At 71.3% G+C, this 57,671-nt stretch carries 43 protein-coding genes and 1 pseudogene (2 of these 44 running past the window's edge); 26 read left to right on the top strand and 18 right to left on the bottom strand.

Annotated elements, in window-relative coordinates:
- A protein-coding gene (locus tag AB0G84_RS06265) for a class I SAM-dependent methyltransferase (protein WP_361316211.1) crosses the window boundary here: on the top strand, positions 1-823 show its 3' portion. The gene continues 35 nt to the left of window position 1, outside the view; 823 of the gene's 858 nt are visible here — the last part of the coding sequence; its start codon lies off the left edge, out of view; it ends in the stop codon at positions 821-823.
- A gap of 94 nt (positions 824-917) precedes the next feature.
- On the opposite strand, the gene AB0G84_RS06260 is transcribed toward AB0G84_RS06265, so the two are convergent.
- Both AB0G84_RS06260 and AB0G84_RS06255 read right to left on the bottom strand, forming a co-directional pair.
- A complete protein-coding gene (locus tag AB0G84_RS06260; RefSeq protein WP_361316209.1) occupies positions 918-1,466 on the bottom strand; it encodes a hypothetical protein in 549 nt (182 codons plus the stop codon).
- 115 nt (positions 1,467-1,581) lie between these two features.
- Positions 1,582-2,733: an extracellular solute-binding protein gene (locus AB0G84_RS06255; protein ID WP_361316206.1), complete on the bottom strand. Its 1,152-nt coding sequence runs from the start codon at positions 2,731-2,733 to the stop codon at positions 1,582-1,584.
- A gap of 253 nt (positions 2,734-2,986) precedes the next feature.
- Here AB0G84_RS06255 and AB0G84_RS06250 point away from each other — a divergent pair.
- The 3 genes and pseudogenes from AB0G84_RS06250 to AB0G84_RS06240 form a co-directional block, all read left to right on the top strand.
- Positions 2,987-3,391 (top strand): annotated as a pseudogene (locus tag AB0G84_RS06250) (GntR family transcriptional regulator); the annotation flags it as partial.
- A 311-nt stretch (positions 3,392-3,702) separates the two neighbouring features.
- Positions 3,703-4,104 carry a hypothetical protein gene (locus tag AB0G84_RS06245; protein WP_361316890.1) on the top strand — a complete coding sequence of 134 codons (402 nt, stop codon included), beginning with the start codon at positions 3,703-3,705 and terminating at the stop codon, positions 4,102-4,104.
- Complete coding sequence (locus AB0G84_RS06240) at positions 4,073-4,489, top strand: hypothetical protein (protein ID WP_361316204.1); 417 nt, start codon at positions 4,073-4,075, stop codon at positions 4,487-4,489. The genes AB0G84_RS06245 and AB0G84_RS06240 overlap by 32 nt, the downstream gene beginning before the upstream one ends.
- Positions 4,490-4,655: 166 nt before the next feature.
- On the opposite strand, the gene AB0G84_RS06235 is transcribed toward AB0G84_RS06240, so the two are convergent.
- A complete protein-coding gene (locus AB0G84_RS06235; protein ID WP_361316202.1) occupies positions 4,656-5,636 on the bottom strand; it encodes an AraC family transcriptional regulator in 981 nt (326 codons plus the stop codon).
- 525 nt (positions 5,637-6,161) lie between these two features.
- Here AB0G84_RS06235 and AB0G84_RS06230 point away from each other — a divergent pair.
- Both AB0G84_RS06230 and AB0G84_RS06225 read left to right on the top strand, forming a co-directional pair.
- A complete protein-coding gene (locus AB0G84_RS06230) occupies positions 6,162-7,382 on the top strand; it encodes a styrene monooxygenase/indole monooxygenase family protein (protein WP_361316200.1) in 1,221 nt (406 codons plus the stop codon).
- A gap of 76 nt (positions 7,383-7,458) precedes the next feature.
- Entirely contained in the window at positions 7,459-9,183 is a 1,725-nt protein-coding gene (locus AB0G84_RS06225) for a styrene monooxygenase/indole monooxygenase family protein (protein WP_361316197.1), read from the top strand.
- 127 nt (positions 9,184-9,310) lie between these two features.
- Here the strand turns inward: AB0G84_RS06225 and AB0G84_RS06220 are convergent, their stop codons facing one another.
- Genes AB0G84_RS06220 through AB0G84_RS06175 form a run of 10 tightly spaced genes read right to left on the bottom strand, consistent with a single transcriptional unit; the run spans position 9,311 to position 20,715 of the window.
- Positions 9,311-10,858: an ATP-binding cassette domain-containing protein gene (locus AB0G84_RS06220; RefSeq protein WP_361316835.1), complete on the bottom strand. Its 1,548-nt coding sequence runs from the start codon at positions 10,856-10,858 to the stop codon at positions 9,311-9,313.
- A 50-nt stretch (positions 10,859-10,908) separates the two neighbouring features.
- Positions 10,909-11,751 carry an ABC transporter permease subunit gene (locus tag AB0G84_RS06215; protein ID WP_361316832.1) on the bottom strand — a complete coding sequence of 281 codons (843 nt, stop codon included), beginning with the start codon at positions 11,749-11,751 and terminating at the stop codon, positions 10,909-10,911.
- Positions 11,752-11,771: 20 nt separating this feature from the next.
- A complete protein-coding gene (locus AB0G84_RS06210) occupies positions 11,772-12,725 on the bottom strand; it encodes an ABC transporter permease (RefSeq protein WP_361316195.1) in 954 nt (317 codons plus the stop codon).
- Entirely contained in the window at positions 12,722-14,329 is a 1,608-nt protein-coding gene (locus AB0G84_RS06205; RefSeq protein WP_361316192.1) for an ABC transporter substrate-binding protein, read from the bottom strand. The genes AB0G84_RS06210 and AB0G84_RS06205 overlap by 4 nt, the downstream gene beginning before the upstream one ends.
- Before the next feature lie 26 nt (positions 14,330-14,355).
- Positions 14,356-15,168 carry a class I SAM-dependent methyltransferase gene (locus tag AB0G84_RS06200; protein WP_361316190.1) on the bottom strand — a complete coding sequence of 271 codons (813 nt, stop codon included), beginning with the start codon at positions 15,166-15,168 and terminating at the stop codon, positions 14,356-14,358.
- 13 nt (positions 15,169-15,181) lie between these two features.
- Positions 15,182-16,441 carry an MFS transporter gene (locus AB0G84_RS06195; protein ID WP_361316187.1) on the bottom strand — a complete coding sequence of 420 codons (1,260 nt, stop codon included), beginning with the start codon at positions 16,439-16,441 and terminating at the stop codon, positions 15,182-15,184.
- Positions 16,438-17,493, bottom strand: coding sequence for a dipeptide epimerase (locus AB0G84_RS06190; RefSeq protein WP_361316185.1), 1,056 nt, complete (start codon positions 17,491-17,493; stop codon positions 16,438-16,440). The genes AB0G84_RS06195 and AB0G84_RS06190 overlap by 4 nt, the downstream gene beginning before the upstream one ends.
- A complete protein-coding gene (locus AB0G84_RS06185; protein WP_361316182.1) occupies positions 17,490-18,587 on the bottom strand; it encodes a PLP-dependent cysteine synthase family protein in 1,098 nt (365 codons plus the stop codon). The genes AB0G84_RS06190 and AB0G84_RS06185 overlap by 4 nt, the downstream gene beginning before the upstream one ends.
- Complete coding sequence (locus tag AB0G84_RS06180) at positions 18,584-19,462, bottom strand: hypothetical protein (protein WP_361316180.1); 879 nt, start codon at positions 19,460-19,462, stop codon at positions 18,584-18,586. The genes AB0G84_RS06185 and AB0G84_RS06180 overlap by 4 nt, the downstream gene beginning before the upstream one ends.
- Positions 19,459-20,715 (bottom strand): ATP-grasp domain-containing protein, encoded by a 1,257-nt coding sequence (locus AB0G84_RS06175; protein WP_361316178.1) that lies wholly within the window; start codon positions 20,713-20,715, stop codon positions 19,459-19,461. The genes AB0G84_RS06180 and AB0G84_RS06175 overlap by 4 nt, the downstream gene beginning before the upstream one ends.
- A 166-nt stretch (positions 20,716-20,881) precedes the next feature.
- Here AB0G84_RS06175 and AB0G84_RS06170 point away from each other — a divergent pair, with 166 nt between their 5' ends.
- From AB0G84_RS06170 to AB0G84_RS06135, 8 genes are all read left to right on the top strand, one after another.
- Positions 20,882-22,372 carry an alpha/beta hydrolase gene (locus AB0G84_RS06170; RefSeq protein ID WP_361316175.1) on the top strand — a complete coding sequence of 497 codons (1,491 nt, stop codon included), beginning with the start codon at positions 20,882-20,884 and terminating at the stop codon, positions 22,370-22,372.
- Between the two features lie 533 nt (positions 22,373-22,905).
- The gene (locus AB0G84_RS06165) at positions 22,906-24,882 is read left to right on the top strand and encodes a hypothetical protein (protein ID WP_361316173.1); all 1,977 of its coding nucleotides are present in this window, start codon (positions 22,906-22,908) and stop codon (positions 24,880-24,882) included.
- A complete protein-coding gene (locus tag AB0G84_RS06160) occupies positions 24,875-26,491 on the top strand; it encodes a SagB family peptide dehydrogenase (RefSeq protein ID WP_361316170.1) in 1,617 nt (538 codons plus the stop codon). Before AB0G84_RS06165 ends, AB0G84_RS06160 begins: the two co-directional genes overlap by 8 nt.
- A 179-nt stretch (positions 26,492-26,670) precedes the next feature.
- The gene (locus AB0G84_RS06155) at positions 26,671-26,853 is read left to right on the top strand and encodes a hypothetical protein (protein WP_361316167.1); all 183 of its coding nucleotides are present in this window, start codon (positions 26,671-26,673) and stop codon (positions 26,851-26,853) included.
- A 72-nt stretch (positions 26,854-26,925) separates the two neighbouring features.
- On the top strand, positions 26,926-28,965 hold the full coding sequence (locus AB0G84_RS06150) for a TOMM precursor leader peptide-binding protein (protein ID WP_361316165.1): 2,040 nt from the start codon (positions 26,926-26,928) through the stop codon (positions 28,963-28,965).
- 56 nt (positions 28,966-29,021) lie between these two features.
- Complete coding sequence (locus tag AB0G84_RS06145; RefSeq protein WP_361316163.1) at positions 29,022-31,640, top strand: lantibiotic dehydratase; 2,619 nt, start codon at positions 29,022-29,024, stop codon at positions 31,638-31,640.
- On the top strand, positions 31,637-32,668 hold the full coding sequence (locus tag AB0G84_RS06140) for a thiopeptide-type bacteriocin biosynthesis protein (protein ID WP_361316160.1): 1,032 nt from the start codon (positions 31,637-31,639) through the stop codon (positions 32,666-32,668). Before AB0G84_RS06145 ends, AB0G84_RS06140 begins: the two co-directional genes overlap by 4 nt.
- Positions 32,665-33,846 (top strand): thiopeptide maturation pyridine synthase, encoded by a 1,182-nt coding sequence (locus tag AB0G84_RS06135; protein WP_361316158.1) that lies wholly within the window; start codon positions 32,665-32,667, stop codon positions 33,844-33,846. The genes AB0G84_RS06140 and AB0G84_RS06135 overlap by 4 nt, the downstream gene beginning before the upstream one ends.
- 27 nt (positions 33,847-33,873) lie before the next feature.
- Here the strand turns inward: AB0G84_RS06135 and AB0G84_RS06130 are convergent, their stop codons facing one another.
- Entirely contained in the window at positions 33,874-36,741 is a 2,868-nt protein-coding gene (locus AB0G84_RS06130) for a LuxR C-terminal-related transcriptional regulator (RefSeq protein WP_361316155.1), read from the bottom strand.
- A 632-nt stretch (positions 36,742-37,373) separates the two neighbouring features.
- On the opposite strand from AB0G84_RS06130, the gene AB0G84_RS06125 reads away from it, so the two are divergent.
- From AB0G84_RS06125 to AB0G84_RS06110, 4 genes are all read left to right on the top strand, one after another.
- Positions 37,374-38,432, top strand: a complete 1,059-nt coding sequence (locus AB0G84_RS06125; protein ID WP_361316153.1) for a zinc-dependent alcohol dehydrogenase family protein — start codon at positions 37,374-37,376, stop codon at positions 38,430-38,432.
- A gap of 104 nt (positions 38,433-38,536) precedes the next feature.
- Complete coding sequence (locus AB0G84_RS06120; RefSeq protein WP_361316150.1) at positions 38,537-39,586, top strand: questin oxidase family protein; 1,050 nt, start codon at positions 38,537-38,539, stop codon at positions 39,584-39,586.
- Between the two features lie 767 nt (positions 39,587-40,353).
- Positions 40,354-42,876, top strand: a complete 2,523-nt coding sequence (locus AB0G84_RS06115; protein WP_361316830.1) for an SdrD B-like domain-containing protein — start codon at positions 40,354-40,356, stop codon at positions 42,874-42,876.
- Positions 42,877-43,187: 311 nt separating this feature from the next.
- On the top strand, positions 43,188-43,868 hold the full coding sequence (locus tag AB0G84_RS06110; RefSeq protein WP_361316827.1) for a hypothetical protein: 681 nt from the start codon (positions 43,188-43,190) through the stop codon (positions 43,866-43,868).
- A 7-nt stretch (positions 43,869-43,875) separates the two neighbouring features.
- Here AB0G84_RS06110 and AB0G84_RS06105 read toward each other — a convergent pair whose 3' ends face one another.
- Positions 43,876-45,087: a right-handed parallel beta-helix repeat-containing protein gene (locus AB0G84_RS06105; protein ID WP_361316825.1), complete on the bottom strand. Its 1,212-nt coding sequence runs from the start codon at positions 45,085-45,087 to the stop codon at positions 43,876-43,878.
- A 214-nt stretch (positions 45,088-45,301) separates the two neighbouring features.
- On the opposite strand from AB0G84_RS06105, the gene AB0G84_RS06100 reads away from it, so the two are divergent.
- Positions 45,302-46,453 carry a Dyp-type peroxidase gene (locus tag AB0G84_RS06100; protein WP_361316147.1) on the top strand — a complete coding sequence of 384 codons (1,152 nt, stop codon included), beginning with the start codon at positions 45,302-45,304 and terminating at the stop codon, positions 46,451-46,453.
- A gap of 173 nt (positions 46,454-46,626) precedes the next feature.
- Here AB0G84_RS06100 and AB0G84_RS06095 read toward each other — a convergent pair whose 3' ends face one another.
- Positions 46,627-46,917, bottom strand: a complete 291-nt coding sequence (locus AB0G84_RS06095; RefSeq protein WP_361316822.1) for a MarR family transcriptional regulator — start codon at positions 46,915-46,917, stop codon at positions 46,627-46,629.
- A gap of 188 nt (positions 46,918-47,105) precedes the next feature.
- On the opposite strand from AB0G84_RS06095, the gene AB0G84_RS06090 reads away from it, so the two are divergent.
- The 5 genes from AB0G84_RS06090 to AB0G84_RS06070 all read left to right on the top strand — a co-directional run bounded on the left by AB0G84_RS06090 (position 47,106) and on the right by AB0G84_RS06070 (position 52,341).
- Positions 47,106-47,267, top strand: a complete 162-nt coding sequence (locus AB0G84_RS06090; protein WP_361316145.1) for a hypothetical protein — start codon at positions 47,106-47,108, stop codon at positions 47,265-47,267.
- Positions 47,268-47,346: 79 nt separating this feature from the next.
- A complete protein-coding gene (locus AB0G84_RS06085) occupies positions 47,347-47,487 on the top strand; it encodes a hypothetical protein (protein ID WP_361316143.1) in 141 nt (46 codons plus the stop codon).
- Positions 47,488-47,574: 87 nt separating this feature from the next.
- Positions 47,575-49,011: an NADP-dependent phosphogluconate dehydrogenase gene (gndA, locus tag AB0G84_RS06080; protein WP_361316141.1), complete on the top strand. Its 1,437-nt coding sequence runs from the start codon at positions 47,575-47,577 to the stop codon at positions 49,009-49,011.
- A gap of 514 nt (positions 49,012-49,525) precedes the next feature.
- Positions 49,526-50,428, top strand: coding sequence for an alpha/beta hydrolase (locus tag AB0G84_RS06075; protein WP_361316138.1), 903 nt, complete (start codon positions 49,526-49,528; stop codon positions 50,426-50,428).
- A 989-nt stretch (positions 50,429-51,417) separates the two neighbouring features.
- Positions 51,418-52,341, top strand: a complete 924-nt coding sequence (locus AB0G84_RS06070; protein ID WP_361316135.1) for a glyoxalase — start codon at positions 51,418-51,420, stop codon at positions 52,339-52,341.
- Positions 52,342-52,480: 139 nt separating this feature from the next.
- Here the strand turns inward: AB0G84_RS06070 and AB0G84_RS06065 are convergent, their stop codons facing one another.
- Both AB0G84_RS06065 and AB0G84_RS06060 read right to left on the bottom strand, forming a co-directional pair.
- A complete protein-coding gene (locus tag AB0G84_RS06065; protein WP_361316133.1) occupies positions 52,481-52,957 on the bottom strand; it encodes a hypothetical protein in 477 nt (158 codons plus the stop codon).
- Positions 52,938-55,664, bottom strand: coding sequence for an AAA family ATPase (locus AB0G84_RS06060; protein ID WP_361316131.1), 2,727 nt, complete (start codon positions 55,662-55,664; stop codon positions 52,938-52,940). Before AB0G84_RS06060 ends, AB0G84_RS06065 begins: the two co-directional genes overlap by 20 nt.
- Positions 55,665-55,962: 298 nt before the next feature.
- Here AB0G84_RS06060 and AB0G84_RS06055 point away from each other — a divergent pair, with 298 nt between their 5' ends.
- Positions 55,963-56,826, top strand: a complete 864-nt coding sequence (locus AB0G84_RS06055) for an LLM class flavin-dependent oxidoreductase (protein WP_361316128.1) — start codon at positions 55,963-55,965, stop codon at positions 56,824-56,826.
- Between the two features lie 380 nt (positions 56,827-57,206).
- Positions 57,207-57,671, top strand: the 5' portion of a protein-coding gene (locus AB0G84_RS06050) for an NmrA/HSCARG family protein (RefSeq protein WP_361316126.1). The gene runs 387 nt beyond the window's last position; the window shows 465 of its 852 coding nt (coding positions 1-465); it begins with the start codon at positions 57,207-57,209; its stop codon lies beyond the right edge, outside the window.

Genomic DNA, 57,671 nt, shown 5'->3' with positions numbered 1-57,671 from the left:
CGCAGTGCGGACCGCCCTCTGGCGGGCGATGCACCTCCAGGTCGACCCACCCCCGCATGTGATCGAGGATGAGATCGGCCTGCAGCTGGCGGCCCCCGGCGATGACTGGCGCGCCCGTCCGGACATGGACCCGCAGGCCACCAGTAGGTTCCGGGCAGCCATCGTTGCACGCGCTCGTTTCATCGAGGATCTGATCGCTGAGCAGGCCGACCGGGGCGTGACCCAGTACGTCATCCTGGGGGCCGGTCTGGACACCTTCGCCCAGCGCAAGCCGGAGCTCGCCTCCCGCCTGCGGATCTTCGAGGTCGACCAGCCCGGGACCCAGGCGTGGAAGCGCCACCGCCTGGTCGAACTCGGCTACCGCATCCCAGACTGGCTGAACCTGGTGCCGGTCGACTTCGAGGCGAGCGAAGACTGGTTGCAGAAGCTTGCCGCGGCCGACTTCGATGCCAGCCGGCCGGCGGTCATCGTCTCCACCGGCGTCACCATGTACCTCACCAAAGACGCCACCGCGGCCACCCTGCGCCAGATCACCGGGCTTGCACCCGGCTCGACGCTCGCCATGACCTTCCTGCTGCCGACTGAACTGCTCGACGACGCCGACCGCCCCGGCCTCCGGACGAGCCGGGAAGGCGCGCAAGCATCCGGAACGCCGTTCATCAGCTTCTACACCCCGCCCGAGATGCTGGCACTGGCGCGCGAAGCCGGCTTTGAAGACGCGCGACACGTGTCGGGAGCTTTGCTCGCCGAGCGCTACTTCGCCGACCGCGCCGACGGCCTCCGCCCGTCGAGCGGAGAGGACCTGCTGCTGGCCACTACCTGACCCCCTCGCCACGCCTTCTGTGCCAAGAACCCTCCGGGCCTTGCGGTTCAAAAGCGCTTTTGGTGGCCGAGTGGTGAGCGGAGCCACCGTTCCCTCAGTTGTCGGAGCCGGTGAGCTGGACTTCGAGGTCGGCGATGCGACGGTCCTTGCGCTGCGTGAGAATCCCGGCCCGGGAAGCCGTGAGACCTTCCTCTGCGTTCCGGGGGCGTTCGCGCCAAGTTGCCTCGTGCTCGTCGTCCTGGTCGGCGAGCATCTGGGTCCGGCGTTCGCCAGCCTCGGTCATCGCTGCGACGACCGAGGCTCTGGCCTTGGGGTTGTCGTAGCGGAAGGTGCGCGAGACGTCCGCGCGGCGGGCGACGGCGGCGCGGAAGGCGGTGGACCACACGCGCCGCCGCCACTGCTCGCGCTTGCGCCGCCAGTTGAGAAAATCAGCGCCGGACAGGACGAGTAGAAGCCCTTCAGGCAGGCCGCCGCGGTCGACAGCGCGGAGTGGCCGTAGGGGCGCTTGTCGACCCGCCACGGCTCGCCGAGCGGCATGCGGGCCTCCGGCACCCACCGTAGCCCGCAACACCGAGGGGAGCACGATGGTTTCCGCGAAGGTCTTCGGTCCCGTGAAGACGGTGTGCGGTCGGGACGCTGCCACAGGACGACTCACCTCCGCCTGCGCGGAGAGCGCCGGGCGTGCGCGAAGTCGGCGAGGACGGCGCGCGGTTCACCTCCGCCCGAGCGGAGGTGAACCGTACGCGTGAGAGTCGCGGTTATCTGGAGACGGCCTTACCCCAGCCCTGGGCGATGTCATCCTTGGCATAGTCCATCTGCGACTCGGTCGGGATACTCGGCGTGCCGGAGACCTTCGGCAGCTTGGCGGCCGCGGTCTTGTCGAGCGTGCCGTCCTTCTCCATGGCGGCCATCAGGGCCGGGCGGGCGTAGCCCTTGAGCCAGAGGTTCTGGCCCTCGGTGCTGTAGAGGTACTCCTGCCACAGCCGGGCGGCCGCTGGGTGCGGGGCGTCCTTGTTGATGGCCTGCGAGTAGTACTGCGAGAACTTGCCATCCTCTGGGACCGCGACCTGCCAGTCGAGTCCCTTGCTCTTGAACTCGTCGGTGTGCCTGGCGTTGAGGTAGTCCCAGTCGAGGACGATGGGCGTCTGGCCCTTCATGATGCTGGCCGAGGTGGACTGGACGGGCGTGTAATTGCCGTTCTTCTTGAGCTTGGCGAAGAAGTCGAGGCCGGGCTGGATGTAGTCGAAGGAGCCGCCGTTGGCGAGGGCGGCCGCGAAGACAGTGCCGAAGGCCGAACCCGACTTGGTGGGGTTGCCGTTGAGCGCGACCTGCCCCTTGTACTCTGGCTTGAGCAGATCCTTGAAGGTGGTCGGGCAGGTCTTCACGCGACTGGCATCGCAGCCGATGGAGATGTAGCCGCCGTAGCCGTTGTACCAGCGGCTCAGCGTGTCCTTCTGGCCGTCGGGGATGTCAATGTAATCGGCGACCATGTACCGCGCGAGCAGATCCTGCTGGGCGGCGCTGTACGCGAAGGAGCTGCCGAGGTCGAGGACGTCGGGCGCCCGGTCCTGGCCCTTGCGGGAGGTGACGGCGTTGATCTCGTCCTGGCTGGCACCGTTCGGGTTCTCCACCTCGACCTTGATGCCGTACTTCTTCTGGAAGCCGTCGATCAGGGCACCGTAATTGGCCCAGTCGCGGGGGAGCGCGATGGCGTGCAGCGTGCCTTCCTCTTTGGCTGCCTTGACGAGCGCGTCCATGCCCCCGAAGTCCTTGGCCGTGATCGCGGTGGCCGCGCTCTCTCCGTCGGCGTTGGTCGACCCGTCGAGGCCCGCGCCACAGGCGCTGAGGACGAGTGTGGCGGCGACGAGGCCGCCGGTGAGGACGACGGATCTCGGCAGGGTCTCGGTCACGGTCTCTCCAGAGGGGTACACAAGGGGGCACAGTGGACACAAGGGGATTCACGTGGGGGGTGAGGACTTGCGCGAACAGCTCGTCCGAACAAGTTGGCCATAGTAGGCACGCTGCCGATGTCCGGTCCGTAACATCTTCGAAACTCTTGGCTACCATTCCTGCACACCTGTGGCACGCAAGGACGTGTCACGGTGCCTCCTCTACGCCGGTCGCGTTGCGCACTCAGGGCACCACTCCGTGCGAGAGAGGGGCATGGCGGCACGACACGAGGAGATCACCGACAAGCTGCGGCGGGCGATCGGTCGCGAGGACTACGCGGTCGGCAGTCCGCTCCCCGCGGAGGCCGACCTCACGGCGTGCTGCGGCGTCTCGCGCGGCACGGTCGACCAGGCCGTCGCTGCCCTGACCGTCGAGGGGCTCATCGGATCACGGCAGGGCGTGCGGCCGCGTGGTCCTGACGAGCCGCCGCAGCCAGGCCTTCGCCGAGCTGTGCAGCTTCGCGCGGTGGGCGCGCGATGGGGCGCGAGGCGACCGGGCACGTGGTGTCCGCCGCCTACCGCCCCGCGACGCCGGAGGACTCCGAATGACTGGAGCTCGCCGCGGGTCCCCCCGGTGTTGCACATCCTGCGGGTGCGCGGTCTGGGCGGCGAGCCGGTCTGTTGCGAAGTGCGTTACCACCCCGCGTGGCCGGTCTTCCTGTCCGTGGCCGGATGCAGATCATCCGGGCCATGCTCGGACCAGCGGCCCCGCCAATGTCTCGACGGGCACTATTTGTGCTGGTCAGCGACGCGCTGCCGCTTCACCACAGGCATCGAGTTTGGCCAAGTACCTCGAACGGCGGCTCACGGCGCAGATCGAGCTCTCACGCCCTGCCTCAGCACACGCATTCCTTGGGCAGGTCGAGGAACAGTACGGTTCCTTGCTTATGGTGACGCTGACTCAACGCTGAGGGCGAGGAGCAACCATCCATGGCGGTCTCGATCGGATTGCATGTCAGCCCGGAATGTCCCGCGATGCTCGACCGGATTGACGCACTCGGCGGGGCGCTTGAGGCGGACGCGGACGCGGCCGAGGAACTCGGCAGACTCACCGAGGACATCGCGCAGGCGTTGCTGGGTGCTGGGGTCGTGGGGGCCGCACTACCGCAGAGCCTCGGCGGCTACGAGTTCTCCCCACGCCAATTGATGGAGACGGTCGAGCGGGTCAGTTACCACGATTCCGCGGCCGGTTGGACGATGATGGCGCTGCAGTTGATGACCGGCACCACTGCGGCCTATGTCGATGCCGTTGCGGCGGCCGACTTGTTCCCGGATGTCGCGGGTGGGGACCACGCGCAAGTTGGTCGCCGCGGCAAAATCCGGCACGCGTAACGCCGCCGTCGACACCGCGCAGTTCCACGCGGAGTACGCGACCGCCGAGGCCAAACTTCGTTCGGCACGGGCGTGGGCGATGGAGGTATGGCGAGGTATCGAAGGCACCCTGGACGCAGGCGATTTGACGAGTGCCGAGCAGGACACTCTGCTCAGGCTGGCGCTCAACCACGCGACGTGGACCGTGCAGGACGTGGGTCAGACGGTGCATCGATGGGCGGGGACGGCGGCGATCCGGCGCGGGCCGATCGACCGGTTTCTGCGTGATCTCGGCACAGGTACCCAGCACATCACCTCAAGCCCCACGGTCCTGCAGAACTGTGGGAAATGGCTCAGCGGCGCGCAACCCCAAGCGCACTGGGAATTTCTCGACTTGACGCCGTGACCACCAGGTCGGCGCGTGCGCACCGACACGAAAGGGAGCCGGCGTTCGCCCGGGTCCCGGATTTCATGGCGCCTGCGCGACGCCACCGCTTGGCAGCGGGATAACGGCTGCATCGTCCTGCCCGCCGCACGCTGATCGACAGGGTGGTTCAAAGACCGAATTCCGCCTATGACCGCAACGTCTCCGAGGGCGACTCCCCGAACTGTTGGCGGTACGCGAGTGAGAAACGGCCCGGGTGCAGGAAGCCCCAGCGGGAGGCGACGGCGGTGACGGTCGCGGCACCCGGGTCGGAGGCCAGGAGTTCCTTGCGTACGCGGTCCAGGCGGACCTCGCGCAGATAGGCGAGCGGTGTCGTGTCAAGGTGCCGGCGGAAGCCGTCCTGAAGGGCGCGTACGCCGACGCCGACGCACTCCGCGATCTCCGCGACCGTGAGCGGCTCGGCGGCGTGTCCCTCGATGACCTCCATGGCGCGGCGGACCGCGGGCGGTGCGACGCGCGGCTGCTCGCCGAGCAGCGCCGGTGTGTAGTTGTTGGGCTGCGCCATCAACAGCTGAGTCATGAGGAGCGATTCAAGCTGTTTTGTCACGACGGGCTGGTTTGTCATGCCACCGGGCCCCTCCGCCTCCCGACGCATGAGGTCGACGATGTTGAGCCAGGATCGGGAGCCCGGTGTGGTGAGGTTCATGCCGAGCGAGAAGAAGATCGGGCGGCGCACGGTGCGGCCGAGCAAACTGCCCAGGTGCGATTCCAACGACGATCGGTCGAACCACACGATCAGCTGCGGATTGCCGTCACCCCAGCGCATGTCCAACTTTCCGGTCGGAGAAGGGACAGAAGCGAGTTCCGGGGAGGAAATGATCTCCTCGCGGCCGCAGGTGATTTCGGCATAACCGGCGAGCGGGATCTGGACGAGGAAAAAGCTCTCCAGATCGCCCGGTGTGATCCGGACTTCCGTTCCGTAATCGAGGTAATAGAGACCTGTCCGATCGAAGGGTGCGCCGTGCAGTCGGGCGTCGAGCGTCGCCGAGCGCCGGGTGATGCGCAGCTCATGCGGACAGAAGGCGCGGCCGACCTCGGCCCGCGCCTCCCAAATGTCCGCTGTATGGAACCGCTGGTGATTTGCGAGGGGGGACTTTTCAGCGGGCATGTAAACCTCCACCGCCGAGATGCGCGATCGGGACAGCAACCCGCGTGATTCGGATAGCGGAGGTGATCTTGCCATATCAAGATTGATGCCTGAACGCCGCGGACCCGAGAGAATCCTGGGAATCAACAATGCAGGGAGTGCCGGGCCGGACTGCGCTCGTCAGAGGCGGAGTCACGCCCAGCGGACGGCCCGTCGCACGCGCGCTGCGCGCATTACCCGCGACCGGCGCGGCGAGGGCCGCCAGGGCCGTACCCCCGCACGTCGCAGCACCCTTGCCGCTGCTGCCCCGGCTCGCCGATTCGGTCGGGCCCCTTTAGCCGGCCGGGTCACCCGGGGCTCATCCCCCGGTCCTACGGGTGACCCGGCCTACCACGGCTGCCCACCGGCCCCCCTCCGGTGGGCAGCCGCATGCCACACAACCGCCGCCCCCCGTTGGCGCCGCCAGGTACCGAAACGCTGCACAGCGCACGGCACTGCACGGCACCGCTCAAAAAACCGCACACCCCAACCCCCGGAGATACCCCTATGCGCAAGATCACCATCGTCGGAGCCGGCCAGGCCGGTCTCCAGCTCGGCGTCGGCCTGATCGACCACGGCTTTGACGTCACGATCGTGTCCAACCGCACCGGAGACCAGATCCGCGAGGGCCGGGTCATGTCCAGCCAGGCCATGTTCGGCACCGCGCTGGCCCACGAGCGCAACCTCGGCCTCGACTTCTGGGGCGACGCCTGCCCGCCGATTGCCGGTCTCGGCGTGAGCATCGCCGACGGCCAGGGCGGCCGGGCGCTCTCCTTCGACGCCCGCCTCGAGGCCACCGCCCGCTCTATCGACCAGCGCGTCAAAATGCCGCTCTGGATGGGCGAGTTCGCGCGCCGCGGCGGCCGTCTGGAGCTCTGCGAGGCCGGCATCGAGGACCTGGAGCGCTACGCCGCCGAGTCCGACCTGGTGATCGTCGCGGCCGGCAAGGGCGAGATCGCCGGGCTGTTCGAGCGGGACCCCATGCGTTCCCCGTACGACGCTCCCCAGCGCGCGCTGGCCCTGGCGTACGTCACCGGCATGGCACCGCTGCCCGACCGTCCCGGCGTCAGCTTCAACGTCATCCCCGGTGTGGGTGAGTACTTCACCATGCCCAGCCTCACCACCAGCGGCCCCTGCGACATCATGTTCTTCGAGGGCATCCCGGGTGGCCCGCTCGACTGCTTCGACGGGCTCACCCCCCACCAGCAGCTGGCGAAGTTCCAGGAGCTGCTGCGGACGTACGTTCCGTGGGAGGCCGAGCGCTGCACCGATGTCACGCTCACCGACGGGAACGGCACCCTCGCGGGCCGCTTCGCGCCGACCGTCCGCAAGCCCGTCGCCACGCTGCCCTCCGGCGCGCAGGTGCTCGGCCTCGCCGACGTCGTCGTCCTCAACGACCCGATCACCGGCCAGGGGTCCAACAACGCCTCGAAGTGCGCGGCCTCCTACCTCGCCACCATCCTGGACCACGGCGAGCGCCCGTACGACGCCGCGTTCATGGAGCTGGCCTTCGGCCGCTTCTGGGACAACGCGCAGTCCGCCACGGCCTGGACCAACGCGATGCTCGGCGCCCCGCCGCAGCACGTCCTGGAGATCTTCGGCGCGGCGAGCGCCAACTCGCGTATCGCCGCGCGCTTCGTCAACGGCTTCGACGACCCGCGCGACTTGTTCCAGTGGTTCATGGACCCGGTCGCCGCGAAGAACTACCTGGCGGAGGCCAGCGCCTGAGTAGTTCGTCAGGAGCTGGGCAAAGCAAGCTGACACTGCGTCAGCGACACTACGCGTGAGGACAGGACAGCAGGGCATGAGAAGGATCGCGGTGGTCGGAGCCGGGCAGGCGGGTGCCCAACTCGCCCTGGGGCTCCAGGCGCACGGCTATGACGTCACCTTGGTCACCGACCGCGACCCCGACGAGATACGTCGCGGCCCGGTCATGTCCAGCCAGTGCATGTTCGACACCGCGCTGCAGAGCGAGCGCGAACTCGGCCTGCACCACTGGGAGGACCAGGCCCCGGACATCTCCGGCATCGCGCTCTCTCTCATCGGTCCGCACGGTACTCCGAACGTGTCCTGGCGCGCGCCGCTGGAGGGCCCTGCCCACTCCGTCGACCAGCGGGTCAAGTGTGCCGCCTGGATCGAGCAGTTCGCGGACGGCGGCCGCGGCGAGATCGTGCTGCATGAGGCGGGCGTGAACGACCTCGAATGGTACGCCCGTACGCACGATCTCGTCGTGGTCTCCACGGGCAAGGGCGAGCTGAGCCAACTCTTCCCGCGCAACTCCGAACTCTCCCCGTACGACCGGCCGCGCCGCGCGTTGGCCCTGACGTACGTCACGGGAACGGCACCGCGGGAGGGGGAGGACGCCGTCCACTTCCGCCTGGTCCCCGGCGTCGGCGAATACTTCTCCTTTCCGGCCCTCACCACCACCGGTCCCTGCGACATCATGGTCTTCGAAGGCGTCCCCGGCGGCCCGATGGACTGCTGGGACGACATCCGCACCCCTGAAGACCACCTCACCCGCTCACTGGAAATCCTCCACCGGTTCTTCCCCGACGCATACGAGCGCCACCGGCACGCCCGACTCACCGACAACGGAGGCGTGTTGCGCGGAAGGATCACGCCGACCGTCCGGCACCCCGTCGCCCGCCTGGCCTCCGGCCGGCACGTCCTCGGCATGGCCGACGCCGTCGTCCTCAACGATCCGATCACCGGCCAGGGTTCGAACAACGCCGCCCAGGCAGCGACCCACTACCTCGACAGCATCCTCCGCCACGGCACCGCCGAGTTCACCCCGCAGTGGATGCAGCGCACCTTCGACAACTTCTGGCGCGGCTGGGCCCAGTGGGCCGTCGGCTGGACCAACTCCCTCCTGACCGACCTGAGCCCCCACCACCGCGACCTCCTGACCGCGGCGGCCGAAATCCCCTCTGTCGCCGGCGCCCTCGCCGCCGGATTCGACGACCCGCGCACCCTCTACCGCTGGTGGTTCGAGGAGGCCGAGGCACACCGCTTCCTCGCCGAGAAGCGCGCCCAGCACGCCGCCCGCTTCGACGGCCGCGAACTGCGCCGCGCGCTGGGCCAGTACGCCACCGGCGTGACCGTGGTGACGGCCCGCGCCCCTGACGGCCGCAACGTCGGCATGACCGCGAACTCCTTCACCTCCGTCTCGATGGACCCGCCCCTCGTCTTGTGGTGCCCCGGCAAAAACAGCCCGAGCCTCCCGGACTTCACCGACGCCTCGCACTTCGCCGTCCACGTACTGGCCGCCGACCAGCACCACCTCTCCCGCCAGTTCGCCACCCCGGCCGACGACAAGTTCCGCGGTACCCCCACCACCCCCGGCATCGCCGGCACGCCCCTCCTGGACGGCGCGGTCGCCCGCTTCCAATGCCGCACCGTCCAACGCCTCGACGCCGGCGACCACATCATCTTCCTCGGCGAGGTCGAACAGTACGAGGCCGACGGCGGTGCCCCTCTGGTGTTCCACTCGGGGTACTACCAGGTGGCGACGAAGCATCCAGAGCTGTGACCGCGAGTTGCCCAGTGACCTGGCACCATCCGGCTCATGCACGGACGCCGGGACTGAGCCGGACACAGGTGGCTGCCGACTGGTGCCTCTCCTGCACGTCACACTTCGGGTTGGCCCGAGGGCTGGATCAGCCCCCTGTCGCCGCCTCCAGACGTGCCGTCGTCTCCATGAGCGAGACCGTGAAAGGGTGCCGCGGTTCGGTCAGTATGCGGCGGGCCGGGCCCTGTTCGACCAGCTCACCCGCCTCCAGTACCGCGATGCGGTGGGCCAGGCGTGCGGTCTCCAGGTCGTGGGTGATCAGCATGAGGGACATGTCCGCACGGTCGCGGAGCAGATCCGCGAGAGCGTCGAGGATGCCGCGGCGCGTGACGCTGTCAAGGCCAGAGGTGATCTCGTCGCAGATCAGGACCCGGGGCCGGGCCAACAGGGCGCGGGCCAGAGCCGTCCGCTGGAGTTCGCCGCCGGAGAGCTCCGAGGGAAGGCGGTGGGTCGCTTCGGATGGGAGGCCGAGGCTGGTCAGTGTCGTCAGGGCCTCTTGAGCTGCTGACCGATGGTCGAGGCCGCGCAGGCGTACCGCGGTGCGGGCGACCTGGTCGAGGACGGGGCGGTGCTCGTCGAAGGCGAACCGCGCGTCCTGGAAGACGTACTGCACAGCCCCCAACTGCGCCCGACCGCGCTGTCGTACGCTGCGCGGCAGTGGGGTGCCGTCAAGATCGACCTGGCCGTCGTGGTCACGGTGGAGGCCGGCCAGGCAGCGGGCGAGGGTGGTCTTTCCGCTGCCTGAGCGGCCGATGACGGCCAGCGACTCACCAGGGTGCAGGGCGAGTTCCGGGGTTCGTAGCACCACGGTGGCACCATGGGTGCCGTCGCGGTAGCGGGCGGTGAGATGGCGTACCTGCAGGACGGGCCGTTCGGTGTCGGGCTGCGGCTCGTGCCCGGTGGACGACGGTCGGGTATCGAACAGTTGGCGGGTCCACTCGTGCCGCGGTGCGAGCCGCAGCCGCTGGACCGGGCCCGATTCCACGACCCGGCCCGCCCGCATGACGAGGACCTCGTCGGCGAGTGCGTGCACCACATCGAGGTCGTGGCTGAGCAGCACGACGGCGATGCCACCTGCCGCCAGCGCTGCCAGTTGGTCGACGATGCGGCTCTTGGTCAGCGCATCCTGGCCGGTGGTGGGTTCGTCGGCGACGATGACGCGGGCACCCAGCAGCAGCGCCTGTGCGAGGACGACGCGCTGCTGCTGGCCCCCGGACAGCTGGTGCGGATAGCGCCGCAACAGGGTCTCGGCGTCCGGGAGCTGGGCGTCGGACAGGGCTCGCAGGATGCGTTCGCGGGCGGCCGCCCGGCGCTGGTTGCGGGGCAGGTCGCGCACCTGGGCGCGGGCGATGTCGTTCAGCAGCGCGGAGACCCGGCGGGCAGGGTTGAGGACGGACGCCGGATGCTGGGGCACGTAGCCGACCGGGCCGTCCGCCGCCACGCGGACGTCCCCGGTGACCCAGGCGCCCGACGGGTATGCGCCGAGCAGGGCGAGGCCCGTGGTGGTCTTACCGCTGCCGGAGGCTCCGACGAGCGCCGTCACCTTGCCGGGCAGCGCCCGCAGTCGCACGCCGTCCACGACCGCCCGGCCGTCGATCTCCACACGCAGGTCATGGATCTCCGCGACGGCGGCCAGCCCGACATCGGGGCATGCGCCCGTCGGTGCGGTCGTGTCGTTGCGTTCGGTCACGGCCGTGGTTTCCTCTCTCCCCGGCGCCGGCCGGGCTTGTGGAGTGCCGCGTCGAAGAGCAGGTTGCTGCCCGTGGTCAGCACGACGATCAGCAGCGCGGGCACCACCACGGCCCACGGCTGCACCAACAGTCCGGTGCGGTTGCGGTCCACCATCACCGCCCAGTCGGCGGCGTCCGGCGCGACACCCACGCCGAGGAACGCGGCCGTGGCCACGAGGTACAGCACGCCGGTGAGCCGGGTGCCGGCGTCGGCGGCCAGGGTGCGCAGGATCGAGCGGCCGACGTAGCCGACGGCCGTGCGCCACCACGTCTCGCCCTGCATGCGCAGCGCCTCGACCGCGGGGCGCGCCGCGGCTTCGCCGGCGGCCGCGCGCACCATCCGGGCCGCGTCCGGGACGTTGACCAGCGCGACGAGCAAGGCAAGCCCGACGGCGCCCGGTGTGAGCACGGACGCCACCAGCAGGATCAGCAGCAGGGACGGCACCGCCAGCAGCACATCCAGTGGCCGCAGCAGCGTCTCCTCCAGCCAGCGGCGGTGGGTGAGCGCGCCGATGAGTCCGACGGGCAGCGCCACGAGGTAGGCCAGGGCCGTCGCGGCGAGCGCAGTCAGCACCACCGGCCGGCCGCCGAGCAGGACCTGACGCCATACGTCACGGCCCACGAAGTCGGTGCCGAACCAGTATCCGTCGCCGAGGGTGAAGGAAGCGGCCCGCGCGACCGGGTCGCCCGCGAACACCGGTCCCAGGACGGCGAGGACGAGAGGTACGGAGACGACGGCGAGCCCGAGGGCATAGCGGCCCACGCGGCGCGGCCGTACGACCGCACGGGTACCGGACACGAGGGTGGAGGGCTTGTGCGTCACGCGGCCACCCCCGCCCGGGGTGCGAGACGGTGGGCGACCAGGTCGGCGCCGAGGTTGAGCACGACGGTCAGGACGCCGAACACCACGGCGAGGCCCTGCACCACCGGTACGTCGCGTTCGGCCACGGCATTGAGCAGGACTGTCCCGAGTCCGGGGATCACGAAGAGGGCCTCCACCACGATGACGCCGCACAGCAGCCAGTCGACGGTGCGAGCGAGCTGCTGGACGGCCGGGGCGAGGGCGTTGGGCAGGGCGTGGGCGTAGCGGACGCGGACGCCGCCGACGCCGTAGCGGCGGGCATGCACCGCGTACGGCGCGGCCAGGGCGTCGACCATGCCGGCGCGGACCAGGCGGGCCAGCGAGCACACCGGCCGGGAGAGCAGTACGAGGACGGGCAGGAGCAGCGCTGCGGGGTGCGCGAGCAGGTCGGTGCCGTAGCCGACGGCGGTGGGTGGCAGCCAGCCCAGGTGGAGAGCGAACACGGTCACCAGCAGTACTCCGAGGGCGAATTCGGGGACCGCGTAGACCGCGAGCGTCACGGAGCTGATCAGCCGGTCGGCGAGTCGCCCTTCGTGGCGGGCGGCCAGTACGCCGAGGCCGAAGCCGGCCGGGACGAGCAGCGCCATGGTGAGCGCGGCCAGCAGCAGGGTGGGGCCGAAGCCGTCGGCGAGGTACTGGCTGACGGGCCGTCCGGAGGTCACGGAAGTGCCGAAGTCACCGTGCAACAGGCTCGCCGCCCACTCGGCCAGCCGCTCGTACGCCGGCCGGTCGAGGTGCATGGCCTCGCGGATGGCCGCGATACGGGCGGGGTCGGGCTGGTCGCCGGCGAGGGCCACGGCGGCATCGCCCGGCAGCGCCTCGGTGAGCGCGAAGACCAGCAGCACCACGGCCACGGTCTGTGCGACGCCGAGGAGCAGCCGCCGGGCGACGAAGGAGCGCAGTCCCCTCACGCCAGCCACACCTTGTCGAACCGCGCCCAGTCGAGCGTGTTGGCGGGCGCCTTGCGGTCAACCCCCTTCACGGTGCGCGCCGTGCCCAGGATCCAGTCGGCGAAGCCCCAGATCAGGAAGCCGCCTTCGGTGTACAGGCGGCGCTGCATGCGCGCGTAGACGGCTGCCCGGTCCTTGGTGTCGCGGGTGGACTGCGCCTGCTGGTAAAGGGCGTCGAAGTCCTTGTGGTGCCACTCGGTGGCGTTGGTCGTGGAGTCGGTCAGCAGCCGTTGGGAGAGGTGGGCCTCGATGGGCATGGCTCCGGAGCGGTAGCAACACAGGGTGCCGGAGTCGAGGATGTCGCTCCAGTACGTGTCCTTGCTGCCTGTCTTGACGTCGACGGTGACGCCCGCCTTCGCGGCCTGGTCGCGGAAGATGCTGGCGGCCTCGGTGAATCCGGCCGCGACGGCCGAGGTGTCGAGGGTGACCGTGAGCTTTTCGGCGCCGGCCTGTTTCAGCAGGGCGCGAGCGCGTCCCAGGTCCTGCTCGCGCTGCGGTAGGCCGTCGGCGTAGTACTCGTAGCCCTTGCCGAACAGGTCGTTGCCGATCTCGCCGGCGCCGGACAGGGCGCCGTCGACGAGCTCCTTGCGGTCGGCGATGAGGAAGAACGCCTGGCGCACCCTCTTGTCGTCGAACGGGGCCCGGTCGGTCTTCATCGCGAAGCCCTGCATGGCGCTGTTGCGCAGCCGCACGATCTCGATCTGCCCCTTGCCGTCGTGCGCGCGGGCAGTGGTGGGGTCGAGTTCGTGGGCGTACTCGACCTGTCCGCCGAGGAGTGCGTTGACGCGTGCGGACTCCTCGTTGGCGACGACGAATTCGACCTCGTCGAGGTGCGGGGCGCCCTCCCAGTAGTCGTCGTAGCGGCGGAAGACGGCCGAGCGGCCGGGGGCGAAGGAGACGAAGCGGAAGGGACCGGAGCCGATCGGCTTCCGGTCGAACGAGGTCGCGTTCTCGGGAACGATGTACGCGCCGAACGCAGCCAGGATGTTCGGGAATTCCGCGGTGGGGCGCTTGAGGACGAACTCGATGCTCCGCGTGCCGGTGGCGCGACTCGCGTCGAGGTCGAGGGGCTCCAGGGACGCCTTGGCACGGAACCCCTTCTTCGGGTCAGCGATCCGGCGGTAGCTGTAGAGGACGTCCTGGGGGGTGACCGGTTTGCCGTTGTGGAAGGTGGCCTTGCGCAGGGTGACCTGCCAGCGGTCCAGGGTCTTGTTCGCCTGCCACTTCTCGGCGAGGCGGGGTCGTGCGGACAGGTCTGCGCCGTAGTCGGCGAGCTTGTCGAAGAGTGCTTTGGCGCGGGCGACATCGGCGAAGAGGTTGGCCAGATGGGGGTCGAGGGTCTCGCTGGCGCCGCCCCCGGCGAAGGCGGCGCGCAGCCGCCCGCCCCGCCGGGGCCGACCGTCGCCCTTGCCCGTGCCGTCGTCGGAGCCGGGCCCACCGCAACCGGTGAGCGCGAGTGTGCCGAGCGAGGCGGCGCCCGTGGCGGCGAGGAAGCCGCGGCGGCGCAGGCCCGGGAAGGACCGTTCGGCCGGCGAGGGGAGGTAGCGGGCGGACTCTTCGTTCATGCGGGTTTCCTCGTGGTGTGGAGGGGTCACAGTGCTGTCTCGGGGAGCCGGGCGACGACGTGCAGCCGGTCGGCGTCCGTCGCGTCGCCGGGGGACAGGCCTTCTCGCCAGGGCGGCTCGGTGCGCGGGCCCGGACCGTCGTGCAGTTCGAGGACCTCGAAGCCGTGCGCCGCCAGGAGGCGGCGGAGCTCCTGCGGGAAGAGCAGCCGCCATGCAGAGCGCTGTTCGACGGGCGATGCGCCGGCATCCGCGGTCCATACGCGGCTTCGGCGCAGGAGTTGGGCGGTGCGGTCCACTGTGAGCGTGGTGGTGGACCGGTAGGCCGTGCCCTGCCAAGCGAACTCGTGGACGGTGGCGGTGTCGAGCAGGTCGGTACGGCCCAGGAAGTAGGCGCCGTTACGCATCTCCGCGACGAGCAGGCCGCCCGGAGTCAGCGCGCGCCGGCAGGAGGTCAGAAAGCCGTCGAGCTGGGCGTTGGTGTGGCAGTAGAGCAGGGAGCTGTCCAGGCAGACGACCGCGTCGAATGCGCTGTGGCCCAAGTCGAACCCGTGCAGGTCGGCACGGACGTACGCGGGCCCGGGGTGGTGGGCGCGGGCGTGCGCCAGCATCGCCTCGGAGAGGTCGGCGCCGGTCACCGTCCGGCCGCCGACGTGCAGGTGGGCGGCGTCACGGCCGGTGCCGCAGCCCATGTCCAGCACCCGCGGGCCCGCGCCGTACCGCCGCAGGCAGTCCTCCGTCCAGCGGCCGGCCAGCCGGTCGGCGTCAGGGAAACGGGCCTCATACAGCTCGGGGTTGTCGGTGAGCAGGTTGCGCAGGTCCTCAGTGGCGGTGCGGGGCATGTCGTCTCCTTCCTCAAGCCGCAGTCGTCACGGCGGGCTTCGGCGTCGTTGGCAGCGCGTTGCGCCGGTGCAGCCAGGCCACGCCGCATGCGGAGGCGAGACCGAACAGGACGCAGCACACCCAGGGCAGCCAAGCAGCGCCACGTTCCCCGGTGTCCATGGCCCAGCCGACGGCGGTGTTGCCGGCCGCCGCGGCGATGCCGGAGACCACGTAGAAGATCCCGTAGTAGGTGCCGGTCAGCTCCGTGCGGCCGAATCCGGGGATGAGCTCCAGCACGAACGGCTGGGCGATCATGACGCCGAGGTAGAGCAGGAGGGCACCGAGCAGGACGGGTAGCGTGCGCAGCACCGCGTCGGCGGCGCCGTCCGGGGAGCCGGCTCCACCCGCCACCAGTGCCGGCGGCAGGAAGGACAGCGCCATCAGAGCGAGCCCGGTGGCAATCCAACGCGCCCTGCTTCCACGGGTTTTGAGAGCGCGGGTGATGCGCAGTTGCAGGGTGAGGTTGGCGACGGTGCCGACGAGGAAGACGAGCCCCGCCGCGCCGTCCCACCCGGTGGTCCGCCGGGCTCCGTCGGGCAGCAGCAGGTAGAGCTGGTTCTGCAGGGTGAACATGCCGACCATGGCGAGCGCGAAGGCCAGGAAGGCGCGGTTGCCGAGGACCTCGCGCCAGTCGGCGAGGACGCCACCCTCGCTCGGCTCCACCCGACGCGCGGGCAGGACGAGGGCCTGCGCGACGGTGAGGACGGCGAAGATCCCGGCGGCGGTGAGCGCGGACGTACGGAAGTCCACGAGGAGCAGTGCGCTGCCCAGCAGCGGGCCGATCAGCGCGCCGGTGGTGGCGAAGACGTTGAACAGCGCGAACGCCTCGGCCTTACGCTCCCCCGCCTCCTGTGCGAGGTAGGCACGCACGGCAGGGTTGAACAGGGCGCCGGCGAGCCCGCTGAGCACGGAGGCGGCGAGCAGCACGGCCAGCCCATCACCCAGCGCGAACAGCGCGAACCCCGCAGTGCGCAGCGCGCAGCCGGCAATGATGACGCCGCGCGCGCCGAGCCGGTCGGAGGCGGAGCCGCCGATGAGGAACAGGCCCTGCTGGCTGAGGTTGCGGATGCCGAGGACGATCCCTACGACGGCCGCCGACATGCCCAGGTCCTGGCTGAGGTGCGTGGCGAGATAGGGGATGAGGAGGTAGAAGCCGGTGTTGACACCGAGCTGGTTGGCCAGGAGGAGGCGGACGGCCAGGGGGAAGCGGCGCATCTCGTGCCAGATCTTCATGCCGTCTCCTCCCCCGCGTTGCGCCGGACTCCCAGGCCAGGCAGGTCACTTGCCCGTACGAAACCGTCGGTGCCGCCGATCCCGGTCCACGGGTCGTGGGCGAGCAGCAGGTGTCCGTCGAGGTCGGCCCAGCGGGCGCGGCCGGCCAGGTGGACGGCGGGGGCGAGGCCGAGGCTGCTTGCCGTGAGGCAGCCGAGCATCAGCGCGGTGCCGCTGCCCTCGAGCGCCTCGGCGATGCGCAGGGCCGCGTGGACGCCGCCGCACTTGGCGAGCTTGACGTTGACACCGTGCACCCGTCCGGCCAGGCGGCAGGCGTCCTCCAGGCTCACGGCGTCCTCGTCAGCGATGACCGGGAGCGGTGAGCGCGCGGCGAGGGCGCCGAGCGTCTCCGGGTCGCCCGGTGCGAGGGGCTGTTCGACGGCCTCGACCCCGAGGTCGGCGAACCGGGGCAGCAGGGCATCAGCCTGGGCCGTGCTCCAGGCGCCGTTGGGGTCGAGGAGCAGCCGAGCCCGGGGCGCGGCGTCACGGATGATGCGTACCCGCTCCACGTCGTCCTCGGGGTCGGGCGCTCCCGCCTTGACCTTGATGACCTCGAAGCCGCTCGCCGTGAGGCACCGCGCCTCGGCCGCGGCGCGCACCGGCGAGGTGATGCCGATGGTGCGGGCCGTTGCCGCCACCGGAGCGGTGGCGATCCCGAGGAGTCGGTGGACGGGACTGCCGGCCCGTTTGCCGGCGAGATCGAGGAGCGCGGCCTCGACGGCGGCAGTGACGGCCGGCGGCGTGTCCTCCCCGGCCAGCTCGCCCGCCCGCAGGGCACCAAGGGCGCCCTCGGGGTCGCGGAAGCGGCGGAGGTCCGTGGCGACGGCCGCGAAGAACCGTTCGAGTGTGCCGGCGTCGAGGCCGTAGTAGACGCTGGTGACGGCCTCGCCGTGGCCGCGCAGCCCGGCGTGTTCGACGGTCAGCCACACGGCATCGCGTGCGGCCATGGTGGAACGGGAGATGCGCAGCGGCTCGGCGAGGTCGAGGCGAACGGTGCGCTGGGTGGCCTTCACAGTTTCTCTTCCGAAGGATGCGGGGGTACGGGGGCCCGGAGCGGGTCGGCGACGCGGGTACAGCGGACCCATCCGGTGGCCTCGGCCGCGCGGGGGTGCGGTATCTCGACGGGTCGGGTGGCCGCGGCGGCCGGGTCGAGGCCATGGGCGGCGGTGAAGTCGTCGTCGTAGACCGTGCCGAGGTAGCGGTGCGGGCTGTCGGGGAAGACGGTGGCGACCACCGCGCCGGGGTGGACGCGAGCGGCCCAGGCGGAGACGAGGGCGACCGCGCCGGTGCTCCAGCCGCCGCTGACGAAGCTGCCCCGGGCAAGCCGCCGGCAGCTTTCCACGGCCTCCGCCGGGCCGACCCAATGGACCTCGTCGAACGCGTCGTAGGCGACGTTGCGCGGGTGGATGCTGCTGCCCAGTCCGCGCATCAGCCGGGGCCGGGCGGGCTGGCCGAAGATCGTGGAACCGGTGGCGTCGACGCCGATGAGCCGCAGGGCGGGCCAGCGCCGCCGCAGGGGACCGATGATGCCCGCGCTGTGGCCGCCGGTGCCGACGCTGCACACCAGGACGTCGAGGTGGTCGAGCTGGTCCGTGAGTTCGGCGGCCAGTGAGGCGTAACCGGCAGTGTTGTCGGGGTTGTTGTACTGGTCGGGCCAGTAGGCGTCGGGCCGCACGGCGAGCAGCTCGCGCAGCCGGGCGAGGCGGGCGGCCTGCCAGCCGCCCTCGGGGGCCGGGCGGTCGACGATTTCGAGGCGAACGCCGTGGGCACACAGCAACTGCCGCATGGAACGCTCCAGTTCCCGGTCGCCGACCAGCACGACCGGGTGGCCGAGCACCTGCCCGGCGAAGGCCAGGCCGATGCCGAGGGTGCCTGAGGTGGACTCCACCACCGGTGCACCGGGCCGTAGTTCGCCGCGTTCGCGCGCGCCCAGCAGCATCGACATGGCGGCCCGGGCCTTCATCCCGCCGGCGGAGAGTCCTTCGAGCTTGGCCCAGAATCCGGGGTGGGGGCCCGGCAGATCAGCGGTGATGCGCACCAGTGGCGTACGGCCGAGCAGGGCGAGCAGCTCCGGGCGGTCGGTGGGACGGACAGCGGTCGTGGTCAACGGTCTTCGCCTCCCGGACAGGAGCTGCCGTACGGACCCCGGTAGCGGTGGACGGCTCCGGGTCCGCCATCGAGCCAGAAGAAGGGGTACGGCTCGGCGCACACCGCGCTCACGCCGTGGCCGAGGAAGCGGGGCAGCACGGCGCTTCCGGTCTGGGCGAACACCACCAGTTGCTTGCCGTGCAGCAGCGCGTGCTGCCGAAGCAGTTCGAAGGTGGCGTTGCCCAGGGTCATGCCGGAGACGAGCAGCGCATCACAGCGGCCGGCCTCGGCGAGCGCATCGGTGACGACCTGCTCGCCCCACTCCGTGACGCCGCCCTTGAGGTCGCACGGGACGTACCGGAGGCCACGTGCACGCAGCGCTTCCAGGAGCGAGTTGACGACTCCGATCACCAGCACCGTGGCCCCGGGCGGCAGGTCGATCAGCTCGGCGACCGCCTTCGCCCGCGCCCGGGACTTCTCCAGCGACGACCCGGCGGGCAGCGGGAAGGGACGCGCACCGTTCTCCGGGCCGTGCGGGCTGACGTGCATCAGATACGCATCCAGGGCGGCCACCCGCACCGGCAGCAGCGGATGCTCCAGAAGCCGGGCCACATCCGCGCCCACGCAGTCGTCGAGCGCACTGTCGGGCAGCGCGCCGGGCTCGACCGCGCAGGAGCCGACGGCCTCGGCCAGGCGGAGGCTGAGCACTTCATTGCGATAGCCGGTGCCACGCCCGTTGTGCCGTACGGCTTGCCGAGTGGTGAAGGCCGCGGCGATCCGCTGGGTGGCCGGGTCGGGGCCCAGCCCGCCCGTGCGGACGCGGTCCACGAGCTCGCCGTACGTCCGGTACGTCTCGTACGCCACCGTGCCGGCCGCGCCGGTGACGGCGGTCATCGGATCACCAGCCCCGCACGCAGCCCGGCCAGCAGGGCCTCGACGCGGTCGCGGGCCCCTGACCCGTGAGCGTCACCGGCCATGATGTGCCCGAGGTACTCGTTGTTGCTGTCCGCCGCCTTCACCACCTTGCCGGGGTCAGCGAGCTGCACTTCCAGCACGCCCGGTGCATCCCGCAGTTCGCCGCCGTCCAGCGCTTCGAGCGTGCCGGTGGTCCCCGACACCAGAAATCCGATGGCGGCGCTGTCCAGCCCGGTGTCCGTACGCCGCAACTCGGGTTGGCGGCCCAGCGCGACCTCCACGCAGGCCGCTGCGAGGTCGATGCCCGTGACGTGGCGGATCAGTTCGGTGATGCGGTTCCCGGCGGGACGCGGGTTGACCTCGACCACGCGCGGGCCGGCGGCGGTCAGCTTGATCTCGGTGTGCGCCACGACGCCGTCGACGAGCCCCAGCGCCTTCAGGGCGCGCAGCGCGGTCTGCTCGGCGGCCTCGGCGTCGGCGGGCGCCAGGGCGGCGGGGAACATATGGCCGGTCTCGATGAAGGCGGGCGCCCCGCCGACGCTCTTGTCGGTGACGCCGACCACGTGGATCGTCCCTGTGGACGAGACGGTCTCGACACTCACCTCGGGGCCGTCCAGCAGCTCTTCGAGCAGGACGACGGGCGCCCGCCGCTGTCCGCGCGCATTCACCGGGAAATCCGCCAACGTACGGTACGCATCCAAGAGTTGCGCCTCGTCATCCACGCGCCGTACGTACATACCGGCACACAGGTCGACGGGCTTGACCACCAGCGGGTATCCGATCTCCCGGGCGGCGCCCGCGATGTCGGTCCACTCCTCGTGTACGGCGAAGCGCGGCCCCGGCACTCCGGCGGCGGCGAGGACGCGGCGGGTGGCGTCCTTGCGGCAGGCGTTCTCCACCGCTTCGGGCCCGGGGCCCGGCAGACCGAGGCGTCCGGCGATCCGCGCCACCGTCGGCAGGTAGTAGTCGCAGGACGTGACCACCCCGTCGAACCCGAACGCCGCATGCAGTCGCTCGACTTCGGACACCAGGGACTCGGTGTCATTCGTCTCGGCGGTGATGACGTTGCGGGCACCAAGCAGCGGATGAGCCGTCCCCTCGGGCGCGGAGCGCAGGTAGTGGTGCAGGTCACGGGTGAGGAACGTGAACGTGTGCCCACCCTCCCCTATCGCCCGCGGCAGCAGCCGGCTCATCGCTCCGACCCAGCTCTCGACCACCAACAGATGAGCCACAACTCCCCTTCCGGGCTTGGATTTCGGACACGGGACAGCCCAGCGACCCTCCTCGTCGAAGGGTTCCGGGTTGCCCGGCGAAGACATTAACGATAATCATTTTCATTGTCATCTCGTGGGCAGTCCTTTGCCGCCCCCTTGTTCGCCGAGTCCCCAGGAAGGCCCCGTGACCCCTCCCATGCGCCGCACCGCCGTTCTGTGCGCGTTGCTGACCGCCGCCACCCTCGCCCCGGCCGGCCCGGTCCAGGCCGCCACTCCGGCGTCCCCCCTGCGCTTCGGCGCGTGCCCCGACTCCCTCCCGAACCCGCCGGCCCCGGAACACGTGGAGTGCGGACGACTCCGGGTTCCGCTCGACTGGAACCACCCGCGGGGACCGCAGATCGAAGTAGCCGTCTCGCGGGTCCGCGCGTCGGGCTCCCCCGCCGAGCGGCGCGGCATCCTGCTGGTGAATCCCGGCGGACCGGGCGGCTCAGGGCTCTCCTACGCGGTCACAAAGCGGGCCAAGCTCCCTGAGAGCGTGCGACGTGCGTACGACGTCATCGGCTTTGACCCTCGTGGCGTCGGACAGAGCGCTCCCGTGAACTGCGGCCCGATGGGCGGCCTCTTCGCCAGCCCGGGCGCGAACCCCGTCCCCATAGGCACGCCGGCGGAGAAGAACTACCTCGCCTCGCTACGGAACATGGCCGACGACTGCGCCGCGGGCGCGGGCGAATCGCTGGCCCACCTGTCCACGGAGCAGACGGCGCGGGACATGGACGCGGTACGCGCCGCCCTCGGCGAACGCCGGACGAGCTTCCTCGGCGTCTCCTACGGCAGCTACCTCGGCGCCGCGTACGCCGCTCGGTTCCCGCACCGCGTGGGCCGCATGGTGCTCGACAGCGTGGTCGGCCCCTGGGACTGGTACGACTTCGACGTCGTCCAGAGCCACGCGCTGCTGCGGCAGCGCGACACCTTCTTCGCCTGGACCGCCGCCCACGCGGAACGCTTTGGCCTCGGCGGGAGCGCGGACACCGTGCGCCGGGCCTATCTGCGCGTGCGCCACGACCTCGCCGCGCACCCCGTGGACGGCTTCGGGCCCGCCGAGTTCGACCGCACCGTCTACCGCGCGTTGGGCCGCACCGAACGCTGGGCCGGTCTCGCCGAGGGCCTGCGCGACTACCTGCATGACGGACGTCCCGACGGACTCCGCCCCGCCACCGCCTTCGACAGCCCGGATTCACGCAACTACGAAGCAGCGAACCGCGTCGTCAAGTGCGCCGACTCTCCTGCCCCGGCCCCCCACCGGATCCTGGCGGACATCCACCACACCCGCCGGCTCGACCCGCAGCCGATCCTGGCCGGAATGGAGGCGTCCACCTGCGCCTACTGGCACCACAAGCCGGCCCACCGCACCCCGCTCGGCAGCCCCGACACCCCACCCGTACTGCTGGTGGCCTCCGCGCACGACCCCGTCACCCCCATCGAGGGCGCACGCCAACTGCGCCGACTGCTGCCCGGCTCGCGCCTGGTCACGCTCGACAACGACTACTCGCACGGCGTGTTCGCCAGCCGGGGCAACGCATGCGTGGACGACACCGCGGCTGCCTACCTCGTCAACGGCACGACTCCGAAGACGGATGTGAACTGCACCGGCCCCGGACTACCGGAAGTGCCGTGACCGGCAACGTCCGGCGGGCTTCATCTTTTGGTCGGGCATGCGACCGATGAGCCGGGCGCCCGGTCGTCGCGTCCCGGCCTGGGCCCCGCGTTTCCCCCTGGTTCGGCTACGCCCCGCTTGACCCGGCCCACCTGGCGCACCTCGACGGCATCGTGTTCGTCAAGGACGTTCCACAGAGCTAGGGCGTTTCTCCCCCCGGGAGCCACCCGGCCGGCCAACCCAACCCCCGGTCCCGCGCGATGCGTCCCGGAGAGCTGGGCCGGCCGTCCGGGACCGGCGGCTCCCGCTCACTGCGCGCCCCGTGCGCCGGCGGTCCCGCCTCCTCATCAGCCAGGCCGCCCCGCGGGTCTCCACAGCCCGGCTCCGCGCAACCTGTGGTCTGCCCTGTGGCTCGACCGTGAAGACGTGGCCGCGGGCTGCCCCGATACTCGGCTGGGCCCCAATCGACTGCAGGTTCCGACGCCGGACTCGACGGCACATCGGATGCCGGACCGGTGGATACCCGACCCGGAAGGCGGATGATGCGCCCCCGATTGAAGTCCGATGTCCTGTACGTACCGACCGGTGATGGTGTCCATGTCTTCGGCGCGGGGGTCGACCTGGCCCTGCGCGGCAGGTCCGCCTACCAGTGGCTGGACCGGCTCGCGCCGCATCTCGATGGTTCGGTCGAGCTTGACGCGCTGGTCGGGCGGCTGCCGCAGGACAAGCGGCAGGTCGTACACGCCCTCGTTGATCAGCTGCATGCGGCCGGCTGCCTGGTCGATGCCGGGCAGGACCTGCCGCACGGGCTCACCCCGCGGGAACTGGCGGCCTACGCTTCCGAGATCGCGTTCATCGAGTACCACGGGGACTCCGCAGCGCGGCGGTTCGAGACCTACCGCAACAGCAACGTGGGGGTGGTCGGCTCGGGTCCGGTGTTCATCGCCCTGGTGTGCTCGGCGCTTCGCTCCGGGGTGCGCAGCCTGCGAGCCGTGTGCACGGACGCACCGGGGACCCACACCGAGCGGTTGGCGGAGCTCACCGCCGAGGCCGCCCTGCGCGATCCGGAACAGACGGTGACTCCTGCTTTCCTCGACCAGTCCGCCGCGACCCGCGACGAGTCCGCGTGGGGCGGCCTGGTCGATCAGGCGGACGCCGTGCTGCACGTCGCGGACGGCACGAGCGTCGACCGGGCCGTCCGGCTCGATGCGCTGTGCCAGGAGGCGGGCGCGCTGCTGGTGCAGGGACTGGTCCTGGACGACATCGCCTGGCTGGGGCCGCCCGGGCCCGACTGGCGATCAGCGTGGCGGCGGCTCGGTGCACGCGGCCCGTTCCGGCCCAACGCCTTCCTCACCGGGCCGGCCGCCGCGGTGGTCGCCTCGTACCTGGGGCTCGCGGCGTTCACCGCACTCACCGGGATCGCCGACGGCGCACCATCCCCAGCCGACGCAGGGAGGATGACGCGCATCGACCTGGAGACCCTGCGCACCTCCACGCATGCGTTCCTGCCCCATCCCGCGACGGTCCCCGCTCGACCGGAGACACGAGAGGAGTTCACTCGGCGACTCGAACGGCTCGGCTCCACACCCCCGTTGGACGAGGCCACCTTCTCCCAGCGCGCGGCCCGCTGCTTCGACCCGTACGTCGGTGTCCTGTGCGCCCTCGACGAGCGGGAGTTCACCCAGGTGCCACTGAACGTCACCGAGGCGGTACCGCACACAGAGGGCGCTGCGCCGGTGTACGGGGCGGGGACGGACTTCGCCGAAGCGCGCCGGGAGGGCGCACTGCGTGGGCTCGCCCGGTACGCGGCGCACCACGTCGACGACCGTCGGCTCGGGGCCGGTGGCGCTGTGTGGGGTTGGGCGCTGGACGAGCAGCGTGCCGAGGCGGTGGCGGCAAGCCGGGTGTTCGCAACGGACCACGAGGTCGGGGTGGCCGCCCGGCTGAGCTGGGCCGATGCCGTGGCGGACGGCCTCGCCCAGCACTGTGTGCGGCTGGCCCTGCGCGAGGTGGCGCAGGGACGGGCACGGCCCCGGCCGGTGCGTCTGCGTCGCGACGCCCTGCCCCCCGAGGCACGGGGCTTGCTCGACCTGCTGCACGCCTCACGCGGCTCGGTGGAGGTCACCGACATCGGCGAGGCGCTGGGCCTGCCCATCCTTGCCTGGGCGCAGGCGGGTCGCACGGTGACCGCGACATGCGGGCCCGCGTCGGTCGTGGAGGGGCTCCGTGCGGTCTTGCTCGACCGCCAGTCGGTGATGACGGACGAACCGGCCTACGCACCGGTTCGGTTGGGTGAGCTGGCTGCCCCCGCCTCGGGTGAGGAGTGGATCGAGGTGCCGGCCCCGGCGGGGCGCGAGCGCATGGTGGAGGCCTTGCGCTCGCGGGGGATGCGTCCGCTCGTGGTCCCGCTCGACCACGATCCGGCGGTGCACGAGGTGCTGCCCTTCCTCGTACGGGTCGTCATCGCCGACGAGGCCGGGGAGGCGGCAGCGGGAGCCGAGCGGCGGGCGGAGGCGCGGGGCGATGCCTAGCGTCAGCGACGGACTGCGGAGCTCGGTCGGCCTCCGGTTCTGGTGGCGGACGTTCGAAGGGGTCCAGGACCTCTTCGCTGAGGGGCACGGTGCGGAGGGCGGCGCGGACGACCCGCTGCCGTTCAAGACGTATCGCGGGCTGCCCCGCCACGTACTGCCCGAGCCGGCCCGGCGGATCGGGGACGCGCGCTGGTCCTTCGAGGCGTTCCGTGCCGCCCACCCGCGAGAGGTCCCCAGCCTCGACGCACTGGATCAACGCACGCTCTCCGCGCTGCTGTACTGGACGTACGGGGTATGCCGGATCGAACTCGGTCCGCACGCCGTCTGGCCCTACCACCGGACGGTCGCCTCGGCGCGCTGCTTCCACCCCGTGGAGCTGTATGTGTGGCTGGCCCGTCCGGCGGGCGACCTGCCCGCCGGGTGCTACCACTACGACCCGGCGCACCACGCGCTGACGTTGCTGCGCGCGGGCGGCGTACCGGATGCCGTGCGCGCCGCCACGGGGGTCAGGGCGGACATCGGGCTCCTGGTGGCGTCCGCGTGGTTCCGCAAGACCGCGTTCCGCTATCGGGACTACGCGTATCGGCTGTGCGCGCAGGAGGCGGGGATGACGCTCGGGAACGCGCTGCTGACAGCAGCCGCGCTCGGGCTGCACGGCAGGGTGCACCAGCGTTTCGGCGACGCCGTGGTCAACCGTGCGCTGGGGCTCGACGGCAGGGAGGAGACGGCCTTCGCGGTGATCGACCTGACCCCGGCCGAGGCGTCGCCGCCGTGCGCCGCTCTTCAACGTCCTTTTCCGGTCGCTGAGTTGCGGACACTGCACCCCGCCCACGTACAGACCAACGGTACGCCGTCGCGCGCATGGTCAGGCCTGACCACGGTCGACCTCGCCGCCCGACTCACCGGCCCCGGGGCGCCCATCGCCCCCGACGGCTTCCACCTGCCCGACCAGGCACCGGATGCGGACGGCGTCCTCGGGCTCGCGGGGCCGGAGCCCGGCCCCGGCGGCGTGGAGCTGGCCGCGGCCCTGCGCGCCCGTGACTCGGGAGGGCGGATGTTCCTGCCGGCCGCTCTCCCCGTGGCCTTCGACCACGTGGCGTCGGCCCTGCGGTACGCGCTGGAGCCCGTAGCGTCCGACCACACCGGGGCCATGTGCCGCCCCCTGGTCGACGCCCACGTGCTGATGCTCGGTGCGGACGGGGCCTCACCCGGGCTGTACCGACTGGATGCCTCATCGGGACCGCCCGCACTGGTACGGGTGCCGGGGCGGGACTGGCGCGCCGTGCTCGCCATGCTGTGCGACCGCACCCCGGCGGTGAACTCGGCGAAGGCCGGCGCCCTCGTGTTCCTGACCGCCCACCGGGTGGCAGGAGAGCGGTGGTTCGGGGCCCGGGGGTACCGCGTCCTGCACCAGGAGGCGGGGATCGTCGCCCAGCGGATCAGTGTGCTCGCCGCCGCGGCCGGGCTGTCCGTACGGGTCACCAACGGCTACCACGACGGGATGGTCAGGGAGCTGATCGGTGTGGACGCCGCCCATGTGCCGGTGTTCACGCTCGTCGTGGGCCGCCGTCGGCCCACCGCCCAGTACGAGCCGCAGCTGACCTGGTGACCGCCCCTGCGGGGTCGGTGAGCCGAACCTACGGGCGGCCTACGGCCGCGACCGCGGCTCGTGCTACGGCCGGTCCTGCGGTCGGACCGTGAAGACACCGGGCGTCCGAGGACCGCAGGATGCGGGTGGCCCAGTGACTGGCCAACTTCTCACCCATCCAAGGAGAAAGGGGGAATGCGATGAAGGACGACCTCGTCCTCGACCTCGCTGACCTCAGTGTGGACGACCTGGACATCCTGCCGGCCTCGCCGGGCGAGAGCCTGGAGACGGTGAACGTGGGTCACGCCATGGTCGAGATCGGCGCGTCCAACTGCACGTCCAGGGGTACCCCGGCGAGCTGCTGCTCCTGCTGCTGCTGCTGAACCGAGCGGCCGCACTGCCGTGTTCGGCGGGCCCTGGACCGCCGAACACGGTGTCCCGGCGACGACGAGGACATGACGTTGACCGACGCAGTGACGGGCGCCCGCACCGGACGGCCCACCGAACCGCTCCACCCGGCTCGCTCCGGCGACACCGCGACGGCCCCCGCGGCCCGCTCGGCCCGCGTGGCCGTCGTGGGCAAGGGCGTCCTCGCCTCGGCGCTCCGCACCGCCCTGTCCCGTACCCACGCGCTGGTGCCGGCGGAGGGCCCCGCCTACGAGGCGGTCGTCACGGCCGAGGACGGCTGGGTGACCGCGACCGAGCCGCCGCGCCCCGATGTCCGCTGGCTGCCGGTCCGGGTCGAGCTCGGCCTGCTCGTGGTCGGCCCGACGACCGTTCCGGGCCGGGCCGGCTGTGCGCGCTGCGCCCGGACGCGTCGGCACCGGGCCTTGGGAAAGGACAGCCCCCGCGCGGCTCTGCTGCGGCGGCACGGCGAACAGCTCGCCGGGCGCACATCGCCGGTCCTCACCACCTGGGCGTGCGAGACGGCTGCCGCACTCGTGTCGGGCGAAGTGGCCTCCCCCACCGGGCGGTTGACCGACAGGGCCGTCGCCTTCCTGTCGCTGACGACCATGGCCGTCGATGTGCACCCCTTCCTGCCGGACCCGGCGTGCCCCTGGTGCGGCGGGCTCCCCGAGGACCGGCCGCCCGTCCTCATGGCCGAGCCCCGGCCCAAGCCCGACCGGGATGTCCCCCGCGTGCGCGACCTGCGGGCCGACTGGGACGGGCTGGTCGCCCGGTACGTCGACGGGCGCACGGGGCTGGTCCGGCAGCTCGATGTGCGCACCGACTACCCCTACCCCATGGTCTCCGCCCCGTTGCACCTGCCCGGCGGTGAGCAGGAGGCCGGGTTCGGCCGTGACCTGGACTACGGCGCCGGCGCCCGCACCGCACTGGCCGAGGCCCTGGAGCGGCTGGGCGGGGCCCGGCCCGGCGGGCGCCGGACGACGGTGCGGGCCAGCCATGCGGAGGTGGCCGACCGGGCACTGTGCCCGCCCGACCTGGGTCTGTACCCGCCCGAGCGGTACGCCGATCCCGACTTCCCCTATCCGCCGTACCATCCGGACCTGGAGCTCAACTGGGTGTGGGGGCACTCCTTCGTCCGCGACGCCCCCGTCCTCGTACCGGAGGACTACGCGTACTACCGCACCCGGCACGACAACCCTGCGGCCAGGCCCCTGGCGTACGAGGTGTCCAACGGGTGTGCGCTGGGCGGCTGCCTGGAGGAGGCGGCGCTGCACGGGCTGGTCGAACTCGCCGAGCGGGACGCGTTCCTGCTGACCTGGTACGCCCGCCTCCCGGTGCCACGGGTGGACTTGCGGACGGTGTCCGACCCCCGCATCGGTGCGCTCATCGAACGGATCCGTCAGGGCAGCGGCCACCGGGTGCTGGCCTTCGCCACCACCCCCGAGCACGGCATCCCGACGGCCTGGGTGATGGCCGTGCGTCCGAGCGGACCGGGCCGGCACGATGAGCCCGCCGCGGTCTGCGCCGCGGGGGCACACTTCGATCCCGAACGGGCCCTGATGAACGGCCTGTTGGAGCTCACGGCGAATCTGGGGTGGAACCGGTCGGCCTTCCGTCAGGAGCGGGACCGCATCGCGGCCATGGTCGACGAACCGGACCTGGTGCGCGAGATGCGGGACCACGCGCTGCTCTACTGCCACCCGGCCGCTTTCGACCGGCTCGCCTTCCTGCTCGGCGGCGACGGCGACGTGGAACGGGGTGGCCTGCCCGTCGAGGAGGCCTTCGCGCACGCCACCTGTCGACCGCGCCACGCGGACCTGCGCGACGACCTGGCCGAGGCGGTGGCCCGGTTCACCGACCGGGGCCTCGATGTCATCGTCGTCGACCAGACCACCGACGAGCACCGGGCGGGCCGGCTGGCGTGCGCGAAGGTGATCGTGCCCGGGTTGCTTCCGATGACCTTCGGACACCGGATGCGCCGCACCTTTGGACTTCCCCGGCTGCTGCGGCTCCCCGCAGAACTCGGCCATCGTGCGACGCCCCTGGTCGAAGGAGAGATCAATCCGCACCCACACCCGTTCCCATGACGTTCCCGTGCACCCACGCCCCAGCGTTTCCGCACCTTCCGTGACTGGAGTCGGCCATGACCGAGGACTTTTCGACACCGGACGCGTTCGGCGTACGGATCGGCGGGCTGCCCGCTTCCACGCTGGACGATCTGCGCTCGCCGGAGTTGTGGCAGCAGGTAGCGACCGTACGCGGGGCGGAACGCCGACTGGAGCGTCTGGCAGCCGAGCTGTCCGACCGCCTCTACCAGCAGATCGGCCGTGCCGGTTCCGGCAAGCCGCTCCTGGTGGCCGTGCGGCGGGCCATCCACAACCGCCGCCCGCTCGCCGAGCGCCACTGGAACGACGCCGTTCGCGCGCTGCTGCCCCGGCCCGTCATCGACCAGGTGGACACCTGGGCGCGGCTGCGGGCCGGCCATCAGGGGGAACTGGCCCGGCTCGATGACCTGATCAGCCACCATCTGCGCACCCAACACACACTGCTGCGCAAGGCGGCAGCCGATCCCGGGTTCCAGCACGGCCTCGTCCTGAGCAGTCCGGTGCTCCTCGCCGAGGTCCGCAAATGGCTCGCGCGGCCCGATGAGCGCGCACCCGACCGCTCGTTGGCGCTGCGGCTCACCAAGTACCTGGGCCGGGTGACCATGAAGACCAGCCCGTTCAGCACCTTCACCGCCAGCGGCCTCGGCACCTGGAGCGAGGGGGAGCAAGGCTGCGCGCCCGCCGGACCCGAGGTGCGTACGGTCGCCGAGCTGAACGTATGGATCGTCCAGCAGGTCGTGCACGAACTCGGCAGCCGTCCCGAACTCGCCGGGGGCAGACGGCTGCGCCTCAACCCCAGCGCCATGCTCGAAGACGGCAGCTGGCGGTTCCTGGGGACGGCGGCCGAGGAGCCGCTGCGTACGCTGCCCGAGGCGGCCGCGGTGCGGGTGTGCGTGGACGTGGTGCGCGCGGCCCGCCCCACCCGCGAGCAGGCGGCCCGGGCCGTCGCACACCGCACCGGCAGCGACCCGGACACCGCCGCCGCGTACCTGGCACGGCTGGAGGAACTGGGGCTGCTGGAGGCCGAGCGGCCCTTCGCCGACCAGGCCCTCGACCACGTCGCCGACCTTCGCTCCTGGCTTGCCGGGGCGACGAGCCCGGAGCTGGTCGGGGTCGAGCGGGAACTTGCCGTCATCGCCGAGACGCTGTCCGGCTACCCGCAGGTGACGGATCCGGCGCAGCGGGTGCGCGCCACGGAAGCCGTCGAGGACGCGCTACGACGGATCAGGGACCTGCTCGCCCCCGGGCGCATCAGTCTGCCCGCCAAGAACAGTGTCATCGAGAACGCCCTGCTGGCGACGCCCTTCCCCGGGCCGGACCGGGGCGTATGGGAACCGGTGCTGAGCGACCTGGACGCGCTGCGGCAGTGCTACGCCGTGCTGGACCCCGCCCTGCCCGGCCGGGTGACGCTCGCCGACCTGTTCGCCGAGCGCGTCGGGGCCGGGGAGACGGTGCCGTTCCTGACCTTCCACCGGCTGGTCCAGACGTGGCTGCGCGAGGACCCCGCGCTGCCCGCCCTGCTCTCCGTCGCCGTGCACGGTTACCGGACGATGCACGACCACCGGCTCCCGCGGCTGGGCGAACTGGCCGCATTGCGGGACGAACTGTGCAATCTGGTCCGCACAGCTCCGGCCGATGCACACGGTGTCGTACGGATCGCTCCCGAGCAGCTCCTGGCGGTCACCGAGCGCCGGCCCGGGTGGATGCGGGCGCCGGACTCCGTGGCGTACTACGGCCAGCCGCTCGGCACCCGCGCCGCGCCCGAGTTCGTGGTCAACGCCATCAACTCGGGGCACGGGCGCGGACGTGACCGTATCCGGCGGCTGCTCACCCAAGCGGGCCTCGGCGCGGCGCGGGATACCGTCGTGGACTCCGCCCTCCCGCCTCCAGGCGCCGTCCACGCCGACACCTGCCGCCACTTCGGAAGCAACGTGGGCCTGCGAGTGTCCGCCGTGGCCGCAGAGATCGAGTATCCCGGAGGGCTGAGCCTGCGGCCGCCCGAGCACCGCGTCCGCCTGGGGGACCTGCGCGTGACGCACGACCCCGGACTCGGCCTGCTGACCCTGCATGCGGCAGGGCACGCCGGCGAACTGCGGCCGGTCCACCCCAACCTCATCGCGGAACTGTGGCTCCCGCCGGCGCTGCGCCTGCTGATGCAGACCTTCGGCGCCACGTCCAACCTGCTGATCCCCGGACGGCGGATGTTCGGGGACCCGTCCCTCACCGAGGTGCGGGAGGTCCTGGTGGAGCCGCGGGTGGTCGTGGGGCGTACGACGGTCAGCCGCCGGCAGTGGGTGCTGCCGCCCGACGCCGTGCCGAGGCGCGGGAAGGGCGAGAGCGACCGGTCGCTGCTGCTCCGGCTCGCCGGATGGCTGGAAGAGCACCGGATGCCGCAGCGCTGCTTCGTCCGTGCCCTGGACCCGCAGTCGGTGGTCAGCGGGGACGTATGGCGCGTCAAGTCCCGCAAGCCGCTCTACGTGGACTTCGCCAACCTGCTGCTGGTCGGGGTCTTCGAGCGGCTGCTCGCCGCCGGGACGGGACAGGTGGTCTTCCTCCAGGAGGCGCTGCCCGGTCCCTCGGAGATGCCGGCCCACGGCGACAGCGGCCCCCGGGTGACCGAGTTCCTCGTCGAGATCAACGAAGGACGGACACGATGACCATGATGAACGGACACGGCGACGGTGCCCTCCTGGATCCGGCGACCGCTCGGTCGGCGGACTGGGTGTGCGCCCACGTCTTCTACGACGCCGACCAGGACGTGCTGCTGACGCGCTGCGTGCAGCCGCTGGTGTCGGAGCTGGAGAAGCGCGGGGTGATCCAGCGGTACTTCTTCCTGCGCTACTGGGAGGGCGGCCCGCACGTGCGACTGCGCCTGCTCCCTTCCCGCGACGGTGACCGCGCCGAAGTGGCAGAGGCGATGGAGCACGGGCTGGGTGCGTTCCTCGCGCTGTCGCCGGCTCCGGACGTGGTGGACCGCTCCCGCTTCGCGCAGGTCGCACTGGGACTGGCCGGGCTGGAGGGCCGCAGCGGCCACGACGTCGTGGTGCGGGCCAACAACACCGTGGAGTTCCTGCCCTACGAACGCGAGCACGCCGACTACGGCCACGGCGCCGCCCTCGCCGCCGTGGAACGGCACTTCTGGGAGTCGAGCCGGCTGGCGCTGTCGGTGATCGCGGCGGGCACCACGGTCGAGCAGCGCGCGCTGCTCGCGTTCGACCTGGTGGTGGGCGTCTTCGCGCTGTGCGATGAGATCCGCGACCGGTGGGCGCAGCACGGTGGGCCGCCGCTGCCGTTCGGGAGCGGACCCGAGGCGGCCGATGTCGAACCGCGCTACCTGGCGCAGCGGGAGCAGCTGCACGCGCGCGCCCGGCGCACCTGGGAGCTCGCCGCCGAACCGCCCGGGACCGGCCAGCGCGGATACTGGCTCGCGACGGTGCGGAGGCTGCGCGACGCGCTGCACCGCATGGAGGAGTCCGGCACGTTCGTCGCCGACTGGGCGGCCTCACCGTTGGCGGATCCGCTGGAGTTGTCGGCCACCGCGCACCCGGCGACCAGTCTGGTGCTGTTGCGCTGCGCCCACCTGGTGAACAACCGGCTGGGGCTGACCTTGTGGCAGGAGAACCAGCTGCGGTTCCTGGTGGGGCGGGTGCTGGCCGAGCTGCCCGAAGCCCAGGGCGTCGCATGACCGGGGCCGCCGAGGCCTCCTGGCACAGCCTGCACGTCCACCACCACGACGAGGCCACGGAGCCGGAGCTGATCCTGCGGGCCGTACGCCCCGCGTTCGCCGCGGTGGCCCCCTTCGTGCGCGACGCCTGGTTCGGCCGGCACTGGCTGCGCGGACCCCATCTGCGCCTCAACTTCCGCACCGACGAGCAGGCATGGTGCGAGCGGGTGCGCCCCGTGGTGACGGGCGTCGCCACGGACTACCTGCGCGCCCACCCCTCCACCGTCCGCCTGGACGAGGCCGCGCTGGCACCCGTGCACGAACGGCTCGCGGAGCTGGAGATGGAGCCCGAGCCGCTCCGTCCGTGGGTCGCGGACAACACGGTGGTGGAGCGCCCGTACGACCAGCGGCTGCACGTACTCGGCTCGCTCCGCGCGAGCGAGCTTGTGGCGGGCTTCCTCGCCGACACCAACGACCTCGCGTTCCGGATGTACGAGCAGCTGCCCGCCAACCCCCTGTCCGTACTGGCCCTGGACCTGATGTGGGCCACGGCGGCCGCGGCAGCGATCCCGTTCGAGGACGGCAGCGCCCCGATCGAGCGGGGGGTGCTGTCCCTGCGCTCGCACGCGGACGCCTTTCTGTCCCGCACGAACGACCCGGCGGCCTACCGCACCCGCTTCGACGAGCGGTTCCGTCGGCAGGAAGCTGCCTTGGGCGCGCGGTTGCGGGAGGTGGAAGCGGTCCTCGCGGAGCCGGAGGGCGCCGATGCCACAGGCTCCGGGGTGCCGTACGTACGGGAGTGGGCGCGGGCCGTTCGTCGGCACCAGCGGACCGCCCAGCCGCTGCTCGTTTCGGGCGAGGTGTCGATGGGCGGGGCAGCGCTCGCTCCGCGCATGCCGACGCGGCAGCTCAGCGAGTTCCACCGGCTCCTGCTGTCCGACCACGGGCACCGGGACTTCCTCGACGACGCGTGGTTCGCCTCGTTCCGGCTGGTGATGAACTACCTGTACCTCCATCTCAACCGGATGGGACTGGCGCCCGTGGAGCGCGCGCTGCTGTGCCACCTGGCGGCGCGGACGGTGGAGTCGGTGCACGGCACGTCGGCCATCGCCAGCTTCGAGAGGTACGTCGCCGCACCGGACCGGCGGGAGGAACCCGGCTGGCGGCGGATCGGCGCCGAGTGGGCAGAGGGAACGTGACGAGCCCCTTCCCGCCCCGCCTCGGCGTCAGCCGCCGCTGAACACCTCGGCGAGTTGGCGGCGCCCCGCAATCCCCAACTTGCGGTAGGCGCCGGAGAGATGAAACTCAACGGTGCGAACGGTGACGAACAGCCGGCCCGCGATGTCACGGTTGGAGTATCCGTCCCTGGCGAGGCGGAGGATCTTCCGTTCCTGGGGCGTCAGGCTGTCCAGGAGCGGATGAGGGGAGTGCGCGGCGGCACGATCGGCGGAGGCCGGGTCCGCAGCAGGCCTCCCTACGCTCGCCGGTCGGGGCATGGCCGAGAGCGTCCCGGAGGGTTCCAGGGCTTCCGGGCCAAGTGCCCGGAGGGGCCGCCGGGCCCCCTGGACGCGACGGGCCAGCGGCTCCGCGCCGCACGCCTGGGCGAGCTGGAGGGCCGAGAGCAGCTCAGTGCGGGCCGCCTCCCCGCGCCCGGCCCTGACCAGTTCCTCCCCCAAGGCCGCCTGCACAACGGCGAGTTGGAGGCGGTCCGAGGACCGGGCGAGCACCGAGGCCGCATCAGCGAGCAGGTCGATCCGCCGCTCCCCCGACTCGGTGAGCGCCAGGGCGTGCAACGCGGGGCCGATGGACTCCGCGGTGCCCCAGCGGCGGGCGTCAGCCAGCTCTCCGCCGGCGAGTTCGGCGGCCTCCTTGCGTTCGCCACACGCCGCGAGGACCCGAGCAGCACGGGAGCGCCAGGGCAGCACCGCGGGGTTGCGCACCCCGGCCTCCTCCAGAAGGCGGCCCGCCGCGAGCAGGTTCTCCACGGCGCGACCGGGATCGTCGCCCTCGTGGACCGCCGCCCGCGCGGCCAGGGCGTACGCCGAGTCCCGCCGCCACGGCAGCTGGTCCCGGTCCAGTCCGCTCTCAGTGAGCAAGGAGCGCGCCGAGTCCGTCGCGCCCCTCAGGACCCGCACCTCGACCAGGGTTGCCACGCCGGTCACGGCCAAGGGGCGCCCGGTGGCCGCGAAGGGAAGCAGGCGGTCGGCCATGGGGGTCAGGACGGCGTCGGCAGCGTAGAGATCGCCCCGGGCCCGCAGCACCGTCGCCCGCAGCAACTCGATCCTGACGTGATCCCAGCGACCGGCTCGGGCACCAGCGACCCTGCGCCCACGGCCGCAGTGCGTCCACGCCTCGGCAACTTCACCGGCGGCCACCAGCGCGCCGCAGGCGTGCCACAGCAGCGTGGCCGAGCCGTGCCCCTCCCCCCGGGGCAGGCCCTGCCGGGCGTGCCGGGCGGCCACCCCCCGGTCAGCCCCGGCGTCGACCGCATGGACCGCGCGCAACGCCGCGAGCTCCCGGCCGGCGGCGCCCCTGTGCGGGGCCTGGCAGGTCAGGCTGCCCGGCGGATCGGCCGCCCGCGCCAGCCACAGGGGGCCGCGCCGGCAGGTGAAGGCCTTGTGCAGGCGCAGCCGCAGCTGCAGGGAGCTGTCACCCGGCGTGCGTCCGAGCCGGGCGGCAGCGCCGTCAAGGACGGTGACGGCGTCCTCGGACCGGCCGCACTCATCCAGTACGACGGCCAGCGCCAGCGCGTACTCCACGGCGACGTCAGGGGTGTGGGACTCACAGCGGGCGTCGTCCAGGAGGCGTAGGGCGCGCTCAGGGTCGACGAAGGCGTACAGCCCCGCCAGCTCCCGGCGGACGGCCAACTTCTCCTGGGGGCGCAGAGGTTCGCGGAGCGCGCCCCGCAGATACCGTGCCGCTTCCTGGGATCTGCCCTCCTGCTCCCGCCGGCGTGCGGCCCGCCACAGACAGCGCATCGCCCATTCCTGCCCCACGGGGCCGATGGCGAGCAGGTGGCGGGCTATGGTCGTCGCATCGGCCTGCCGGTCGCGCAGCAGAGCCGCCGCCCGCAGATGCAGCGCCGTTCGGGTGCCGACGGCCATGCTGCCGAGAACCATCGCCGCCAAGAGCGGGTGCCGGAAGGCCAGCGGGGTGCGGTTGGCGAGCAGGCAGGCGTCGACGAGCTGGTCGACGGCACCGAGCGCCTCCTCAACCGTCAGGCGGGCCAGCTCAGCACTGACCGCGACCTCGGCCTCGCCGCCGAGCACCGCAACCGCCCGCGCGAGAGCCAGGGCGGGCGTGCTCAGCGGTGCCAGCCACCGGTCAACCCCCGGCAGGGCACCTGACGCACCGGTGACGCGGAGCGCGTCTTCCGTGGGCACGCTGCCGGAATGGGGCGCCAGCAGGGCGTACAGAAGGGCGGGATTGCCGCCGGTGAGTTCACCACACACCGCGGCGGTTCGCGCATCGAGGCCGACCCGACATCGTTCGGCGGCGGCTGCTGGCAGGTCCTCCACCCGCAGCCCCGATACGTCGATGGGCTCCGCGGCAGCGAGGAGTGCGGAGCCGGGCGCACTGGAGGCCCCGTTCGAGGGGGCGGAGACCGCCCCGGCCCCCGTGCCGCAGGTCCTGGCCGTCAGCACGATGGCCAGCGGCGCAGGCGGCACCGTCCGGGACAGGTCCAGCAACCACCGGAGCGACCAGCTGTCGACACCGGCCATGTCATCCACGCACAGCACGACCGGGGTGTCCCGTCCTGCCTGCACCGCTGCGGCCAGCCCTTCGAGATCGCCGGGCGGCGTTCGGTGCTGCACCGCTACGAGTTCGCCGTCACCGTCGCCGGGCGACAGCTGAGCGAGGAGCCGATGCGCCGCCGCACAGGGACGGTCCCCCACTCTTGTCCCGCGTACCACGGCCACCCGGCACCCGGCCGCGGCTGCTTCCGCTCCGAACGCGTCGAGCAGCGCCGACTTCCCCGCTCCCGGCTCGCCACGGAGCACCGCCACGACCGCCCCGGTGCCCCTGCGGGACTGTTCGAGCACAGCTCGGAGCCGTGCCGTCTCGCTCCTGCGGCCGATCTCCCCGAGCGCCATGAGCCCCTCCCGATCACCGGCCGTCGTGCACAGCTCAACGTACAAAGCCGACGATCAGTTCACAGGGCATATGACGCACAGGAGGGGTAAAATTCACCAATCGTCTTGAAAGAGACCCTCTATGGCAGGATGCCTCGATGCGCACCGGCGCGTTGGAGGCCCCGCCCCGGGTCGTGCCCTTGCCCACCGGGACGACGGCCACCGCGGCGGACAAGGCCCGTCGCTACGCACCAGCCGCCCCACGGGGCTGACACCTTTACCCGTCCCCGGGAGCGCTCTCCTACAGCAAAGAATGCGCGGCACGTACTGAGGCCGACAAGCCGTCCCACATGTCGATGGAATCGATTCGGCCGCAGCCGACGGCAGCGGAGGAGACTCGTCCGGCACGGACGAACCGGAAGCCACCTGAACCGCCGCCCGGCGGTTCGCACGACGACTTCGAGGTCGAGCGCCATCAAAACCGGTCGGCAGCGTGCGTGGAGCGGACTGGTGACCAGGTGGAGCCGTCCGAGGCTGGATTGCAGAGCCTGTCAGTGGCGCTTAGCGTGATGTCGGGGACTCCAGGTGCTCTCTGGTGCGCCCGCCGAGTTCGTCGGGCGCTGAGAGGCGAAAGGTCACTCATGCCACGATCCATGCGTGCGCTCGTAGCCGGAAAGCTTGGCGAGCCGGCCGATGTCCTGCGGCTGGAATCCCGTCCTGTTCCCACGCCGGAAGCCGGTCAGGCATTGATCCGCGTGAAGGCGACTCCGATTCACGCCAGTGATCTGCACGTACTGCGCGGCCGCTACGGTTTCTTCCCCGAGTTTCCCACTGTCGGCGGTCACATGGAATGCGTGGGCCGTATTCAGTCCCTGGGCCCGGACACCGAGGGCCGGAAGATCGGCGAGCGCGTGGTGGCCGTTGCTGTCCCGGCGATTCCCGGGCCGCATGTGGCCGGCACGTGGCAGGAATACCTTGTTGCCGATACACGAAGGATCCTGCCGGTCCCCGACCATCTGAGCGACTCCAGCGCCTGTCAGCTCGCCGTCAACCCGCTGACCGCGCTGCTACTGGTGACGCGCGAACTCGACATACAGCCGGGTGAATGGCTGTTGCAGACGGCCGCGGGCTCCACCGTCGGCCGGCTCGTCATTCAGCTGACCCGGCATCTGGGTATGCGCACGATCAATATCGTGCGGCGGCGCGATGCCGTCGAGGAGATCAAGGCGCTTGGTGGTGACGAGGTCATTTGCACTGAGGACGAGGACCTGTTGCAGCGCCTGGCCGAGATTGCCGGAACGGCTGGCGTGCGCAAGGCCATCGACTGTGTCGCGGGCCAGGTGGGTGCCCAGGTATCCCAGTCATTGGCCCCGGGAGGAGAGCTCGTGGTCTACGGCGCGCTCTCCACCCATCGGCAGACTGACCCGGCAGCGCTGACGATCCCGCTGCTGGCACGCTCGGTCATCTACGAGACCAAAGCAGTCCGTGGCTTCTGGCTGAACCGCTGGTTCGGCGCCGCCTCACCTGCGGACGCGCTGCGCGCGCTGTCCGAGGTGCGCAGCCTCGTCGCTGATGAAGTGCTCAGCATCCCCCAAGGCAAGCCGTTCCCGCTCGAACGCTTCACTGAAGCCGTCTCGTTCGCCGAAGCACCCGCGCACGGTGCAAAACCGCTCTTCGTCTTCGAGGACGGCCGGGACGAAGGCGACGGGTAGCACGCGGCCCGGGTCTTACGACCACCGGTGCAGGCCGACGAGGACCAGCGAGGTAGTCCGAAAGCCCGTTACGCCGGGCCGGTCCGCCGACCTAGCCTCGGGCGATGAACACGACGAGCGGCACACTCGACGAAGCCCTGTTACGCCTGCACAGCGCCGGCCCCGAGTTCCGGGGCTATCTCAGCAATCACGGACCCATGGCCGTCGAAGCCATGGTCCGCAACGGCCAGGCCGGGTCCGTCCACCGCTGGCTGGACGCCTACGCGGACAAGCTGGAGGACGTGCCGGCTGCCCGCTCCCGTATCACCGACGCCAACTGGCCGGAAGCCCTGGGCGATCCGAGCCGGGTTACCGACTGGACCGGCTACTTCACCGAAAAGGTCGCCGAGCGCCCCTGGCGCGAACTCCTCACCGAGTGGTGGCCGCGTCTGTTGCCCGGCATCGCCGGCGCCGCCACCCACCCCGTCATCCGCGTGGGCCACACCGTACGCAGCCTCCTGACGGACGGGGAGGACGCCGTGCTGATCGCGGAGCTCGCGCATGCGCTCGGCTACTGGGCTGCCCGCCACCTGCCCCTACCCACCGCGGTGCACCCCACGGGCGGTGCCACCCCGTCGGAGGCCCTGTCCGCCCTCCCCCGGATCACCGATCAACAGGTGACGCCGGTGGAGGGATACGCCCAACTTGCCTCCCTTCCCGGTTGGTTGAGCACTGCCGAGTCGCTGCACCTCCCCGACGATCCCGAAGCCGTTCGCCAGGGCCTGACCGCGCTGGTACGCGCCGCCGCCCTCTCCTACGCGCACCACGGCCACCGGAACGGCATCATGCTGGTGCACGCCGCCACCGCACCGAACGCCGTGCTGCGCACCCTGCCGGCTCTCCCCCGGCACCTGTGGGCGCGTTCCTTTTCGGCGGCCTGGGCGGCGTCCTCGGCGATCACCACGCTCTACGCCGCCGACGCCCCGCGACCGGCACCAAGTGCGGAGGCGGTCACACCTGAAGAGGTCTTCGAGCGGGCGGTCGCCCACGGCAACGAGCATGCGATCAAGTTCGCGGACACCGCTCTGGACATCGCGGCTACCTCGGAGGACGGCGACACCGGCGCCCTGTCGGCCGCCCTGAACGCCCTGGCACAGATCGACAAGGACGACTGACTCCGAACCCAGCCCGCCGACTGAGGAGTCCACGAAGAAATTCGGTAGGCCCATGTCTCGTTGCCTGCCGCCTCGCACTGGATAAGCCGTGGGGAAGGGGAAGGGGAAGGGCCTGCCGTGGCTGCTGATGGATGATCTGTGGGGTCGGGTCGAACCTCTGCTGCCGGTTTACGCTCGACGGAAGCAGAGGCTCGGCTGCCCAAGAAGGACAGTGAATGCCTGCGGGGTGTCCGGTTCGTGCTGCACACGGGCATCGAGTGGGAATGGAATTTCGCCTGTCGCACATTCGTCCGGTCCCCATTCTTCTGGGCACTTGAGGACTATCGCGGATCCCGATGGATGCCAGGCGTTCTGCTGGTGACGGCGGGACTCCAGCGGATAGAATGTCGCGCGCTGCTCGCGATGGCGGTCGGCGAGGTCGGCGGTGGGGGCGAGGGCGCCGTGATGGAGTTGCAAGAACACACCAACCTGGGCCACCCCGCTCAAGGCACTGAACGCGCGTTCGCTTTTCCTGGCCTGCGACGCTTAGAAGTCGCCCACCATATCCTCAAGCGATCACCACAAAGCGGTCCACGCAACAGCGTGGGCCTTCTTTCTTTTCCGTGGCGTTCGCACCGGCGTCCGCGTCCGGGGCCACGAAGTGGACGTGCAGCAAGAAGCAGTGGCTTCGTTTTCCTGACAAGAAGAGTGTGGAGTGTGATGCCATGAACCGAGTCGGCAGGGAATCTCGCCGGTCGGCCTGGAGGCTTGTGGAGCCGCTGGCGCGCATGGGGTTATCCGTTCTTTTACTGGCAGGCGGCGTCGTGGGAGCGACGGCTGGACCGGCCGCCGCTTCGACCGCCGACGGCACGCTGACAGTTGAGGTGCTGCGCGACTTCTTCGGCACCGGCGTCATCAACAAGACGATGGACGTCCCACAGCGGGGCATGAAGGTGGAGATCTCCGACCCCGCCGGGCACGAAGTCACCGGCGTCACGGATGCCACCGGAAAGGTCGTGGTGTCGCGTTCGACCGCGCTGAGCGGCGGCCAATACCGCGTCGACGTCAGCGTCCCGGCACCGTACAGCGGCTACCTGCGGGCGGCGCCTGCGTCGACGGCGGAGAACCACTTCGACAGCTTCACGTCGTTCGTGGATGTGTCGGACGGGAAGAACGCCTCGGTGGTGACGGGCGTGTGGGATCCGGCCGACTACGCGCTGCCGGACTCGCGGTACTTCGTGCCGGTCCACAACGGCGCCAACGGGACCGACAACCGGGCGTTGGTGGCGTTCGGGACGAAGACCCGGGGCACGTGTCCCACCGATGTGGCGTGCCCGGCCACGCTGGCCACGCAGGACCAGGTGGGCACCACGTTCGGGTTGGCGTACGACACGTACCGGACCCGGCTGTTCCAGAGCGCGTTCGCCCGCCGGTACGCCCCGTACGGGCCGCAGGGCGGGGGCGCGATCTACACGGTGCCGGTCAACGGCTCGGGTGCGCCGGAGCTGTTCGCGCGGGTGCCGGACGCCGCGGTGACGCGGCACGACTCCGCCAACATGATCAAGGACCCCGGGTTCACCGACGCGCCGGGCAAGGAGAGCATCGGTGGCCTGGCCCTGTCGGAGGACAGCTCCACGCTGTACGCGGTGAACCTGCGGACCCGCAGCCTGGTGAGCTTCGACGCGACCGGGGCCACCGCCGCGGCGCCCAAGTCGACGGTCCCGATCCCGGACCCGGGGTGCGCGAGCCCCGACGACTGGCGGCCGTTCGGTCTCCAGGTCCACAACAACACGCTGTACGTGGGCGGTGTGTGCAGCGCGGAGAGCACCCAGCAGCGCGCGGACCTGAAAGCCTTCGTCTCCACCTACGACGGCAATCGGTTCACCACGGTGCTGAGCCACCCGCTCACGGACAAACGCGGCAGCGTCTTCGGTTCCGGAGACAAGGCCACCCACTGGAACCCGTGGAACACCGGCCTGGACACGTGGGACGACCGGAAGGCGGGCGGCGTCTTCATCGATCCGCAGCCGGAGCTGGCCTCCCTGGCCTTCGCCCGCGACGGCTCGATGATCCTGGGTTTCCGCGACCGGTTCATGGACGTGCTCAGTTGGGGAGGGCTGGACCCCCGCCCGGGGAACGACACGGCGGAAAGCGCCATGTCCGGTGGTGACATCACCATGGTCTGCGCCACTCCCACCGGTGAATACCAGTGGGAGGGCACCGGGAGCTGCCCCAACCACGCCACCCCCGCCAACAATGGCGGCCAGGCCGCCGATGTCGTCGAATACTTCCCGGGCGACTTTTACGCCAACGCGCACCAGGAGACCGCGCTGGGGTCGGTGGCCTATATCCCGCAGCAGCAGTGGGTCGTCAGCACGGAGTTCGACCCGGTCGTCAACGTCGCGACCTCAGGGACCGGGTACCACGACATCACGACCGGTCAGGGTCCGGGCAACAACCCGACCGCCAACGGGTTCCAGTTCGTCAGCGGGGTACAAGGCGGGTTCGGCAAGGCCGGCGGGCTCGGTGACATCGCGTACGCGGCGGCGAACGCGCCGATCCAGATCGGCAACGTCGTGTGGTTCGACGGCGACCACAACGGGATTCAGGACCCGGGGCACGTGCTGCTGCCGGGGGCGACGATCAACCTGCTGGACGCGGACGGCAAACAGGTCGCCACGACCAGGACCAATGCCGCCGGCGAGTACTACTTCGGGGGTGTCGGCGCCGCGTACGAGCTCACGCCGGGCGCGAAGTACACGGTGCAGTTCGACGTGTGCACCGCGGACACCCGCCAGGTGCCGGAGCAGCCCCCGGCGCGCGAGCTGAGGTTCACGCTCCCGCGGGCCGGTGCCAACCGTGCGCACGACTCCAATGTGACCCCGCCGACCACCGGACCGTTGTGCAACGGCTACGCGCCTGTCACGGCGCCGGACAAGCCGGGCGGGGTCGATCACACGATTGACGCCGGGGTGTACATCCCGAAGGCAACCCCGACACCGACACCGACACCGACACCGACACCAACATCGAGCCAGACCCCGAGCCAGACCCCGAGCCAGACCCCGACTCCGAGCCACACTCCGACGCCGGGCCCGACCTCGCCAACGAGCCCGACCTTGCCGCCGGCCGCTACGCCGCCGGCACCCGCACCGCCTGCCAACCCGGCTCCCGCCGGTGGGAGCACGGGCTCGCTGGCGCGCACCGGTATGTCCAGGCTGCCAGAGATGATCGCCCTGATCGGTCTGCTGGTGGGTTCCGGCCTGGTCCTCGCGTTCATGAGCCGGAAACGGCGCGCCCGGAAACACTGAACGAACCGAACAACAGTGGTCTGCCTGCCCGCGGTCCGGATGGCGCGGTCGGGCAGATCACGTCTCGGCCGGTCCACAAGGGCCGGCCCTGGCGTCGTCTGCCACTGGACTGCCGAGTGCCGCCGCGCCCGCACGGCGGCCGAACAGTGCGGTGATCGAGAGGGTGAAGCAGAAGAGTGTCAGCGTCGAGCCGCGTGCGGAGCGTGAGAATCCAGCAACCTCTACCAGGCCGTGCGGCTGACCGGCGCCGATGGCTGCGGACGCGCTGGGCGGCAGCCGTGATCGGCACAGCGGCCGTCGCGGTGACCGCGGTGGTCGCGTTCCTGGTCGCCGACGGCGGCTCTGGCCCCGCCGGTCCGCGCGCACTGGCTTCGGATGAGGCGAACCGGCTGGCCATCACGCGGTTCCGCAACTACGAGGCGCACGGCCGCGCGGTGACGATCACTGTGCCGGGCACCGCCGGCGGGCTGGTCGTCACCGGGTCCGTCGACTACCAAGGCAAGCGCGGTTACGGCGTGGTGCACGGCACCGGGCGCCACACATCCAGCGACGGGCTGATCCAGTGGACGGCCACCTCGGTGTTCGTCCACCCGATGGCGAACGCCCCGGCGCGCGCACCCGCGTCGCCGCCCCGTTCGGCCTGGTACAGCCGTCCGCTGCTGTCGTCCGGCAGCGCGCTGGACAGTTCGCTGACCATCGCGCTCAGTCTCGGCAGCGACCGGCCGGACAACGCCGAACTGCTGCCGCAGAACGGCGCCGCCTGGTGGGGACGGGACCAGGTGGACGGGCATCGGGTGGACGTTATGACCGGGCCGTCCTCCCGTCACCGCTCCGGTACGGCGGGCAACGTGCGCTACTGGGTCGGCGCGGACGGCACCATGTACCGGGTCCGCGTCAGCGTGGGTTCCGAGTCGCAGCCGGTGGTCATCGACTTCGACACCCAGAAGTACGTTCCGGTCAAGCCGGTACCCGGAGTCCCCCCGACGCGGTAGCCGCTGTTCAGGACGTCCGCACCCGCGCGTGCGCGGCGAGCAGGGACGCTGACGGCAGCGGGATGCCTGCCGTCTTCGGCAGGGCCGGAACGGCCGGTACGGCGGTGGCGCCCGTAGTAGTGGCGTTGGGGAACTGCAGCTGCGGACCCGGCGCCGCGACCTCGGTGAACGGGATGCCACCGGGCGCCGTCGGCATCGCCCACCTGCCGGCCGGCGAGGGCGACCGGGCCGGCAGCGGGCAGGACTCGGTGGTCGCGAGCCGGGCGGGCACTGTGGTTCGCAGATCGTTGCCGCGCAGGCAGTTGCCCCGTCCCCGCGTGGCGGTGGGGAACGTCCAGCCGACGTCGATGCCGTTGCCGTTGAACGTGTTGTCCACGATCTGGTTGCCGCCCGGAGGTACGTCGGCGGTTGCGGTGATCACCAGCCCGGCGTTGCTGTTGTCGGCGATGAGGTTGCGGAGGAACTGGTTGTCGCTGCCGCCGTCGATGCCGATGCCGGTGCCCCACCCGCCGTCGGCCTGCGCCGGGGTCGCCTTCTGCTGGTTGGCAGCGATCAGGTTGCCCGCGATGACGGCGCCCTGCTGCGGGAGCAGCTTCTCCTGGTGGTCGGAGTCGGTGGTCAGGCCGACCCGGTTGCCGACCAGGCGGTTGCCGACCACGTACATGTCTTCGCTGGCGTTGGTGCCTTCGTAACCGACCGCGTTGAGTTCGGCGATGTTGTCCCGCACCACGATGTGACAGGGCTTGCACTGTCCGACGTAGATGCCCGAGTCGGCCCCGCCTGACGCGTACGAGTGCTCGATGACACCGTTCTGCGCGGAGAACGCGTAGATGCCGTACAGCCCGTTGCGGGTCGCGGTCACGTAGGAGACCAGGAACGACTTCAGGAAGGTGACCGGCTCATCGCCGGTGTCGTAGCCCCCGGAATGCCCCGGTAGCCCGGCGACCGCTTTCGCCGAACCGGTGACCAGAACCCCGTTCTGGGTGTTGTTCTTTACGGTCAGGTTCTCCACGGCCCCTCCGGGCGCGGTGACGACGATGCCGTTCGGTTGCTGCAACCGCCCGTCGATCACGACCTTGTCCCGGGACTCACCACGAAGAGTGACGCGGGGCGTGGAGACCTTCACCGACTCGTGGTACACGCCCGGCGCGACCAACACCAGGTCACCGGGGTGAGCGAGCGACACCGCATCCGAGATCGTCGGGGCGTCAGCCGGCACTCTGATCGTCACGTGCGCGCCGGGTGGTCGCCGGCCGTGGTTCGACCCGTCATCGCCGGGCCCGCAGCCCGCCAGTACGCATGTCAGTGTGCTCAGTAACGCGACCATCACGCGAAGACGGAGACGAGGCATGGCCTCATCCTGGCATGAAGTCATACCTGCGGTTGGCCGACCAACTCGCCTGCCCCATAACGGATATGGCATTCTTCACGCCGTGAGCCGAGCCGACTCCCACCCATCACGCCGCGCCTTCATCGGTGCCACCGGGGCCGTGGCGGCCACCGGGCTCACCGCCGGGTGCGAATCGCCCGCACCTCAGCCGAGCCGGCCTTCTGCCCCCGCGTCACCCATACGGGTGTCGCCGACCGGCCGTCATCAGGCAGGCATCGCGCTCCCGCAACCGGCCCAGCCGAACCTCCTGGCGGTGGTGGCCGACCTCGGTGACGCCGTGGCCGTCGGCCCGCTGCTGGCCGAACTCGGCCAGGCGGTTCGCACGCTCACCGCGGGAACCGATCCACGACTGCTGGGCCTGCCGCCGGGCGATCTCACCGTGACGATCGGGGTGGGCCCACGGCTGGTGCGCATGGCCGATCCCTCCCTGCCCGGCGCGGCAGACCTCCCCCGGTTCTCCCGCGAGCGGATCACCCCGCAGGCACGCGGCGGGGACCTGCTGATGCAGATCTGCGCCAGCGACCCCTTGCTGTTACCGGTCGTCGCCACCGCGCTTCTAGAGCAGGCCGGTCACCGGATGCGTGAACGTTGGCGGCAGTCCGGACGCCGCGGTCTGAACGTCGCCGTGGACAAGGGCATCTCCGCGCCACGCAACCTGCTCGGTTTCATCGACGGCATCGTGGGCCCGCACACGACGGCCGAACACCAACGCCACCTGTGGCTGGCCGGACCGGCTCCCGTCGGCGGCGGCACGATCGCCGTAGTACGGCGCATGGAACTCGACCTGCCGCGGTTCACCGCACTCTCCGTCGCCGACCAGGAGGCGGTCTTCGGCCGGCGCAGAGCCACCGGCGCGCCCCTCTCCGGCGGGACCGCGGCCTCGGACCCGAACCTCGGCGCCAAAACCCCGGACGGGCGCTACCTCGTCCCAGCCGACGCCCACGTCCGCCGGGCCAACCCCAACGTGGTCGGCGTTGGTCTCATGCTCCGCCGCTCCTACAGCACCGACGCTCCCACCCCGGGCCTGCTCTTCATCAGCTTCCAGAACGACATACGCACCTTCACCAACACGCTTACTCATATGGATGATTCCGACGCACTGCTGCGCTTCACCACCACCACCGCCAGCGCAACATTCCTCATCCTCCCCGGCTTCGACCAGCAGCACCCTCTCGGCGCCAAGACGTTCCACTGAAGCAAGTCACCGCCCTTCAGGCGGAGTTGGAACGTACGGGCCACGCCGCCAACCAGGGGGCCTGGTCCCTGGCCCCGGCGCTCCTCCACTTCCGGGTGTCGCACCTCGCTCATGAGCGCGCGCACCCGGGCCCGGCGTGCGCGGCCTCGCCTCGGGCTGGCGGGTTCGCGCGTTCACCTCGAGGACTTGCGTTGGAGGTCGACCACGCAGCGCAGGGCAGACTTGAAGGCGGCGTATTCCTGCCTGCCCAGCGCCTTCGCGTGACGTTCCTCGATCGTGCGCATGATGGCCGCGGCGGTCTCCATCTGGAGCAGGCCACGCTCGGTGGGGCAGATCAGTTTGGCGCGGCGGTCAGCGGGGTCGGCCTTGCGCTCGACATAGCCCAGCCGTTCGAGATCGTCGACGAGGGAACCGATGACCTGCTTGTGCCGTCCGGAGGCGCGGGCGAGTTCGCTGGCCCGGATGCCCTCGGCACGCAGGTGTGCGAGGACGGCGCCGGCGCGCGGCTGGATGTCGTCGAAACCCTGCTCGGCGAGCGCGGCGAACAGCTCACGTTGAACGGAGAAGAGGATCTGGGCGGCGAGTACGCCGAGGTCCGGTTCCGTGGTCTGGTTCCTGAACCTTCAGCCAGACCAAGCGGCAGGCGGGGCTGGTGCGCATGCAGCAGGCGGGCGTGATCGTCAGCGACTACGCCACTCTCATGGTCGAGGCCCTGGCCGACAATGCGGCACCCGAGTCCGGCGCCGTCTACGCCGCTCTCGACATGCCGTTCGCCGTCCTGGTTGGCCAGATCTCCGCGGCCCACCAGGCATAACGGCCCCCGACCCGCCGCCTTCGGCTACGGAACCCGCCGGTGCGTCAGCAGTGTCCACTTCATGGGTGACCATCATGATGTGATACGCAATATCGGAAGTGCTGCTGTCGGCCGGGAGGCGGCGGACCAGCCCTGCGCCGCGTACGCCCCGGCGTTGCGATACGAGGGCGCGGAGATCTTTTCATTGCTGTGGGAAGTGGCCGCCTGGGCGATGGTGTGAGCGGTGAGCTGTTGGGCAGCCGACAGCGCTTCGCCGGGCCACGGAAATGACGTTCAGGCGTGTCGGCAACGGCAGGAGTTGATGATCATGACTGGGCAGGCGGACATCGGCGTGACCGGGCTCGCGGTGATGGGCCGCAATCTGGCCCGTAATTTCGCACGCCACGGGCACACCGTCGCGCTCCACAACCGCACCGAGGCCCGCACTCAGGCGTTGATGGACGCATTCGGCGACGAGGGGAGCTTCGTGCCCACCGCGTCGGCGGAGTCGTTCGTCGCCTCGCTGGCACGGCCGCGACGGCTGGTGGTGATGGTCAAGGCGGGGGCGCCCACGGATGCGGTCATCGACGAGTTCGCGCCGCTGCTCGAACCGGGCGACATGATCGTCGACGGGGGTAACGCGCACTTCGCCGACACCCGACGGCGTGAGGCCGCGCTGCGGGACCGGGGGCTGCACTTCGTCGGCACCGGCGTGTCCGGCGGCGAAGAGGGCGCGCTCCACGGCCCGAGCATTATGCCCGGTGGCTCGGCCGAGGCGTACGCATCGCTCGGCCCCCTGCTGGAGGACATCTCCGCCAAGGTCGACGACGAGCCGTGCTGTACGCACATCGGGCCCGACGGTGCCGGCCACTTCGTGAAGATGGTGCACAACGGCATCGAGTACGCCGACATGCAGCTCATCGCCGAGGCGTACGACCTGTTGCGCCGGGCGCTGGGCATGGATCCGGCTCGCATCGCCGAGGTCTTCCGGACCTGGAACCAGGGCCGGCTGGAGTCGTACCTCATCGAGATCACCGCCGAGGTCCTGGGGCACACCGACGCCGCCACCGGCAAGCCGTTCGTCGACGTGGTACTCGACCAGGCGGAGCAGAAGGGGACGGGCCGCTGGACCGTGCAGACGGCATTGGACCTGGGCGTACCGGTGAGTGGAATCGCCGAGGCCGTCTTCGCCCGCTCCCTGTCCGGCCACGCCGACCTCCGCGACGCCGCACAGGGGCTGCCGGGCCCGGCCGGCCGGCGCCTCGGCGGGTCGGCGGCCGAGTCCTTCACCGACGACGTGGAGCAGGCCCTGTACGCATCGAAGATCGTCGCCTACGCACAGGGCGTGCACCAGATCCAGGCCGGCAGCCAGGAGTACGGGTGGGGCATCGCCCCGGGAGCCGTGGCGAAGATCTGGCGCGGCGGCTGCATCATCCGGGCCCGCTTCCTGAACCGGATCACCGAGACCTACAGCGGCACGGACCAGCCGGTGACGCTGCTGACCGCGCCCTACTTCGGGGAGGCGCTGGAGGCGGCGCAGGACGCATGGCGGCGGGTGGTGTCCTCGGCGGCCCAACTGGGCCTTCCCGCCCCCGGATTCGCGGCGGCGCTGGCCTACTACGATGCCCTGCGTTCACCGCGGTTGCCGGCGGCGCTCATCCAGGGCCAACGGGACTTCTTCGGCGCACACACCTACCGACGCACCGACCGTGACGGGGCCTTCCACACGCTCTGGGGCGCCGACCGCACCGAGCACTCCGCCTGACCGACTCGAACATGACCGCCGCACTCGCCCTCGTGGCCAAGGAGCGCGGTCGGCGTCCTCCCCCAGCAGGATCAGCCTGGCTAGACCATAGGATTCGGTCTCCATCGACGTGATCGCATAGCCGAGGACCACGAACTGCACGCGTTCCTCCGCCTCGGCACCGGGCGCGAGGGCCGCGAGGCAGGCCAGGTGACCACTGGCGGAGAACCCCATCAGACCGATGCGGTGCCGAGATCCGGCGCCGCCGCGCGAGTGGGACACGCAGCTCACGTGCACGCGGCTCACGTGCGGGCGGCTCATGTGTGGGCTCTGGAAACCCGTTGGCTCCGGCATTCACTTGCCTGGCTCACTGCTGTGACCCGGCTGGAGTGCGTGGCCGCGCCTGCCGGTGCGGAGGGGTGAACACTCAGGTGCCGTAGGCCTCACGGAGGGCGTGAACACCATGGCAGCATTTCCGGTCCCCGGCTCACGGCGCCGCATACGTCGCACACACGTCATCGCGGCTGGGTGCGCCATGGCCCTGTGCCCCTTCACGGCGGTCCCTGCCACCGCGGACGGGGTCTCGACCAGGGCCAAACCCACCATCGTGCTGGTGCACGGGGCGTTCGCGGACGCCTCCAGCTGGAACGGGGTCGTCGAGCGGCTCGAACGTCGTGGCTACGCCGTCATGGCCCCTGCCAACCCGCTACGCGGGCTGTACAACGACTCCGCCTACCTCGCCTCCGTGCTGGACAGCATCAAGGGTCCGATCGTGTTGGTGGGGCACTCGTACGGCGGCTCCCTGATCAGCTCGGCCGCCGCGGGCAACCCCCGGGTGAAGTCCCTGGTGTACGTATCAGCGCTCATGCCCGACGTGGGCGAGAGCGGAATGTCCCTGGGCGCCAGGTTCCCCAGCGAAATCGGCACTGCCACGAGATCCGTTCCCTACCGGGCCGGCGGCGTCAACGGGACCGACCTCTACCTCAAGCCCGACAGGCTCCATCAGGTCTTCGCCGCCGACCTGCCGGAGAGCACCACGAGGCTCATGGCGGTGACCCAACGGCCGGTGGCCACGACCGCGTTCTCGGAGAAGGCCAAGGTGGCGGCCTGGAGACACCTCCCGTCGTGGTTCCTCGTCGCGAAGCAGGACAAGACCATCAACCCCGACCAGGAACGCTTCGAAGCGAAGCGTGCGGGTTCACACACGGTGGAGATCGACTCCTCCCACGTGGCCATGATTGCCCACCCCGAAGCGGTCACCGACCTCGTCCTCCAAGCCGCCACTGCGGCCGATTCCGTCCGGCCCTCGCTGCCCGCCACAGGGGCTCCCCATGACGCCCGGGCCGAGACCGCGCTCACCGGCATCGCCGCCGCCTCGTTGATCGCGGGCGCAGGAGCACTCCTCCTGAGCCGCCGGCTGAGACGCTCCGCGCGCTGACGGCGCCCCAGGACGGGCGTCCCACATCAAGAGCAAGAGCATGGTGCGCACCACGGAGAAGCGCCCCCATCCGGAGCCGCAGCCCTACGAGATCGCCGCCATCAGTTTCGGCACGCATCCGCAGTGAGCCGCCGGGGCGGCGAGGCCGTTCCGGCGCTGGCGAGTTGCGGCGATCCGCACCATGGGTTTCCACGGTGGTACCGCCTGGCGCGTAGACGAGGTAGGAGGCGATCTCGTCTACGCCTGGCCGGGCTGCGGCGGGCCAGCAGCCACCGCTGGTGGGTGCGTTGGTCACCGTCGAAGTCCGCGACGGCCGCAGGCGGCCGGCCACCTGGTCGTAGACGCGCGGTCCCTCGGCGCAGTCCCCGCACGAGATCCGCTCCCACGTCTCCTCGGGTGCCGGGACGAGGGCGTGGTCGATGCGGCCGAGGCCTGCGTGGAGTTGCTGGGGTTTCAGCACAGCCAGGGCGTAGCCGACGCCGGCCTCCTCCGGACAGCGGCGCATCCACCACTCCTGACCGTAGGCGCAGTCACCGGTCACAAGGGGGTGCGATGGGCTTCGAGGTCCGGAAGGTTCGAGGTGTGGCTCAGAGGCACCGGGGCTTCACTCCGTCGGCGACGGCCTTCGGCCGGGACACCACGATGGCGTGGGCGGCCCCATCAGCCTCGACGGTCGCCCCCGGTGCGCTACCGGAACGAAGTCGGTGCGCTGTGGGCACATTCCAGGTCAGGAACCTGACCTAACGTCCTGTCAGGCGCTCGAACGGGCTGGGCCCGTGGCCTCGACCCGCTCGAACTCCCCTCCGCCGCCCACATCGTGCGGCGATCCGAACCCGACGCCCGCCCCGGGCCCCGCTGGGCCCCGCCCGCGACCTGAGCACCTCCGCATCCACCCCACCACCGACCGACTCCTCCGCCCAGCAACAGACCCGCGCCCGACCACCGGCACAGCAAAAGCCGGGGCGCGAACGACGACCGGGAGGTCCCTCATGAAGCACCGCTTTGCCCGCCGGGTGGTCCCTTTGGTGGCGGCGATCGTCACACTCACGGCGATCCCCACCGCCTCGGTGGCCCAGAGCACCCCGACGAGGCCGCCGGGCTCGCACCGGCAGTTCTCCGTCGGCCCGCAGTACGACTCCACCCACGTCTATGTAAAGCCGGGCACGGAGCAGGCGTTCGTGGCCAGTTGGGTGTCCACCTTCGGGGGGACCACGGTCGGACCGACCGCCACCCAGGTGACGCCCACGCCCAGCCGGACGCTGTCCGAGCTGGTGCTCTCCCCGGTCGGCACGCTGTCGGTGTTCGACTACACCACGCCCGTCCCGTACCCGTTCGGCACCGAGCGCACCGGCTGGCTGGTGACCGATCTCGACCAGGCGGTGCGGGCCGCCCGGGCCGACGGCGCGGCCGTGACCGTGACGCCCTTCGCCGATCCGATCGGCCGGGACGCCGTCGTCCAGTTCCCCGGCGGGGTCAGCGCCCAGCTCTACGTGCACACCACTCCGCCGTCCTACCCCAAGCTGGCGAGCGTGCCCGAGAACCGGCTCTACCTTTCGTCGGACGCGGTGCACGCCTTCCTGCGGAGCTACCTCTCCTTCACCAAGGGCCGCATCGTCTCCGACGACCGGCGGGCCGACGGCGCCTCGATCGGACTGCCCGGGACGACGTACCGGTTCCTGCGCCTCACCTCCGGCTTCGGCACCACCACGGTCACCGTGACGGACGGCCACCTGCCGCACCCCTTCGGCCGCGAGCTCACCGGCTACGGCGTGCCCGACCTCGGCGCAACCCTGAAGCGGGCGAGGGCCGCCGGCGCGTCGGTGCTGTGGGGGCCGGTCACCGTGGGCAGCCGGGACAGCGCGATGGTGCAGTTCCCGGGCGGCTACCTCGCGGAGATCCACGCCGACCGGTGACCGATGCAATATGACGAACCGTCAAATCCGCATCGCTGGAGGGCCGTCGGCGGCTTCGTGCCCGCCAGGCCCACCGTTGCGGCTCACACCACGATGCCGTATCCGTCCGGGCAGGCGGCCTCCCCCGGCTTGTCGACCGTCAGCGGCGGCCGCACGGTGTCCGGTGTGAGGCCCACGCCGGCACGAGCCTGCCACTCGCGCGGGGAGACCCCGTAGGCGGCTCGGAACGCCCGGCTGAAGTGACTCGGAAGCGCTCCGGGTAGTGAACGGCGTACGGGCGCGCCGTGTCGTACAGGAAGAGCCCGCCCGGCGGCACCTCCACACGGCGCCCGTCCTGCTCCAGGACCGCACGGCCCGACACCTGCACGCCGGCCCCGACCTGCGGCTCGCTCCGCGGAGCCCGCGCGATCAGCGCCTCCGTACACGAGAGTCGGACGGCGTCCGCCTCCAGCGTGGAGATCCGCACGTACCCGAGCCGGTGGGACACCAGGAGCCCGTCGAACGGCCGCCCGGGGAGCGGGAGCACCTCCACCGGCACCAGCCGCAGGGCCCGGCCCGGTGCCCGGGAAGGCCGGTCGGCTCGGTGTTCCGGCAGGTCAGCCGCTGTCGAGGGCATAGGCGAGGGCAGCTCGCGAGGTGATGCCGAGCTTCGGGAAGATCTTGTAGAGGTGGGCCGCGACGGTGCGGGGCGACAACTGGAGCTGCCGGCCGATCTCCTTGTTGGTCAGACCGGTCGCGGCCAGCCGGGCGATGCGCAGCTCCTGGCCGGTGAGGCCGGACGGCTCCGCGGCCGGCCCATCCGGCGGCAGGGCCACACTGTGACCGGAGGCCCGCAGCTCCTCCTCGCACCGGTAGGCCCAGGGGGCGGCCTGGAGGCGGCGGAACACGTGGTGGGCCACGCGCAACACCTCGCGGGCCCCTGGCCGGTGGCGCCGGCGCAGCCATGCACCGTGGGCGAGCCGCAGCCGGGCGAGGTCGAAGGCCCACTGCTCGGCGCCAGGCGTGGCGTACGCGGCACGGTAGGCGGCGTCGGCTTCGTCGTCCTCGGCGGCCAGGGCGGTGGCGGCCGCGAACAGGAAGGCGTGGCGGCCGGAGATCTCCGCGGAGCGTGCCGCCCGTCCCGCCGCGATGTGCGCCCGCGCGTCCTCGTGCCGGCCGGTGTGCACGGCAGCCGTCACCAGGTCGAAGACCAGTGCGTGCCGCCAGGGCTGGCCGCTGGACAGCCGCCCGGGCGGGGTGATCTCGCAGAAGTACGCGTACGCCTCCTCGTAGCGCCGGTGGGCGAGCGCGGCCAGGCCGCGCAGGTGGGTCAGCCGGTCGAGGACGTACCGCATGCGGGCGCGCGTGGCGGTCGGCCTGATGGCCTGCTCGATCTCCCGCAGTCCGGCCTCATCGCCCCGGCCGGCCAGGAAATGGGCGTAGGACTGACGGAACATCAGGGCGTTGCAGTGGTAGCCGAGTTCATCCGCTATCTCGGCTTCGCGCAGGCAGACGGGTGCCTGGTCCCAGTGTCCGAGCAGGAAGTCCTGGTGGCACTTGGCCTTCGCGACCGAGCCCTGGGTGGCGTAGCCGTGCAGCCCGGCGAAGCGCTGCCACAGGTCGCCCTCGGGGCAGTCGAGCGCCGAGGCGGTCCACAGCAGGAGCCAGGCCGCACCGGCCTCCTGCTCCTCGGTCATGTTCCCGGCCACCTCGCGCAGGGTTGCGGCCACGTCCGGGCCCGGATCGGTCCAGGCCCGCAGGCACAGCCGACCCGCCTCGGAGACGTTCTCCCGGTGCCGTTCCAGGGCTCGCCATGCCCAGGGATGGTCCGTGTAGGTGGCGGCCAGCAGCAGTTTGAAGTAGACCTGTTCGGCCAGCCCACCGAAGTCGTCGGCGCCCGGTGCCGTCAGCATGTCGAGGGCTGCGGGCAGCAGTACGGCCGAGGACTCGAAGTCGACGTGGTGGCTCTGGTCGGCGTAGACCACCGCGTACGCGAACAGCGGGGCGACATCCTGCGGAACCGTGCTGACCCGCAGTTCCTCCACAAGGGCCGCGGTGTGGCGCAGCTGCCCGCCGCGGGCCGCCATCACCGCGGCCCACGTGAGCCGGCGGACGCGGTCGCACGAACTGGGGCTGAGGACGGCGGCGCGTTCGAGCAGGAGCGCGCCCTCCGCGTCACCGCCGCGGCGGGCGAGGTCACGACCGGCCTCCTGCAGGCGGCGGGCGAGGTCCTCTTCCGGGAACAGCGCGGCGGACGCCTCGTGGACCAGCCGCCGGGGGTCGTCCGGCACGAGGGCTTCGGCGAGTGCGCGATGGGCCTCTCGGCGCGCGGTGTCGGAGGCCGCGGAGACCACGGCGGTGCGGACCAAGGGATGACGGAACACCAGCTGACCGGTCTCGTCGAGCCGGGCCAAACCGTCCGCCTCGATCCGTTCCAAGGTCTCACTGATGTTCTCGTCCGCGACGGCACGCAGCCACACGCCGCTGCTGAACTCCGGTCCGGTGGCCAGTGCGCCCAGCAGGAGGAGACGCCCGATCTCGGGTGTCACCGCTCCCAGCCTCGCGGCGAACATCCGCTCCAGTTTCCGCCCCAGCGGCAGCCGTTCCGGCAACGGAGCGGCCCCCCTCTGCTGGGCGGCCGCCAGTTGGCGCGGTAGCTCCACCAGCGCCAGGGGGTTGCCGGCCGCCTCCGTCAGGACCCGGTCCCTGGCGGTCGTCGCCAGTTCGGGGTAGCAGGTGCCCAACAGCAGGGCCGCGTCCGCCCGGGGCAGGGCCCGCACCTCGACGGTTTCGGCCGACCACGTCTGAGTGGCCGGGCCATCCGCGCGGGTGGCACCGACGATCACCAGCGGCAGCTCGGCGCCGCGCCGTTGGAGGAAGGCGAAGACGGCCGCGCTCGACGAATCGATCCAGTGCAGGTCGTCCAGGAGCAGCAGCACGGGGGCGGTCCGCACCGCCTCGTCCAGCAGCACCAGGGCGGCGGCGCCGACGGCGAACCCGCTCGGTGTACCGGACCGGACGCCGAGCGCGCTCTCCAGGGCCTCCCGCTGGTGGGCAGACAGGGCGACGGACCGCTGGAGCAACGACCAGAATGCCTGGTGGAGGGCCCCGAACGAGAGGTCCGTCTCCGCCTCCACACCGACCGCGCGCAGCACGGTGAACCCCCGGTCGCCCGCCACGCACTCCGTCCAGGCCAGCAGCGTGCTCTTGCCCACCCCCGCCTCGCCGCGCAGCAGCACGGTGGACCCGCTCGCGCCGTCCTCGGCCTGCACCAGAGCCGCGGTCAGCAGCTCCGTCTCGCGCTGCCGTCCGACCAGGACCGGAACCCGCCTGTCTTCCGCCACTCTCGCCCCCCGGGTCGGCCGGTCTGCTCAATCCCAACCGACCAAGTTTACCGCCCGTCAGGTCCACCCCGGCGCGACTGCGGAGCGCCGGCCGATGCGCGGCGTGGCCGGAACCGGAGCGGGGAGCAGCGGCCTAAAACCGTGTGTACGCCGTCCGTTCCGACATCCCGGCAGCTGTCCCGCTCCTGGACGCCAGGCACTGAGCGGTGATCGAACTCGCCGTAGGCGGTGCATGCCGTGCAGCCGCCTGGCCAGGAATCCGATTGCCCCCTCGCCGCCAGCTGCACATCCTGCTGGGATGCGCTTCTCCATCAACATCCCCAACTTCGGTGACTTCGCCGATCCCCGTAACGTCGCGACCGTGGCGGCTGCCGCCGAACAGGCCGGCTGGGACGGGCTCTTCGTCTGGGACCACGTACTGCACCGGCAGCACCAGGGGCGTCCCTTCGGAGACCCCTGGATGCTGTTGACCGCAGCCGCGCTGGCGACCTCCCGGATCCGACTGGGCACCCTGCTGACGCCGGTCCCCCGATACCGTCCGCAGCAACTCGCCCGCCAAGTGGCCACCCTGGACCACCTCAGCGGCGGCCGGGTGATCTTCGCCGCCGGTCTGGGCGGTCCGATCGAGGACGAATACCACAGTTTCGGCGACACCGCCGAGCCACGCCTCCTCGCCGAGCGGCTGGACGAGGGACTGGAGCTGTTGCGGCGCTTCTGGTCCGGCGAGCCGGTGAACCACGACGGCCGGCACTACGAGGTCCGCGACGTGGCGCTGCTGCCCGCCACCGTGCAGCGGCCGGGTCCGCCCGTGTGGATCGGCGGATTCTGGCCGCATCGCCCGCCCATGCGGCGGGCAGCGCGGTGGGACGGCGCGGTGCCGCTCTTCGAGACGGCCCGGCACGGGCAGGTGCCAGATGCGGCCGAGGTACGGGATCTGGTGGGCTACGTGCGCAAGCACCGTGCGGCCGGGACCGAGCGCCCCTTCGAGTTCGTACTCGGCGGCGCCACGCCCTCAGACGCGGCCAAGGCCAAGGACGTGATCGGTCCGCTGTACGACGCCGGCGCCACCTGGTGGGACGAGCGGCAGGTCCAGACCGGCCCCGACCTGGACCGCCTGCCCCCAGTGCTGCGCCGCATCGAGGCGGGGCCACCGGTGGTCTAATCAGCCGTTCGCTGGTGTGCCAGGCCTGTCGGCGGTCCTTCGGGCGCTTGTTGGGCCGGTAGCTGGGGCCGTTCAGGTGTGCTCGGCCGCGATCCGCTCGGGCGTCAGGTCACGATCCGCTCGGGCGTCAGGTCACGATCCGCGAGGTGGCGGCGCGCGTAGGCCATGACGCGGGTGAGCAGGGTGTCGTCCATGACCGCCCCCAATGACTTGACGCCTTGAGCGCAAAGCCGTGCACCGGGAGGCAATGCGCCAAGCGATCAGGTGCCTACGGTCGGGGGCGCCGCGTGGCTGGGCTTGCCGTCCGAAGCGGATGGTTACGGTGGGGGCCGGTGCGTTGATCCGCTGCCGCGCCTGCCCACAAGGAAGGAAGTTCTTCGATGGTCAATGAGCCGATCCTGGTGCTTGCGGCAACCGGCGGGCAGGGCGGGGCGGTGACCGACGCGCTGCTGGGCCGCGGGGCCCGGCTCCGGGCCCTGGTGCGTGACCCCCAGCGGAGGAATGCACGGGAACTGGCCGACAAGGGCGTCGAAGTGGTGGCGGGATCCCTGAGCGATCGCGGGTCGCTCGCCGCGGCGATGAAAGGGATGGCGGGCGTCTTCGCGTTCACCACTCCCTTCGAGGCAGGCCTGGACGCGGAGGTGGCCCAGGGGCGGGCGATCCTGGCTGCCGCCCGGGACGAGGGCGTACCCCATCTCGTGTTCAGTTCGGTGGCCGGAGCCGACCAGCACAGTGGGGTACCCCATTTCGACAGCAAGGCGCGCATCGAAGCCGAGCTGGTCTCTGGGGAGGTGCCGTATACGATCCTGGGGCCGACGTACTTCTTCGACAACGCTCTGGGCGGT

This window comes from Streptomyces sp. NPDC020742 (assembly GCF_040641675.1).
In the GTDB taxonomy this organism is placed as follows: domain Bacteria; phylum Actinomycetota; class Actinomycetes; order Streptomycetales; family Streptomycetaceae; genus Streptomyces.
The sequence above is the reverse complement of the archived record's forward strand: the minus strand, read 5'-3'. Positions and strand labels throughout refer to the sequence as shown.

Bases quoted from the DNA above. Each gene is read 5' to 3' on its own strand.
- AB0G84_RS06055 (WP_361316128.1), top strand. From the start codon at position 55,963: ATGCGCTTCTCCATCAACATCCCCAACTTCGGTGACTTCGCCGATCCC.
- AB0G84_RS06130 (WP_361316155.1), bottom strand. From the start codon at position 36,741: ATGGCGCTCGGGGAGATCGGCCGCAGGAGCGAGACGGCACGGCTCCGA.
- AB0G84_RS06230 (WP_361316200.1), top strand. From the start codon at position 6,162: ATGCGCAAGATCACCATCGTCGGAGCCGGCCAGGCCGGTCTCCAGCTC.
- AB0G84_RS06125 (WP_361316153.1), top strand. From the start codon at position 37,374: ATGCGTGCGCTCGTAGCCGGAAAGCTTGGCGAGCCGGCCGATGTCCTG.
- AB0G84_RS06140 (WP_361316160.1), top strand. From the start codon at position 31,637: ATGACCATGATGAACGGACACGGCGACGGTGCCCTCCTGGATCCGGCG.
- AB0G84_RS06145 (WP_361316163.1), top strand. From the start codon at position 29,022: ATGACCGAGGACTTTTCGACACCGGACGCGTTCGGCGTACGGATCGGC.
- AB0G84_RS06135 (WP_361316158.1), top strand. From the start codon at position 32,665: ATGACCGGGGCCGCCGAGGCCTCCTGGCACAGCCTGCACGTCCACCAC.
- AB0G84_RS06115 (WP_361316830.1), top strand. From the start codon at position 40,354: ATGGGGTTATCCGTTCTTTTACTGGCAGGCGGCGTCGTGGGAGCGACG.
- gndA (WP_361316141.1), top strand. From the start codon at position 47,575: ATGACTGGGCAGGCGGACATCGGCGTGACCGGGCTCGCGGTGATGGGC.
- AB0G84_RS06245 (WP_361316890.1), top strand. From the start codon at position 3,703: ATGGCGGTCTCGATCGGATTGCATGTCAGCCCGGAATGTCCCGCGATG.
- AB0G84_RS06150 (WP_361316165.1), top strand. From the start codon at position 26,926: ATGACGTTGACCGACGCAGTGACGGGCGCCCGCACCGGACGGCCCACC.
- AB0G84_RS06195 (WP_361316187.1), bottom strand. From the start codon at position 16,441: ATGAAGATCTGGCACGAGATGCGCCGCTTCCCCCTGGCCGTCCGCCTC.
- AB0G84_RS06180 (WP_361316180.1), bottom strand. From the start codon at position 19,462: ATGACCGCCGTCACCGGCGCGGCCGGCACGGTGGCGTACGAGACGTAC.
- AB0G84_RS06225 (WP_361316197.1), top strand. From the start codon at position 7,459: ATGAGAAGGATCGCGGTGGTCGGAGCCGGGCAGGCGGGTGCCCAACTC.
- AB0G84_RS06160 (WP_361316170.1), top strand. From the start codon at position 24,875: ATGCCTAGCGTCAGCGACGGACTGCGGAGCTCGGTCGGCCTCCGGTTC.
- AB0G84_RS06200 (WP_361316190.1), bottom strand. From the start codon at position 15,168: ATGCCCCGCACCGCCACTGAGGACCTGCGCAACCTGCTCACCGACAAC.
- AB0G84_RS06205 (WP_361316192.1), bottom strand. From the start codon at position 14,329: ATGAACGAAGAGTCCGCCCGCTACCTCCCCTCGCCGGCCGAACGGTCC.
- AB0G84_RS06235 (WP_361316202.1), bottom strand. From the start codon at position 5,636: ATGCCCGCTGAAAAGTCCCCCCTCGCAAATCACCAGCGGTTCCATACA.
- AB0G84_RS06065 (WP_361316133.1), bottom strand. From the start codon at position 52,957: ATGCCCTCGACAGCGGCTGACCTGCCGGAACACCGAGCCGACCGGCCT.
- AB0G84_RS06120 (WP_361316150.1), top strand. From the start codon at position 38,537: ATGAACACGACGAGCGGCACACTCGACGAAGCCCTGTTACGCCTGCAC.
- AB0G84_RS06155 (WP_361316167.1), top strand. From the start codon at position 26,671: ATGAAGGACGACCTCGTCCTCGACCTCGCTGACCTCAGTGTGGACGAC.
- AB0G84_RS06070 (WP_361316135.1), top strand. From the start codon at position 51,418: ATGAAGCACCGCTTTGCCCGCCGGGTGGTCCCTTTGGTGGCGGCGATC.
- AB0G84_RS06075 (WP_361316138.1), top strand. From the start codon at position 49,526: ATGGCCCTGTGCCCCTTCACGGCGGTCCCTGCCACCGCGGACGGGGTC.